At 50.1% G+C, this 57,671-nt stretch carries 47 protein-coding genes (1 of these 47 cut by a window edge); 42 read left to right on the plus strand and 5 right to left on the minus strand.

All coding sequences use genetic code 11. The annotated features are described in order from the left end of the window. The first annotated feature begins 50 nt into the window (after positions 1-50). The 4 genes from ACFQ88_RS20945 to ACFQ88_RS20960 all read left to right on the plus strand — a co-directional run bounded on the left by ACFQ88_RS20945 (position 51) and on the right by ACFQ88_RS20960 (position 13,687). Positions 51-3,056: an InlB B-repeat-containing protein gene (locus ACFQ88_RS20945; RefSeq protein ID WP_379456322.1), complete on the plus strand. Its 3,006-nt coding sequence runs from the start codon at positions 51-53 to the stop codon at positions 3,054-3,056. Between the two features lie 275 nt (positions 3,057-3,331). Beyond that, positions 3,332-3,874 (plus strand): hypothetical protein, encoded by a 543-nt coding sequence (locus ACFQ88_RS20950; RefSeq protein ID WP_379456324.1) that lies wholly within the window; start codon positions 3,332-3,334, stop codon positions 3,872-3,874. A gap of 248 nt (positions 3,875-4,122) precedes the next feature. After that, positions 4,123-12,138 (plus strand): cadherin-like beta sandwich domain-containing protein, encoded by an 8,016-nt coding sequence (locus ACFQ88_RS20955; RefSeq protein ID WP_379456326.1) that lies wholly within the window; start codon positions 4,123-4,125, stop codon positions 12,136-12,138. Positions 12,139-12,307: 169 nt separating this feature from the next. Beyond that, positions 12,308-13,687: a copper amine oxidase N-terminal domain-containing protein gene (locus ACFQ88_RS20960; protein WP_379456328.1), complete on the plus strand. Its 1,380-nt coding sequence runs from the start codon at positions 12,308-12,310 to the stop codon at positions 13,685-13,687. A gap of 184 nt (positions 13,688-13,871) precedes the next feature. On the opposite strand, the gene ACFQ88_RS20965 is transcribed toward ACFQ88_RS20960, so the two are convergent. The 3 genes from ACFQ88_RS20965 to ACFQ88_RS20975 form a co-directional block, all read right to left on the minus strand. Then, positions 13,872-14,201, minus strand: a complete 330-nt coding sequence (locus tag ACFQ88_RS20965; RefSeq protein ID WP_379456330.1) for a hypothetical protein — start codon at positions 14,199-14,201, stop codon at positions 13,872-13,874. Between the two features lie 190 nt (positions 14,202-14,391). Next, positions 14,392-17,151 carry a right-handed parallel beta-helix repeat-containing protein gene (locus ACFQ88_RS20970; RefSeq protein ID WP_379456332.1) on the minus strand — a complete coding sequence of 920 codons (2,760 nt, stop codon included), beginning with the start codon at positions 17,149-17,151 and terminating at the stop codon, positions 14,392-14,394. A gap of 47 nt (positions 17,152-17,198) precedes the next feature. Beyond that, entirely contained in the window at positions 17,199-18,047 is an 849-nt protein-coding gene (locus ACFQ88_RS20975; RefSeq protein ID WP_379456334.1) for a fibronectin type III domain-containing protein, read from the minus strand. Positions 18,048-18,345: 298 nt separating this feature from the next. On the opposite strand from ACFQ88_RS20975, the gene ACFQ88_RS20980 reads away from it, so the two are divergent. The 32 genes from ACFQ88_RS20980 (at position 18,346) to ACFQ88_RS21135 (ending at position 52,980) form a co-directional block, all read left to right on the plus strand. Beyond that, a complete protein-coding gene (locus ACFQ88_RS20980) occupies positions 18,346-19,104 on the plus strand; it encodes a YveK family protein (protein ID WP_379456336.1) in 759 nt (252 codons plus the stop codon). Next, complete coding sequence (locus tag ACFQ88_RS20985; RefSeq protein ID WP_379456338.1) at positions 19,085-19,756, plus strand: CpsD/CapB family tyrosine-protein kinase; 672 nt, start codon at positions 19,085-19,087, stop codon at positions 19,754-19,756. Before ACFQ88_RS20980 ends, ACFQ88_RS20985 begins: the two co-directional genes overlap by 20 nt. Before the next feature lie 40 nt (positions 19,757-19,796). Beyond that, a complete protein-coding gene (locus ACFQ88_RS20990; RefSeq protein WP_239631848.1) occupies positions 19,797-21,083 on the plus strand; it encodes an efflux RND transporter periplasmic adaptor subunit in 1,287 nt (428 codons plus the stop codon). A 26-nt stretch (positions 21,084-21,109) separates the two neighbouring features. Beyond that, a complete protein-coding gene (locus ACFQ88_RS20995) occupies positions 21,110-22,822 on the plus strand; it encodes a hypothetical protein (RefSeq protein ID WP_379456341.1) in 1,713 nt (570 codons plus the stop codon). Between the two features lie 227 nt (positions 22,823-23,049). Then, positions 23,050-24,990, plus strand: coding sequence for an asparagine synthase-related protein (locus ACFQ88_RS21000; protein WP_379456361.1), 1,941 nt, complete (start codon positions 23,050-23,052; stop codon positions 24,988-24,990). 14 nt (positions 24,991-25,004) lie between these two features. Next, a complete protein-coding gene (locus tag ACFQ88_RS21005; RefSeq protein ID WP_239631854.1) occupies positions 25,005-25,139 on the plus strand; it encodes a paeninodin family lasso peptide in 135 nt (44 codons plus the stop codon). Between the two features lie 142 nt (positions 25,140-25,281). Next, on the plus strand, positions 25,282-26,220 hold the full coding sequence (locus ACFQ88_RS21010) for a phosphoenolpyruvate carboxykinase (ATP) (protein WP_379456364.1): 939 nt from the start codon (positions 25,282-25,284) through the stop codon (positions 26,218-26,220). After that, the gene (locus tag ACFQ88_RS21015; RefSeq protein WP_239631858.1) at positions 26,213-26,518 is read left to right on the plus strand and encodes a lasso peptide biosynthesis PqqD family chaperone; all 306 of its coding nucleotides are present in this window, start codon (positions 26,213-26,215) and stop codon (positions 26,516-26,518) included. Before ACFQ88_RS21010 ends, ACFQ88_RS21015 begins: the two co-directional genes overlap by 8 nt. Next, entirely contained in the window at positions 26,505-26,966 is a 462-nt protein-coding gene (locus tag ACFQ88_RS21020) for a lasso peptide biosynthesis B2 protein (RefSeq protein ID WP_379456836.1), read from the plus strand. Before ACFQ88_RS21015 ends, ACFQ88_RS21020 begins: the two co-directional genes overlap by 14 nt. A gap of 14 nt (positions 26,967-26,980) precedes the next feature. Beyond that, positions 26,981-28,195 carry a nucleotidyltransferase domain-containing protein gene (locus ACFQ88_RS21025; protein ID WP_379456366.1) on the plus strand — a complete coding sequence of 405 codons (1,215 nt, stop codon included), beginning with the start codon at positions 26,981-26,983 and terminating at the stop codon, positions 28,193-28,195. 1 nt (position 28,196) lies between these two features. Then, complete coding sequence (locus ACFQ88_RS21030; protein WP_379456368.1) at positions 28,197-30,005, plus strand: ABC transporter ATP-binding protein; 1,809 nt, start codon at positions 28,197-28,199, stop codon at positions 30,003-30,005. A 168-nt stretch (positions 30,006-30,173) separates the two neighbouring features. Next, positions 30,174-30,923: a glycosyltransferase family 32 protein gene (locus ACFQ88_RS21035; RefSeq protein ID WP_379456370.1), complete on the plus strand. Its 750-nt coding sequence runs from the start codon at positions 30,174-30,176 to the stop codon at positions 30,921-30,923. Positions 30,924-30,932: 9 nt separating this feature from the next. Continuing rightward, on the plus strand, positions 30,933-32,126 hold the full coding sequence (locus tag ACFQ88_RS21040) for a glycosyltransferase (RefSeq protein ID WP_379456372.1): 1,194 nt from the start codon (positions 30,933-30,935) through the stop codon (positions 32,124-32,126). Between the two features lie 56 nt (positions 32,127-32,182). After that, positions 32,183-33,343 carry a polysaccharide pyruvyl transferase family protein gene (locus ACFQ88_RS21045; protein WP_379456374.1) on the plus strand — a complete coding sequence of 387 codons (1,161 nt, stop codon included), beginning with the start codon at positions 32,183-32,185 and terminating at the stop codon, positions 33,341-33,343. Between the two features lie 11 nt (positions 33,344-33,354). Then, entirely contained in the window at positions 33,355-34,566 is a 1,212-nt protein-coding gene (locus ACFQ88_RS21050) for a glycosyltransferase (RefSeq protein WP_379456376.1), read from the plus strand. Position 34,567: 1 nt separating this feature from the next. Continuing rightward, a complete protein-coding gene (locus tag ACFQ88_RS21055) occupies positions 34,568-35,749 on the plus strand; it encodes a glycosyltransferase (protein WP_379456378.1) in 1,182 nt (393 codons plus the stop codon). A gap of 21 nt (positions 35,750-35,770) precedes the next feature. Beyond that, positions 35,771-36,982: a glycoside hydrolase family 88 protein gene (locus ACFQ88_RS21060; protein WP_379456380.1), complete on the plus strand. Its 1,212-nt coding sequence runs from the start codon at positions 35,771-35,773 to the stop codon at positions 36,980-36,982. Positions 36,983-36,998: 16 nt separating this feature from the next. Then, positions 36,999-38,018, plus strand: coding sequence for a glycosyltransferase (locus ACFQ88_RS21065; protein ID WP_379456393.1), 1,020 nt, complete (start codon positions 36,999-37,001; stop codon positions 38,016-38,018). Then, a complete protein-coding gene (locus ACFQ88_RS21070) occupies positions 38,019-38,912 on the plus strand; it encodes a glycosyltransferase family 2 protein (RefSeq protein WP_379456395.1) in 894 nt (297 codons plus the stop codon). Positions 38,913-38,981: 69 nt separating this feature from the next. Next, positions 38,982-40,535 (plus strand): lipopolysaccharide biosynthesis protein, encoded by a 1,554-nt coding sequence (locus ACFQ88_RS21075; RefSeq protein WP_379456397.1) that lies wholly within the window; start codon positions 38,982-38,984, stop codon positions 40,533-40,535. 555 nt (positions 40,536-41,090) lie between these two features. Beyond that, positions 41,091-42,920 carry a polysaccharide biosynthesis protein gene (locus ACFQ88_RS21080; RefSeq protein ID WP_239631878.1) on the plus strand — a complete coding sequence of 610 codons (1,830 nt, stop codon included), beginning with the start codon at positions 41,091-41,093 and terminating at the stop codon, positions 42,918-42,920. 17 nt (positions 42,921-42,937) lie between these two features. Continuing rightward, the gene (gene galU / locus ACFQ88_RS21085; RefSeq protein ID WP_239631881.1) at positions 42,938-43,816 is read left to right on the plus strand and encodes a UTP--glucose-1-phosphate uridylyltransferase GalU; all 879 of its coding nucleotides are present in this window, start codon (positions 42,938-42,940) and stop codon (positions 43,814-43,816) included. 9 nt (positions 43,817-43,825) lie between these two features. Then, entirely contained in the window at positions 43,826-44,992 is a 1,167-nt protein-coding gene (locus ACFQ88_RS21090) for a glycosyltransferase family 4 protein (protein ID WP_379456400.1), read from the plus strand. After that, positions 44,955-46,019: a glycosyltransferase gene (locus ACFQ88_RS21095; RefSeq protein WP_379456402.1), complete on the plus strand. Its 1,065-nt coding sequence runs from the start codon at positions 44,955-44,957 to the stop codon at positions 46,017-46,019. Before ACFQ88_RS21090 ends, ACFQ88_RS21095 begins: the two co-directional genes overlap by 38 nt. A gap of 12 nt (positions 46,020-46,031) precedes the next feature. Beyond that, the gene (locus tag ACFQ88_RS21100; protein ID WP_239631887.1) at positions 46,032-47,153 is read left to right on the plus strand and encodes a glycosyltransferase family 1 protein; all 1,122 of its coding nucleotides are present in this window, start codon (positions 46,032-46,034) and stop codon (positions 47,151-47,153) included. 58 nt (positions 47,154-47,211) lie between these two features. After that, complete coding sequence (locus ACFQ88_RS21105) at positions 47,212-48,117, plus strand: glycosyltransferase family A protein (protein WP_379456404.1); 906 nt, start codon at positions 47,212-47,214, stop codon at positions 48,115-48,117. A 38-nt stretch (positions 48,118-48,155) separates the two neighbouring features. Beyond that, a complete protein-coding gene (locus ACFQ88_RS21110) occupies positions 48,156-49,223 on the plus strand; it encodes an EpsG family protein (RefSeq protein ID WP_379456406.1) in 1,068 nt (355 codons plus the stop codon). A gap of 14 nt (positions 49,224-49,237) precedes the next feature. Further along, on the plus strand, positions 49,238-50,341 hold the full coding sequence (gene galE / locus ACFQ88_RS21115; RefSeq protein ID WP_379456408.1) for a UDP-glucose 4-epimerase GalE: 1,104 nt from the start codon (positions 49,238-49,240) through the stop codon (positions 50,339-50,341). Positions 50,342-50,387: 46 nt separating this feature from the next. Further along, positions 50,388-50,540, plus strand: coding sequence for a YwzD family small protein (locus tag ACFQ88_RS21120; RefSeq protein WP_239631900.1), 153 nt, complete (start codon positions 50,388-50,390; stop codon positions 50,538-50,540). Then, positions 50,537-51,133, plus strand: a complete 597-nt coding sequence (locus ACFQ88_RS21125) for a sugar transferase (RefSeq protein ID WP_379456411.1) — start codon at positions 50,537-50,539, stop codon at positions 51,131-51,133. The genes ACFQ88_RS21120 and ACFQ88_RS21125 overlap by 4 nt, the downstream gene beginning before the upstream one ends. Before the next feature lie 16 nt (positions 51,134-51,149). After that, positions 51,150-51,788: an acetyltransferase gene (locus ACFQ88_RS21130; protein ID WP_379456413.1), complete on the plus strand. Its 639-nt coding sequence runs from the start codon at positions 51,150-51,152 to the stop codon at positions 51,786-51,788. Positions 51,789-51,810: 22 nt separating this feature from the next. Continuing rightward, positions 51,811-52,980, plus strand: a complete 1,170-nt coding sequence (locus ACFQ88_RS21135) for a DegT/DnrJ/EryC1/StrS family aminotransferase (RefSeq protein ID WP_379456415.1) — start codon at positions 51,811-51,813, stop codon at positions 52,978-52,980. 36 nt (positions 52,981-53,016) lie between these two features. Here ACFQ88_RS21135 and ACFQ88_RS21140 read toward each other — a convergent pair whose 3' ends face one another. Next, positions 53,017-53,175, minus strand: coding sequence for a hypothetical protein (locus ACFQ88_RS21140; protein ID WP_239631910.1), 159 nt, complete (start codon positions 53,173-53,175; stop codon positions 53,017-53,019). Positions 53,176-53,462: 287 nt separating this feature from the next. On the opposite strand from ACFQ88_RS21140, the gene ACFQ88_RS21145 reads away from it, so the two are divergent. From ACFQ88_RS21145 to ACFQ88_RS21155, 3 genes are all read left to right on the plus strand, one after another. Continuing rightward, the gene (locus tag ACFQ88_RS21145) at positions 53,463-53,804 is read left to right on the plus strand and encodes a helix-turn-helix domain-containing protein (protein WP_239631912.1); all 342 of its coding nucleotides are present in this window, start codon (positions 53,463-53,465) and stop codon (positions 53,802-53,804) included. Further along, entirely contained in the window at positions 53,788-54,201 is a 414-nt protein-coding gene (locus ACFQ88_RS21150) for a VanZ family protein (RefSeq protein ID WP_379456418.1), read from the plus strand. The genes ACFQ88_RS21145 and ACFQ88_RS21150 overlap by 17 nt, the downstream gene beginning before the upstream one ends. A gap of 146 nt (positions 54,202-54,347) precedes the next feature. Beyond that, a complete protein-coding gene (locus ACFQ88_RS21155; protein WP_239631916.1) occupies positions 54,348-54,671 on the plus strand; it encodes a helix-turn-helix domain-containing protein in 324 nt (107 codons plus the stop codon). 48 nt (positions 54,672-54,719) lie between these two features. Here ACFQ88_RS21155 and ACFQ88_RS21160 read toward each other — a convergent pair whose 3' ends face one another. Further along, the gene (locus tag ACFQ88_RS21160; RefSeq protein WP_379456420.1) at positions 54,720-54,920 is read right to left on the minus strand and encodes an anti-repressor SinI family protein; all 201 of its coding nucleotides are present in this window, start codon (positions 54,918-54,920) and stop codon (positions 54,720-54,722) included. A 220-nt stretch (positions 54,921-55,140) separates the two neighbouring features. Here ACFQ88_RS21160 and ACFQ88_RS21165 point away from each other — a divergent pair, with 220 nt between their 5' ends. The 3 genes from ACFQ88_RS21165 to ACFQ88_RS21175 all read left to right on the plus strand — a co-directional run. Beyond that, positions 55,141-55,869 carry an NAD-dependent protein deacylase gene (locus ACFQ88_RS21165; RefSeq protein WP_379456422.1) on the plus strand — a complete coding sequence of 243 codons (729 nt, stop codon included), beginning with the start codon at positions 55,141-55,143 and terminating at the stop codon, positions 55,867-55,869. A 25-nt stretch (positions 55,870-55,894) separates the two neighbouring features. Then, positions 55,895-56,554: an HD domain-containing protein gene (locus ACFQ88_RS21170; protein WP_379456424.1), complete on the plus strand. Its 660-nt coding sequence runs from the start codon at positions 55,895-55,897 to the stop codon at positions 56,552-56,554. 210 nt (positions 56,555-56,764) lie between these two features. After that, positions 56,765-57,671, plus strand: partial view of a Gfo/Idh/MocA family protein gene (locus ACFQ88_RS21175; protein ID WP_379456426.1) — the 5' portion only. It continues 92 nt past the right edge of the window; only the first 907 of its 999 coding nucleotides appear in the window; its start codon is at positions 56,765-56,767; the stop codon falls past the right edge of the window.

Genomic DNA, 57,671 nt, shown 5'->3' on the forward strand with positions numbered 1-57,671 from the left:
ACGTAACGGAAGCAACGCGTACGGATCTCAACGTACAGGGAGATGTCACTGTGAGCGCAGTATTTGCGATCAACAAGTACACGTTGACGTATACAGCGGGAGAGCACGGAACGCTGGACGGCATCGCTTCGCAGACGGTGAACTTTGGTGCCAACGGAACAGCGGTAACGGCAGTTCCTGAAGAAGGCTACCACTTCGTAAAGTGGAGCGATGAGGTAACGGACGCAACGCGTACAGAGACCAATGTGAAAGCGAACAAGAGTGTGAGCGCAGTGTTTGCGATCAACACGTACACGGTTTCTTTTAACGTATATGGCGGTACGGCGATAGCCAACCAGACGGTAGCGTATAACGGAAATGCGGTTAAGCCGATGGTAGACCCTGTAAAAACCGGCCATACCTTTGGCGGCTGGTATACTGACGGTTCGTTTAACACGCCATATCTATTTACAGATGCCGTAACCGGCAATACAACGATTAATGCCAAGTGGACGATCAACAACTACACGGTCTCGTTTAATGTGTATGGCGGTTCGCCTATTTCTGTGCAAACCGTAGTGTATAACGAAAATGCAGTGAGACCAGCGGTAGACCCTACAAAGACGGGGTATACTTTTGTCGGCTGGTATACGGACGGTACGTTGAATACGCCGTATTCCTTCGCAAGCTCCATCACTGACAATACAACAATCTATGCCAAATGGTCGATTAACAATTATGCGGTTCGTTTTCAGAGTAACGGAGGCTCGTCCGTAGCAAATCAGAGCGTGACTTATAATACGTATGCTTCAGAACCGGCAGCTCCGGAAAAACCGGGATACGATTTTAGAGGCTGGTATACGGACAGCGGGATGACGTCGCCATTCGGTTTTTCGACTACTGCGATTACATCCGATCTTACATTGTTTGCTAAATGGACGATGAATTCTCCGGGCGTACCCGCGATCCAATCTATCGTCTCAGGCGATTCCAATGCAGTGATCACGTGGACAAATACAGCCAATGCTACCGGCTATCAGGTGTTTCAAAGTACTCAGGCGGATTCATACGATAATCCGGTCACTACGGTAAGTAGTTCCGTTTATCAATATCGGGCAACCGGTTTAACGAATGGGACGAAATATTATTTTGTAGTAAAAGCAATGAATCCTGACGGCGTGAGCCCTGCTTCCAACGAAGTTAGCGCAGTACCTCAAGTGCCTTCGCCAGGAGTGCCTTTACTGCAGACTGCCATAGCAGGGAATGCTCAAGTTAGTTTGTCCTGGAGCCGGGTGGCCGGATCGACAGGGTATAAAGTTTACCAAAGTGTTACTTCCAGCACATATGGTACCGAAGTGGCAACGGTATCCGGATCGGTCTACACCTACAATGTGGCAGGCTTAACGAATGGAACGACGTACTATTTCGTAGTCAAAGCGACGAATCCGGGAGGGGACAGCGCTGCTTCCAATGAAGTCAGTGCAACGCCAATGACAGTTCCGGCAGCACCGACGGAGGTAACGGCAGCAGCTGGAAACGGACAGGCGACGATCACTTTCAAGGCTCCGGCCGTTAATGGCGGAAGCGCGATTACGCGGTATGAGGTAACAGCTTCACCGGGCGGCATCCAAGTGACCGGAACGGGGAGTCCGATTATCGTTGCGGGCTTGAGCAACGGAATCAGCTATACCTTCACCGTAAAAGCTTTCAATGGAGTGGGCGGCAGCACACCGTCCGATGCTTCGAACGCAGCCATTCCGAACTCGTCGAGAGATAGCGGCAGCGGCTCGTCCTCTACGACACCGGTTCAGCAGGAGCAAACGAATACCGGAGTAAACGTGCTTGTGAATGGCAAGGCGGAAAATGCGGGAATTGCAACGACAACTGAAATCAATAATCAAACGGTCACAACGGTAGCCATTGACCAGAAGAAGCTGGAGGCTAAACTCCAAGCGGAAGGCCAAGGGGCAGTTGTTACAATCCCGGTAAACGTGAAGTCTGATGTTGTCATCGGGGAACTGAACGGCCAAATGGTTAAAAGCATGGAAGAAAAACAAGCGGTTGTCGTCATCAAAACGGATCAGGCAACCTATACGCTTCCTGCGCAGCAAATCAATATTAATGCGATATCCGAGCAGGTAGGGAAGTCGGTGGCGCTTCAAGATATTAAGATACAGATTGAAATCGCTGTGCCAACGGCCGATATGGTACAGGTTGTGAAGAACGCGGCGGAGCAAGGAACATTTACGCTTGTTGCTCCACCCGTCCATTTTACGGTTAAAGGCACCTACGGTAATACAACGATCGAAGTATCGAAGTTCAATGCTTATGTAGAACGTACTATTGCAATTCCGGACGATGTTGATCCTAACAAAATTACAACAGGCGTTGTTGTCGAGCCGGACGGAACCGTCCGCCACGTACCGACTAAGATTGTACTCATTGACGGTAAGTATTTTGCCAAAATCAACAGCTTAACCAATAGCATATATTCGATCGTATGGCATCCTCTCCAATTTAGCGATGCTGAAGGCCATTGGGCAAAAGAGGCCGTCAACAATATGGGATCGCGTATGGTCATCAACGGTACGGGCGGCAGCATGTTCAGTCCTGACCGGGATATTACCCGTGCTGAATTTGCAGCCATCATTGTACGCGGTCTTGGGCTGAAGCTGGAGAGCGGAGCGGCGCCATTCTCCGATGTAAAGGCTTCGGATTGGTACAGCAGTGCGGTTCATACTGCATATGCGTATGGTCTGATCGGCGGCTTTGAGGATGGTTCGTTCCGTCCGAATGATAAGATTACCCGTGAACAAGCCATGGTTATTATCGCCAAAGCAGCGTCACTTACCGGTCTCAAAGACAAGATTGCTGTTCAGACGACAAGTGCAGCACTTGCGCCGTATACGGATGCCGCCGATGTTTCCGGTTGGGCGCAAAGCGGTGTAGCCGATTCTGTACAGGCAGGCATCGTATCGGGAAGAAACGGAGCGCAGCTTGCGCCTAAAATGTTCATTACGAGGGCCGAGGTTGCTGCAATTGTGCAAAGACTTCTGCAAAAATCCGAATTGATTTAATTCCAAGACGAGAGCTACTCCTTCCAACACGGTTGGGAGGATAGCTCTTTTTTATTGTAATAGCAGCCATTTTAAAGGATCGAAACTGCAGTTTGCAGGAGTGCATTAACTCGATTAGTCGGAAACATAGGAAAAATTATCCTAAAGGACTCCCGGTTTATTCCTGAATTACTCCCGGTTTATTTCCCTGCCATAGCTCATGAAACCCGAGCGCTCCCACGGTAAGATATGGTAAGCGTCAATAATTCAAAAACGTTCATCGGAGGGATTATTTAATGGAGAGTAACATGAACAAAGCGATCAAATGGTTGACAGGAGTTGCCCTGTTGGCAGCCCTGGTAGCACCGGCAGCGGTAAATGCGAAGCCGGAAGCGGCATTCGCAGCAAAAGCAGAGGCGAAGCCCGAAGCGGCATTCGCGGCGAAACCAGAGGCGAAGCCGGAAGCGCGATATGCAGCAAAAGCAGAGGCGAAGCCGGAAGCGCGATATGCAGCGAAACCAGAAGCGAAGCCTGAAGCAGCGTTTGCAGCAAAAGCAGAGGCGAAGCCGGAAGCGCGATATGCAGCGAAACCAGAAGCGAAGCCCGAAGCAGCATTGGCTGCCAAACCAGAGGCGAAGCCGGAAGCGCGATATGCAGCAAAACCAGAGGCGAAGCCGGAAGCAGCGTTTGCAGCAAAAGCAGAGGCGAAGCCCGAAGCGCGATATGCAGCGAAACCAGAGGCGAAGCCCGAAGCGCGATATGCAACAAAAGCAGAGGCGAAGCCCGAAGCAGCGTTTGCAGCAAAACCAGAGGCGAAGCCGGAAGCAGCATTCGCGTAGTCTTTTTTTCCAGTCAAGGGGCATTTGGAAGCGGAGCGTACTTTCTCCAGGCACTATCAATCCAGCTGTGACTCGCCAAGCACTTACTGACCGCGTAGCAACACTATGTGCTTTTTCAGGAGAACGCGTTAGCGGCTGTACCCCTAGTACAGCTCCGCTAACGTGTTCAACTGAAGCTTATCCATAGGATATGTACCTTTCGATACATTGCGTATCGAAAATGTGAAATGTTGGAGGTTGTATTTTCGATGAGCCAGCCATTGTGGAAATTATTTAAAAGAAACACGGCCGCCCTGTTATCCGGGGCGCTGCTTATGCTCACCGCACTGCCGGTGTCTGGGGCAGCAGCTGTACCAAGCGGAAGCGGTACGACGGGCCGGGCTAAAGCCAATGTCAGCCAAAACGTATACTCAAACGTATACGCCCCCGTGATTCCTGCGCTTTCGCCTGTGAAATCCGCTGCACTGTCATGGAATCTGCTTGCTAAAGCAGAGCGCAGCGTGACGCCGACCATGTTCGTGCCGGATTATTCCAAAGTGCGGCTGACACCGGACGGCAAGTACGCGGCCTTCATCCGAATGCTCGTATCCGGAGCTCCGGGTGATGTGAGGATGGTCGTTACGGTGCATGACCGATTGACCGGCACGCTCGACAACATAACCGGACCAACCACGACGGGAGGGATCGTCGATTTTGATTTTAGCGGAGACGCCCGGTATGTGGCTTTCTCTTATCAGGAAGGACTTGCGAATAGCGAGGTCACGGTCTACTTATACGACCGGGAGACGAAGAAGCTTGATACGATTACACCTAACGCCTCGGAGGCCAGTAGCGAGGCTGCGTTGAATCAAGTGTCGATCAGCGAGGATGGCCGTTATATAGCCTTCGATTCCAGAGCGAAGGGACTGGTTCCTGAGGATACGGATGATAACCGAGACGTATTCCTGCATGACCGGACAACGGGTAAGCTGACCCGCATCAGCACGCGCCCCGGGCTGGATCCGGATGAGGCGTTTGACAGCATGGGTCCCTCGATCAGCGGGGACGGCCGCTACGTTGCTTTTGAGTCCCAAGCGAAGCTCGTTGCCGATGATACGAACTCGGAAAGCGATATTTACAGGTACGACCGTCTTGGCGGCAGCACGCCGTTCAAGCGGATCAGCATGGGGATGAACGGAGACGAGGCGCTCGGGTGGAGCGGGACATCTTCCTTAAGCAACGACGGTAAAGTCGTCGCCTTCGCCTCCATGGCGGCCAACTTGGTTCCCGATGACACGAATTTGGCTCAAGATATTTTTGTCTATGACGAGCGCAGCGGCAGCGGGACGATCAAGCGGGTTTCCGTCAGCGAAGCCGGTCAGCAGCATCTCCAAGACAGCCAGCATCCCTATGTTAGCCCGGATGGCCGATATGTCGGCTACGATGTTCTCAACGATGACCCGGATATAGGAGAAGAGGCTTACGTCGCGGAGGTGGAGACGCAAGCATCCGCCAGGGTAAAGGTGCCGAAGTCTCCTTTTCGGCTGATCAGTCCTAGCAAAAAGCCTGCTGTGGGGAGCGGGGCGACTCCGGTAGCTTTTTACTCCTGGTCCACAGAGAACTTCGGAGAGCACGGCGACATCGATATTCCCGATCAGCTGTTTTTTGCCTCGAACGGGAACGCGCCCGTGTGGCCTTCAGGAAGCGCGCTTCAGGCGGCGGATATCGGGCCCGATTATGTCACGCTTCAATGGCCGGATGCCCAGGACAGCAAGGGTGTGCTCGGATACAGGATCTATCTCGACGGCGACTGGCTGGGGTATGTTCCTGTGGGCAGCGGCAACCGCTTTACGGCCAAGGAGCTTTTGCCTGGGGTTGAGCATTTATTCCAGGTTGAAGCGGTTAACCGTGATTTTAACGCAACTTTTGGCGGGCCGACCTACAAGTTCAGTGCGAGCAGCGGAGGCAATCAATTTGCGTTGACCTGGTATGCGGAATGGTCACGCAACAACCTTCCTGCATCCGGGAGCGATTTGAGAATTCAGGCTAAAGGGGCTTCAGCCCGTCAAGCGAAGGCCGAAATCGCCTATAAAGCGTGGAACGGAACGGAGTACGAGACCCGCAATGCTATGCTGACGATGGAGGAAAGCAAGACGATACCGGGCGAATACGAGGCGGTCTTTCCTATTGCAGAAGGGATCGGCGAGTTGTCCCAGCTCAAGGTTAAAATGGTAGATAGCGCCACAGGCGCGGAAACGGTCCAATCCGCTGGCAATTGGCCGCTCATCGTCTCCGGAAGCATGGCTCTAGAGTTCCTTCATTCCTGGAACGGGGATTTGAACGGCGCGATCCTTACGGTTTCGAATAGCAGGTACGGTACGGAATTGATAACTTTACAGGGGCCGGGGCCTTATGCTGTAAGCGGCCTGTACCCGGGGCAGGACTACCGCTTGACGCTGTACTCTCCTGATTTCGAATACGTATGGGTTGAGCGGGACGGTATCCGAGTCGAAGCGGGACGCAAGACCCCGGTTCAGGTTCCGGTAAATCAGCCGGCAAAAATGCGCATGCAGGTCGTTGACCCGTTGCTCCAGCCGGTTTCGAATGTCCCTGTTCAATTATGGGATGCAAATGGCCAACTTCTAGCAAAGCTTCGAACTGATGCGGCTGGCTGGACTTCATGGCAGGATGGGCTGAAAGCGGGAAGCACGATTCGGCTCCGAGTCGACGTAGAGGACCGTTTGTTCGATCCGGTGCCTGAAATGTCACTCGAGCTGATTCCCGGTGACAACGAGAAGGAGCTGAAGCTCACAGGTCCGGCGGAAGGCATAGTAGAAGGAACAGTGACCGATCCGGCCGGCAAGCCTGTCGCAAATGCAATCATAACGGCGACGCAGACGTTTCGTTCCAAGCCGGTAGTGCGCCAGACGCGCAGCAGCCTGGACGGTTCCTACAAGCTGAGTTTGATGGAAGGGGAGGCGTCTATCGAAGCTGCGGAAACCTCTTTCCATTACAGTACGGAAGGAAGCTTGAAGGTAAACGTTGTAAAAAGCAGCTCGACGCCGTTTCCGATTCCGTTACGCCAGCCGGGCTCTGGAGTCATTAATTTGAAGGTATACACCAAACAAATCGACGGCGATTGGGTGGGGCCGCTCAATTTGGAGCAAATGAACTTCCTGACACAGGTGGAAGGCCGTTCCGGCAAAATGACCGGCTACTACCACAATGCGTACTATTTTCAAGGGGATCCCGGAGATAACTTCAATGTTTGTGTCACGGCGACCGTTCCCTCCTATATGAGCAAATGCGAGCAAGTGACATTGGATGCAAACAGCAATGCGACAGCAGAAATTCGTTTGGAGGAACAAGGCGCCATCATCGAAGGGGTTCTCACCGGCACGGATTACCGTTCCGTCAGCGGAACGATCTTCGAGCTGCAGCCGAATGGAAATAAAGTGTGGGCGGCCAATGCAAGCAGCGACGATTTTGCCGGGGGTTCATTCCGACTTAACGTTCCTAAGGCCGGCGCGTACCGGCTGGAGCTGTCACGCCGGCTTCAATCCGATACAAGCAAGGTGGAGTATGCAAGCATCGATTTTACGGTTGCAGAAAATCAGGTATTGAAGCTTGGCACTTTGGAATTTAACCAATCCAGAAGGTTTGCACATCAAACCGGCAATTCATTTACCGCCTTAACAAATCAGGTCGTTCCGGGCGGAACCGTCAGTTTTCGCGTCGCTTACAGGAACGGATCCAATAATCCGGCTGCAGAGAATGCAAGCCTCTTGCTGGAAATACCTGAAGGTATGGCTCCAGTGCTTGATGGGCAAGGGCAGGTCGTTGTAACTGGAGCAAAAGGAAGCGCTGCGGTGGAAGGCAATCGAATCCGCGTGCCTCTGGGCCAGGTTGCGAAAGGTCAATCCGGTACGGTTTCCTATTCGCTGAACGTATCTGCTTCGTTTAATAAAGGCTCCGTTCGTGCGGCTGCGGCGATTCAGACGCAGATGGAGGGCAAAGCGATCGATGAAACGATCGGAACGGTGCTGCTCGACGCGCAAAAGGTGACGTTGGACGTATCCAACAGGATTACGAGTCACCAAATCCGTGTCGGCGGCAATGCGCCTTCCGGAAGTCAGGTGAAAGTATACGACGGCGAGGTGCTGTTAGGCAGCGCGACAGCTGCGCCTACAGGCTATTGGAGCATGGAAGCGACGCTTCCCGAGCTTGGCGATCCCGCGATGCACGCGCTGAGAGCCGAAGCAGAGTTGAACTCCGTACTGCTTCAGTCGGATACGGCGTTTGTACAGTATTCCGTCCGCCAGCCGAAGCTGCTGGAAGTGGGGATGGCCCAGTCGCCGAAAGGAAATTGGATCACTTTCAACCCGGAGCTGGGAGTCATACGGCCTCCATATACCGTTGTACCCGGAAATCCGTTCCAATTCGAGCTGTTGTTCGATAAGCCGGATGAGGTGACGGATGTATACGTCTATCTGGGACGCCAGAGCGGAGAGCCGGTGAAGGCGGTGCGCGAAGGAGGCATTTATAAGGCCCTAGTTCCTACGGACCACGGAGCGCTGGGCGGGGTGTACGTTTCTTACAACGTCAAGCCCGAGCCGTTCATTTATGACGGCCAAGTGCCGACCATGGAACAAATCAGGCAGTCGATGCCGGATGGAATGAAGGATTTTGAAGTGGAGAGCGTAACGCCGTTCGAGCTGAAGGACGGACAATATTCGGGAACAGCCGTCATCAAGCTGCCGAGCATGGAAGGGATCAAGCTTACCGTCACGCTAACGATTGAACCGAATGTCAGCTACCGGCCATCCGCCGAGGAAATCCGTTTGGCGGAGAGCTCGGGGCTTCCGGTGTACAACAGCTCCTCCGATTATATGGAGGATGAAGAGAAGCTGCTTACGGTAACCGAAGGCTATATGCCGATGAGCATGCTATTCCCTAACGGTCTGCCAGCCGAGCTGAACGGCAAGGCGGGTCAAGGCTCATTCCAGCTTCAGCCGCAGCAGGTATTCAAATCTTCAGCAGCTGGAAGCGAGGGTATGGCCCGCGTAAAATCGGAGGTTAAGCTGGAGTTCAAAAATTCCTACACCAATGCGTTTAAGCTTAACGGTACCTACAGAAAGTTCCACAGCTTCTCGGAACGGATCAACCGGATCTCGTATGGTGTTCAGACCGGAATGGATTGCTGGGCCGAAATTCCGAAGACGGCCAGACAAGCGGGAAAGGCGCTGCTCGTCACCGTCGGAGGCGAGATTGCCAAGACCGCTCTGAAGGCATGGACCGGGGCGATGAGCTTAACCGGGCCGGCGGGTATCGCTGCAGGAGCAGCTACATTCGCGGTCAGCAAAAAGATCGACAATTATGTCGACAAGCAGGTGGATGCGGTAGGGACAGGATACAATATGTGCCGGAATGAAGACACTCTCGATGACCGGTACGACCGTCACAGCCGCAAAATTGGAGATCCGAAGTGGATCTACGACCCGAGCGGCTTCGTGTATGAAGCGATCGCCGACAATCGTCTTAGCGGTGTAGATGCTACCGTGCTGTACTTGGATCCAAGCCGTCCGTCGAACGATAAATGGGTCGTATGGGATGCCTCCGAGTATGAGCAGAGAAACCCGCAAGTGACCGATCTCGAAGGCAAGTACGGCTGGGACGTACCCCCGGGTACATGGAAGGTCGTCTGGAAAAAATCCGGCTACGAGACGATGGAGAGCGCCGAGCTGCAGGTTCCTCCGCCGCACACGGAAGTGAATGCGGGACTGGTGTCCCGTGCCGCACCTGAGGTGCAGAGCGTTACCGGGGTGACCTATGAAGGAGGCAGCTATGTCGACGTCCGATTTACGAAGTATTTGCAAGTATCGGAGCTAGCTCCGGAGACGATTGTGATAACCGATTCGACCGGCAAGCCGATCGCAGGAAAAGCGAAATTCATTAAGAATGCAGTGAGCCCAAGTCAGGCGGGAGCTGTTTTATCTCAGACGGTTCGGTTTGAAACGGCAGAAAAGCTGGCGGTTCAGACTCCATACCAAATCAAGGTCAATCCTTCCTATTTCAAAAGCTATGCGGATGTTTGGATGCGCAGCGGCTATGAGGGCAGCTTTACGGCAAAAGTCCAGGATAGTACCGGACCGGAGCCGGTAGAAGCGACTGCGGAAGGAGAGGGCCGGTTGATACGGCTCCTGTTTAACGAACCGTTGGCGTCGAACCGGTCAGTCGATGCGACGAAGCTTGCATTGAACGGGAATAGCGGGGCGGTGGTTTCCGCCGTATCCGATATTCGTGACGAACGGGCGCTGCTGCTGACATTGGACCGCAAGCTTTCTCCGGGCCAAACTTCGTTAAAGCTCTTGTCCGGAGCTGCGGCAGACTTAGAAGGAAATGATTCGCTGGAAAAGACATTAAATGTAGCGTACCAGACGGCATCCGGCAATGCGGCGCTAAGTGCTTTAACGACAGATGCGGATCCGCTGACGCCGGTTTTTGACCCGGAAAAGGCGTCCTATACGGTGAATGTAGCGGCGGATGCGGAGCAGCTGCAGCTTACGGCGACCGTAGCGGATGCTAAGGCTAAGCTGTCCATCGACGGGGAAGAAGCCGTCAGCGGGACGGCCAGGTCCGTACGGATTCCGGCTGATGGAGAGATAGCCGTCACGGTAACCGCAGAGGACGGCAGGACGACTCGCACGTACGCGATCAAGGCTGTGCGCCATCATGGCGGTCCGCTATCCGACGATGCAAAGCTCAGCGCATTGACCCTTTCGCCAGGCGAGCTGTCACCTGCCTTCAGCCCGGACGTAGCTGAATACGGTGTGAGCGTCGCCAACGGGATAACCGCGCTGCAAATCGCAGCGACCGCGCATCCAAAGGCGGCCGTCACGATTAACGGAGCGGCCGTAGTCAACGGCACAGCGATGCAGGTCGCGATCCCTGCCGACGGCCGGATTCATATCGTCGTTACCGCAGAAGACCGGACGACGACGAAGACGTACACGCTTTCGATCGTTCGAAAGCAGGAGAACCGGGGACGATCCGGATCGTCCGGATCGGTCGTAGTTCCTGCACAGCCGCAGCCTGGCGACGCCGAGACGATAGATTTGGGCAAGGATGCGCGCATCGAGAAGCAAACGAAGCCGAACGGTCAATCCGGCATGCGTCTCATCCCGAACGTGGAGGCTGTAGAGACTGCATTGAAGGGCGGTAAAGCGAAGCGGTTTATCGTGGAGATGAAGGAGCGCACCGACGAATATGTGCTGGTGCTTCCGTCGTCGCTGATGAAGCAAATGGGTGAAGCGCAAGCGGTCATCGAGCTGTCGTCCCCGCTGGGCAAGGTTTACCTGCCGACGCAATCCGTTATGGCTCCGGACCATGCACTACAAACCGGAGACATTGTATTACGGCTGTCTCAGGTCTCATCAGAGCAGGAGGCGGAGCTGCGGGAAGCGGCGCGCAAGCAAAGCGATGCGCTGCAATGGATCGGCGGGGCCGTTACGATAGCGGTTGAAGCCGTGAACGGAGATCGCACGACTCCGCTTGGCATGGCAGAGCACAAGCCGATGGACGTGGAATGGCCGGCGTCACTGCCGTCACAGGCGGGACTATACCGCTTCGACCCGCAGGCCGCTCAATGGAGCTTCGCGGCCGAAGCAGCATCCGGCGGCGGATCGCCTCGCGTACAGCTAACATCACTTGCCACTGTTGCGCCGATGGCGTTTAACAACGGCTTCCAGGATATTGACGGCCACTGGGGCCGCAAGGAGGTGGAATGGATGGCGCGGCGGCTGCTGGTCAACGGCTATTCCGCGGTCGAATTCGGACCGGACCGATCCGTTACGCGCGCTGAATTCACGGCAATGCTAGTGCGGTCTCTTGGACTGAGGCAGCCGGCAGGCAGCGTTAGCTTCTCCGACGTAGAGACCGGCGGCTGGTATTACGGAGCGGTGCAAGCCGGCGTCGCCGCAGGTCTCGTCGAAGGAATAGGGGAGCAGCGCTTCGCCCCGAATGAAGTTGTGACCCGCGAGCAGATGACCGTCATGATAGCGAGGGCTTACCGCCTGAAGGTCAAGAATGCTTCCGAAGGCTCATTGCATCGCTTGGACGCTTTTGAAGACAAAGAGCAGCTTCATGGCTGGTCCCTGTCCGAGGTCGCCTTGGCTGTGCAGGAAGGGCTCGTCGAAGGGGTGAGCGAGCACGCATTCGACCCGGACGGCCTGGCTACCAGAGCGCAGGCGGCAGTCATTCTCAGCCGATTATTGAATAAACGATAAACAGTCTAGCTGGGTATATTTCATCCCCAGTTCCCTCTCCTCCAGAGCCAGAGCCTGTGAAGTGCAATCCAGCTCGGCTCAGGAGGGGGGCCATTTACTACATGAACTCATGCTCATGAAATCACTGCAAGCCAATAATAAGCATTGCCCGAAGGAGGACAACACGAACATGTTGCGTAGTGGATTAAGAACGATTATAGCCTGTTTGACCCTATTTGGTGCCGTCACGGTGACCAACCCTGTGCTTGCCGCCGACCCATCCGGTGTGCAGGTGAAGCAATTCCGCTTTTTGGATAAAGAGCTCGACCGCATTTCTCTGGATAAAACCTCGGTACCGGACGGTACGCGAGACGGTCATCTCAGCCTTTTGCTGGACGCAGGGGACGGAGTGGAGATCAAGACCATTACAATGAAAACCGCTGATGCCAGCGGCAAGGATACGAACCATGGCATCTGGAAAACGTGGAAAGCGCCGACCGGCGATATCGGCAACCTGCTGGCGGTAGTGCAGGACGGCAAAATTAGGAATACGACGTTTCAGCAGTCGCTCGGCACGTTCAAAGGCGTTGCACAGCTCGAGCTGTATGCCTCGGACAACAACGGGATGAAACCCGGTGAATACTACTATCTTGAAATAGCGACGAGCAAAGGAACGGTGAAATCGAACGTCACGCCGTATGCCGACAATGAGGTTTCCTATGCGCCCGTAGCCATCCGGGAATTCAGCTGGCAGGACTTGGACTCGGACCGGACCGGCATCGCCGAATTCGGACCCGACGAGCGGAAGGACGGACACTTCAGGCTGAAGCTGAGCTTCGCGCAAAAAACAGATCTGTTGGCGGTTATTTTGCGCCCTACGGACAAAGACGGCAAAGAGGCGTATCAAGGCATCTGGAGGACGAACCGTGCCGGAACCGGCTGGCTGCTGGGCATTATGCAGGGGGAGAACGTTGTAACGCAGGGCTTCAAAAAGGATGTGAAGGAGCCTGTAGGCAGCTTCCGCGGGAACGTCACCTTCGACCTGTACGCGAACAATAACGGCTCTATTAAGAACGGGCAATATTATACGATCGAAGTGGAAACGAGCTTCGGTACCGTAATCAGCAAGCCGGTACAATTCGGCGATCCGGCATCCAACTATTTCAACGATAAGGCCTTCGGCTTCAAAACGATCTTTCTGAAGCTGGATTCGACTACAGCGGCGATTGACGAACAGGAGACGACGCTGGAGGTGGCTCCGTTTACGCTGGAGGGCAGAACGATGGTACCGATTCGTTTTATCGGAGAAGCCTTGGGAGCGAAGGTCGACTGGAACGGCCAGGAGCGGAAGGTTACCTTGGTCAAGGACGATGTCAAGGTCGAGCTGGTCATTGACCGTAAGGACGCCCTTGTGAACGGGAAGCCGAGCGAGCTGGATGCTCCTGCAATCATCAGAGACAGCATTACGCTGGTGCCGGTCCGCTTCGTCAGCGAGAGCATGAACATGAAGGTGTTTTTTGATGAAGGGGAAATCGTCATTACCGATGCCAAAGAGCAGAAGAGCAAATAATCCGTTTCAGGCATAAAGACAGTCAGGCAGCATGAATCATCCGTCTAGCAAGCATCCGTAAAAGCCTTCGTTAGGACGCCTGGCCCGCCGCATCGGCAGGAAATAAAGAAGACCGGCCTTCCGGACTATTTCAGCCCCGGAACCGGTCATTTTCTTATGCACAATCCTCGTATGTACTTTTGGCTTAATAACAGAACCAGTCTTTCCATATATCCTTCGATTCTCGAGGGATTTCGTTCCTGTGCTTTTCGAGCCAATCTTTGAATTCCTTTTCTTTTCTGTCCCAATCCTTGTTGTCGTCCCAATCTTTGTCATGGTCATCCCAGTCCCAGTCCCAATCGTTGTTCCGGTCGTTATCCTTTCCGTGATCTTTTGAGAAAAATGACGAAAAGAACTGCTGAAAGCTGCTTTTGCTGCTCTTGTCGGAATGGCCGTTAGATGCGAAGGCGGATGCAGGGAACATGATGGCGCTAACGAGTAAAAACACGCATACGAACCATTTTGCACGTGCCAAGCTACGATACCTCCCTCAATAAGGAATAACGTTCGTTATTAAGAATCATACAACAATTCCGCCCTTTTGAGAACGCTTTAAGGGTAGGGCTGAAAACTTTTTTTTAGGACTTAAGTAATTACCAGTTTCAGGAATGAAAACAAATGATAAGGCTGACGATTAATTCGCCAGCCTCATGAGTCAACAGTTACTATGGGCTTATAGGCCCAAATGGTTTGAACACGGCCAACAAGCCTATTTCCTTCCAGGTGACGGTATTGTCCATAATGGTTGCACCGGCTGTAACGGGGAAGGCAGGAGCCGCAGCACCGGATGTGCCTGCATTCACGGCCTCATATACATGACCGCCCGCTTGGATTCGATATCCTTTGGCATAGCTTCTGGAAGCTGCCCAGACCTGGTTGTTCGCATATCCCGCTGTCGTACAAATCCAGCCTACATAGCCGCCCGGTATGGGCGATGCGTTATAGATAATTTGGCCGAGATAATAATAACCATTGATTGGCAACGCATTCATTCTGTTATCTGTAAGCCCTGTATTTATATCCACATTATCGATCATTTTGACAGCCGGACTAATGTCAACGGCAGTATTGTTGAACAGACATTTGGCAATCGTCATCGTCTTTTCGAACGTAATCCAGTTCAGGCTAATGGAGCTATTTTCCATATAACTATTGGCCAATGTCGAGACGAAGGGCTGATCAGGTTTATACAGCTTGGCGTTCAAGAACGTGGCGTTGGCAACGTAAGCGGAGAGCAGGATGACTTGAATGCCTTGGAATAAGCCGCTGTCCACGTACAATCGGGAATATACATTGCTGGAGCCCAAGTTCAGGTCGCCGCCCAATGCGCCGGTTTTCGCTCTCATAAATTTCAAGCTGCTGATTCTGCTTCCATCCAGATTGCCCGTACACTCTATTGCGGTCAAGCCCTCAATGGTGTTAGGCCTGCCTATATAGTTATCCGGCGGCTTGATCGAGACGCTGCTGTTCTTGACGGTAATATCCCTTACGGTGCCTCCAGTCATAATGATATTGAAGCCTGTATTTCCATCATAATTATTATTATCCTTCCAGTCTTTCTCTACCGTTATATTGTTAATATAGCATCGGCCGTAGTTGTATCGGGAAATGTTGAATCCCTTCACTCCGGCATCGGTAATGACGACCGGACTGCCTCCTGCCGTCTCGGAGACCTGGAAGCTCGTCGAGGTAGTATTGACCGTATAGTACAGCTTATCGACGCTGATGCCTGCCGGAACTTTGCCGAACCATTGCTCAAAGCTGACTTGAGCGCCGCTCCCCATTCCATGGGCGGTACTATAGGTGAAGGTGCCCGTAGCGACATTGACGGAAGCCGGGGTACCCAGGTAGCCATAAATGCTTGAGCCGAAGAATAATCCATTTCTAATATTGCAGTTTTCAATAGTAGCACCCTGAATATTTTGCAAATTAATGTTTCCTTTAGTGACGACGGCTCCATTTACGGTATTATTGCCGGAAACGACCAGCGTGCTCTCAACGAAGGTATTGTTTACATAGTTTACATACCATTGGTTAGGGTTCGAAGATATCCCTCCGACGGTATAGCCTTCGAACGTATTATTTTGCAGCGTAATGTAGGTGCCGTCCGCATTGATAAAATGCCCTCTAGCATTATGATGTATATAGTTGTTATAAATAGTAATTCTGTAGTTCGTTTCCAAGCCGTCACGGTTCAAATAAAAGCTGGCGTAAGGGATGTTGGTTTCGCTGACCATAGACTCAATATCGATACCGAACATGGGTGCGGTACCGCTTCGGAAGTCTACCGTCACATCGTCGTCGGCATAACCGATATGGTGAATCGTATTGTTGAACACATATACATCGTTAGGGCCGCACAGCGAGATGCCCTGTCTTCTTGTATGGTGGATGTAGCAGCCGTGGATGTAGATGTGATGCCCCATTTCTTCCTGGGTATATTGGGACGGGTCCTCGTAATGGATACCGATTCCCGTTAAAATGCCGTCGCCGGTGCAATGGCGGATCTCGACTCCTTCAATAACGATATTATTGGAGCTCTCGATGCCGATCCCGTGACCGCTCTCATGGGTATAGTAAGAGCTATCGACTTTGGCGCTTATTTGGGCTATCTGCTGATCGGTTAAGGGTGTGGCCGAAATGTCGATGACGAACACCATTTTATTGGCCTTGTCAATCGTATCGAACCATCCTCTGCCGGTTGGAGACGCCGGAGCGAAGCCCCCGTTGGTTCGGAAGCCGACCAGCGTATCCTTGGATACGGTATCCTTGTATTGGTAGAAGCTGTAGCTTCCTGCCGTTATGCCGTCGATGGACCACAAGCGGAAATTCGACAACAATCCAGGATTCTCGTACCGGTCTACGATTTCACTGCGAATGAAGCGAGAATCGTCGTTTAACGAGCCGTCGGCATTGACGCCGCCTCGCACGAATCGGACGTACATCTCGTATTGATGCGATGCCCTGTCTCCGATAATGAGTCCTCCCGAGACCTTGGCGTGATCGATACTCTTGATGCGAATAATGCGATATTCGGGGAACGAGTTGCCCTCCAGCTGCAATATGCAATCGTCCTGCATCTCGAAGTGAATGCCGCTCAGCATATAAATGGCAAAGCCGCTGGAATCCAGCTTCAGCCCGTAGGTGCCGCTTGGCAGCACGACGTGATTGTATCCTGCGGACTTTGCCCAAGAGAGGGCATCGTTGATTCCTTTGGTAGCGGCTTCCGCCTCGGTGCCGTCGTTCTTGATTCCCCATCGGTCCAGCTCAATCCTGTACGTGCTGGTGCTGCCAATCTTGGTCTCCAACTCACTGAGTTTGGTTTTTAAATCCGTCTCGGGATCTACAAAGACCCCTTCAGCAACGGTTATAGGGTACATATATTCATTGCTTGCGGATTTCAGTTTTTTCAGCTTTCCCTTCATTCCTTAACACCTCCCATTGTTTCGGACTTGCCGCCACGTTCATTTAGCTACCAATTGATCCAGGTTCCGCCCTGCAGCTTGCCGTTATTATTGTTGCCGCTCTTGTCCAACACGGTGCTGCCTGCAAAAGGCACGGTGAAATCGTAGGATGCTACGACTTGACTGCCCTGCAAGATCTGGACGCCGTAAAGGACTCCTTTCATAGGAATAGAGCCCAACTGATTAGCGAATATATAAATGATCGATTTCCCCGGAGCTTTGAGCACCGATTTCACCGTAGTTCTCTGGTTGGAGGGGACGATTGCGGTCGTGCCCTGCAAGCTCGTTTTGTCGACCCCGTCAACGAAAATTGATTTCCACGCGGCTTGAAGGAGATCACGTCCGGAGCTGTCCCTGACTACCGTCGACTGGGCAATGGATTTGGAAGCGTCCAAATAAGCGCTATATACGTTTTTATTGGGGGATACCGAAATATCCATCACTACCGTATCGAATGAAATGGACGGTGTCGTAATATAATCATTCAGTCCGTTCATTGACAAAGCGTACCGCAGCGGCAATGTGGTTGCGTTCACCACTGCCCCTGATGAGAGGGAGCCGTCGCTCGTGCTGGTTTTTACGGTGAAGCTGTAGGAGGTTACCGGGCTCAGGCCCGATAGGGTAAAGGTCGTTCCGGATGTTTGTCCTGCATAAATGGGACCATTATAAATAACATACCCCGACACTTGCTCCGATGTGCTGGCTGTCCATGCTAAGGTTATGGAGGACGCTTGTATGGCAGTTGCCGTCAAATTCGTTACATTGGCGGGTGGAACCACGACCGTTACCGATTCGTCGCCCGTCCAGTCCTCGTAATAAACGACAAAATTCACCAAACTGCTGTCTTCGTCAGCCATATCTACCACCCCGTTCTATTATTTTCAATATAATATGTTTAAATAGAAGAAATGTGAATAATTTAACAAAAATGGTATTTTGCCATGGGAAATGAAAAAAACGACGGCTAATAACACATTTTTTGCCAAATAGAAGAGTATTTGGTGCTGGGAGCGATACATTTTGGAACAAAAACCGTAAAATAGTCTGTTGACATGATACAAAAAGTGTCATAAAGTTATATTCATAACGAATGATACAAAAAGTACCATTCCATAACGGAGAAAATTAGGAAACTAGTTCCTTTGGAGGATAATGATGGAGATTAATTTAAAAGAGTATGTTGCCTTATTCAAGAAACGCCTGTGGCTTATCGTGATCATTGTACTAGCGGCCACAATACCGACGGCCATTTACAGCAATATGAATTACCAGCCTATTTATATGGCATCCACCAAGCTGATCGTTAACAAAACGAGCGAGAAGGACATGGGGAAGGAGCAGATCGACTACGGACTCATCGGCGTTAACCTTGCTCTTATCAATACATATAAAGAAATTATTAAAACTCCGGCCATCATGGATAAGGTGGTACAAAGATACCCCGACTTGAACCTGACCGCCGAACAGCTCATCTCCCTGACCAACGTATCCGATCTGAGGGAGACCCAGGTTATGACCATATCCGCACAGCATTATTCCTATGAAAAAGCAGTGACCATCGCCAACGCCGTTTCGGAAGTATTCCAAACCGAGATTCCCAAAATTATGAAAGTCGATAACATTACCATATTAAACCGGGCCAAAATGCAAGATTATCCGAATCCGGTCAATAAGAAGTCAAACCAGTATCTCGTGCTTAGCTTTGCCGCTTCTCTGGTCGTTGCGGTCGGAATCATTTTCCTGCTCGAGGCGCTGGACGATACGGTCAAGACGGATAACGACGTCCGCACCCTATTCGGAGTGTCCACGCTTGCCCTGGTTCCTAAGATGAAGGAAAAAGAGCTGAAGGCGGAACGAAGAAGTCAATCTCGCAGAAAAGTAGGAGAAGCGACCTATGCCAAAACAAGCCACTAGCGCGGATATTTTTATGCAGATCAACCCGGACTCGGCCGCATCGGAAGCGTTTCGGTCGTTAAGATTCAACATCGAAGCGGCGGCACTCGACCACGGCGTGAAGACCATTACGGTGACCTCCAGCGGCCATGGGGAAGGCAAGACGACGACGGCCATCAATTTGGCGGTTGCGTATGCCCAAATCGGCAAAAGGGTTGTGTTGATCGACGCCGATCTCCGCAAGCCGTCAATTCACCTGACTTTGGGCGGCGATGCCGGCAGAGGGCTGACGAATTACCTTTTGAACGACAGTGCCGTCGACGGAATTATTCAGGATTCCTATGTGGACCAGTTGTCCGTAATCCCGGCCGGTTCGATGCAGCCGAACCCTTCGGAGCTGCTTGCCTCAAGCCGAATGAGTCTGCTGTTGGACGAACTGAGGGAGCGCTTCGATATCATCTTCATCGATACGCCTCCGCTATTAACGTTGACCGATGCGAAGATCATGTCCGCCAAAAGCGACGGCGTTCTGTTGGTTATCGAGCATGGGAAGCTGAAACGGATTGTAGCGAAAAAAGTGAAAGAAGAGCTGGAGCTGGCCAAAGCCAACTTGCTTGGCATCGTGATGAATCAGATCAGCAGCCGGGATGCCGGTGCGTACCTGTATCAATAAATGGTAAACCAATCGTTGTAAGGAGAGAGGGTTCACAGCCATGAGAAGAAAAAGATTAGGACCGCATCGGCGAAGGGTCAGAACGTTTTGTATTTTGGCGCTCAGCTTCGTTATTATGGCCGGATGCTCGGAGACGATCCCGTTAGCATCGAACACTAATCTTGCAGGACAAGAGCAAGCTCAGGCACCTTCGCTGAAGAGCATCAAGGCGGCAAAGATCACGAAGCAAAAAATCGGCGACCCGATCGAGCTGACGGGCACCGTGCAATCGTCCGCGCAGTTCGAGCTTGTCGCGAAGGCATCGGGGGACGTAGAGCGGGTGCTTAAAGCCCGCGGTGACGTGGTGCAGGAAGGGGAAGTCATCTTCCGCATGACCTCGAGCGAAGCGAAGTTCCAGAGAGAACGGGCGGCGCTGGCTGTGCAGACTGCAGAGGATGCCATCCGCAAAGCGCGCGACAGAGCGCGCAAAGATATGGAGAATCAGCGGCGCGACATGAACAGCACGATTGAAAAGATGGAGCAAACGTTAATCGATTTGACCAAAGCCTACAATAAAGCGAAGAACGACTATGAGGTCGGACTGGCGACCAAGGCCCAGGTATATCAGGCGGAGGTTCAGCTGAAAAACAGCCGGTTCGACCTCGAGCAGATGAAGCAGAAGCAGGCTTCTGTAGAGCCGATTGATGCGACATCAGAGCTGGAGGTTCAGCTGAAAACGGCGCAAATGTCTCTGCTTCAGGTGGACCAAGCCATGAGTTACCTGGAAGTGAAGGCGCCGGTGAACGGCGTTTTAACGGAGATGCCTTTTGAACCGGGAATGTCCGTAACGCAAGGAAGCAAGGTCGGGCTCGTTCAGAAGCTGGACCCGATTCGAATCAAAGCACAGCTTTCCGAGGAGCAAACGCGGTTTGCCAACGGCAAAACCGAGCTGGGCTACTACTTGGCCGGTGATGCCAAAAGGCAGAAGGGCCCGATCAGCTTTCTCTCCAAGGTCATCGACCCCGAATTGAAATCGTATGAGCTGAATTTGGATGTACCCAATTCGGACATGGCGTTGAAGCCGGGAATGAAGGTGCGGGTTCAATTGACGGAGGAGAAGGATCAAATCGTGTTAACCGTTCCGTCGTTCAGTATCGTCAAGGAAGGCGAAGATAACTACGTGTTCATTGTGGCCGGCGATACGGTGGAGAAGCGCAAGGTTCAGCTCGGCCGAACCAACGAGCCGCTCCAGGAGGTCGTATCCGGAGTGAAGGAAGGGGAACTGGTCGTTACGTCCAATCCGGGTCAGCTTCGGGATAAAGAGAAAGTTCGCGCTGTCGTCGAGTAGCAAATACTAAATTGGAGTGAACCGATTTGATAAAGAAGTGGAAACAAATCACTGCTGTGCTCGTGTTGCTTGTCTCGTTGTTTATCCCTTCGGCATCGTTGCTTGCCATTGCCCAGGAAAGCCAGACCCCTGCGCAAAATTATACTTTGCCGAATTCCATCAAAGCGGCTGTAAAAAGCATTCTTAACGAACAGGTGCCCGAAGGGACCCGCGTCGGCGCTATCGTTCGGCTTTACAATGAAGGCACACGGCTGATCCGCGTTCCGGATTCGGAGGTTAGAGCCAAGACGGCCGAAGGTATACAGTATACGCTTCGTCCCAGTGCGGACAACGCCATTAACATTCAACCGAAAGAAACGGTGGAGTTAAGCTATATGATCGTAGTGGACCGAGACGACGCGTTCGATATAACGGAGCTGTCGTGGGTTGATGTCGACGAATTCGTCTCGCCGAGAGTGGAGAAGCCGCTGCTGACCATTCCTGTCTCTTCTATTGAATGGAGGGGGGACCTGGGAACCCTAACCGATCCGTCTGCAACTATTGCGTGGGGGGAGCCATTTACGATTCCGGCCGTGTCCTCTGCGCTCGAGTTTAAGCCGGTCAGCTTGTCGGAGGAAAATACGCCGCAAGGACCCAAAACGATTCTAAGCTTGCTTGCCGTGAACAAAGGCGACAAGAAGAAGCCGATTGCGGACGTCCGCATCAATGCGAAGTCGGATAAAAAAGTGTTCGTCGGCACCAAGCTGGAGAAGGAGACCGCCGTCCTCGATGCGGGCGAGCAGCAGTATATCCATTATGCCCTTCCTGCCGGCAGCAAGGATGAGCTCAAAAGCTTGACGGTTCTGATTCCGGAAACGTTCATGATCGATGACAAGACGAAGATCGAATATACGATCGGCCAGCTGAATGTGCTGCTTCCGGGCAACGGCAGCGCGGGCGGCTCTGCGGCTCCTGCGGATGCATACCAATGGAACGAGCCGATTCGTTTCGATAAGCTGAACCAGATCATTCAGCCGGAAGTAAGCGTTGCTTTGGTGGGTCTGCATATGCATGAAAGCGTAGGCGGAGGCTTCAAGGCCGCCGTAGCCAAATTCAAGCTGCAAAACCGCAGCGATAAGCCGATGCCGATCCCGCAGTTTCAGGCACAGCTTACGAGCACGGGAGGCAACAAGTATACCGGCATAAGACAAACAACGGTGGCGGAAACGCTGGTGCCGAATATTAGCTATGTCATGTACTATTCGTTTATCGTTCCAAGCACAGAGAACGGCGATCAGCTGACGATGGACATTTTGGACGGGCAAACCGTTGCTCCGTATGCGATTCCTATCGCCAGATTCAAGACGCAAATTCAGCCGGAGAAGGCCGACGGTGCGCTTGCCTTTTATCCTTTTACCGTGAAGGTCAACAGCTGGAAGGTGGACGTCTATATGGGCTCCGCTAAAGAAAGCCTGCCGTATTCCTATAAGCTTAAGCTAGATCTGGACATTCGTCTTGAGGACGAAGCCGTTGTCGATAAGAGCTTTCCGAAGATGAAAGTAGTCATTGTAGACGGCGAGGGCAAAATCATCGGCTCCAAGACGCTGCCGTTTACGGGAGAGAACCAGCTGGTCAACGGTTTGCAGACGATTCATATGGACTCGGTGCTGTTCGAGTTTTCCCAGACGCTCCGTCTATACGAAACTATCGATACGCCGTTCGGTCAGGCGGACCGTCTAATTGCTACCTTGCAGCAGTAGCTTGATGCGGGAGATAAAAATAACTTTATCCCCGTTGACAGTGTAAGGGGAAGATGCTATTCTTAGATTGTTCTTAATAAAGAACAAAAAGTGATCGTTATAGATAACCTTGAATGGAAAATAGGCAATATTTTCAAAGGTTATAGCTGTTTTGCACAAAGAATGTTCGTTAATAAGAACGACATTGCGGTCAAGTGATTAGATTACGCACCATGCTGGAGGATGCAATGAGCGCGATAACCGGTATTTTTCAAATCGATCAGGAAGCCATTCCTATAGAGCACGGACGGATGTTGATGTCCTGCCTTGAGAAATTTCCGGCGGATCGTGCCGGTGTCTGGAGCAGCGGCTGCGTATTTCTCGGATGTCACGCACAGCATATTACTCCGGAATCAGTTCATGAGGTACTGCCGCATTATGATTCGGAACGCCGGCTTGCCATCACGGCTGATGCCATCATCGACAACCGCGATGCGTTATTTCAACAGCTGCAGGTAGAGCACGGCAGGCGAAGCACCCTAACGGACAGCGAACTGATTATACTCGCTTACGATAAATGGGGCGATGAAGCACCGAATCACCTGATAGGCGATTATGCTTTTATGATTTGGGATGAGCGGAGGCATCGGCTCTTCGGCGCAAGAGACTTTTCCGGAAGCCGGACTCTATACTATTATGCAGACCACCGGCGCTTTGCCTTCTGCACCGTAATGGAGCCGATACTAGCTCTGCCCTACACGGGCAGGGAGCTGAACGAGCAATGGCTGGCCCAATATTTGGCCATAACGGCTTCCGTCGATACGGCTGATGTATCGATAACGCCCTACATCGGAATCGAACAGCTTCCTCCCTCACACAGCATCGCGATAGACGGCAACGGGGTATCCGTTAAGAGATATTGCCGGGTAGTCACGGGAAAGCGGCTGAAGCTGAAGAGCGATGAAGAGTATGTCGAAGCATTTCGGGACGTGTTCCAGCAGGCGGTAACCTCACGATTGCGCACCTACCGCGGCGTAGCGTCGCACCTGAGCGGAGGTCTTGATTCCGGCTCGGTCGTCAGCTTCGCAGCGAACAAGTTAAAGGCGGAGAGCAAAACGTTACATACCTTCAGCTACATTCCGACGAATGATTTTCAGGACTATACGCCCAAATATTTAATGGCGGACGAAAGGCCATACATTCGATCGATAGTACAGCACATAGGCGGTATTAACGACCATTACCTTGACTTTGAAGGGAAGGATTCGTTTTCGAATATCGACAGCTTGCTCGGCGTTATGGAAATGCCTTACAAATTTTTTGAAAACTCCTTTTGGGTTCAGGGCATGTTTGAGAAGGGACAGCAGGAAGACATCGGTGTTATGCTGAGCGGCGCCAGAGGAAACTTGAGCATCTCCTGGGGATCTGCACTGGACTACTACGCGACCCTGCTGAAAGGAATGAGATGGTTTCGGCTCGTTCACGAGCTGCATCATTACAGTATCAATGCAGGCGGAGCCCGTTTAGGGAGGCTTCCGATAGTAGCCAGGGTAGCCTTTCCCGTAATGGACCGGATTTTTCCGTCCACGGCTCCCTACAGGTTCCCTACGCTAATCAACCGGCAATTCGCCAAGCGGACCGATGTATTCAACAAGCTGAGAGATTACGGACTCGATCATACCGGTTGGTTCTCTACCACCAACCTCTATAAGCAAAGAAAGCTGCATTATGACGATGTGTTCCACTGGAACGCCACCAATACACTGGTAACGAAGCTGTCTTTACGCCATGCGTTATGGCAGCGGGATCCGACCAACGATATCCGGGTCATCCGATTTTGCTTATCGGTACCGGAGGAGCAGTACGTACGCAACGGCGTGGATCGGGCACTCATCCGCAGGTCGACACAGAACATGCTGCCGGACCAGGTTAGGCTGAATCAACGGATTCGGGGTGTGCAAGGTGCAGATTGGCTCCACCGTATGGTTCCCTACTGGGACTCCTTCATCGGGGAGCTGCAGCAGCTAAGCACCGATTCAAGAATGCTGGAATTTGTAGACGGTGAGGTAATCAAGACGGCATTGAGCAAGATGCGGGACAAAGCCGATCCCAAGCTGGCTACGGACCCGGATTGCCGGATTTTAATGCGCAGCCTGATCCTATACCGATATCTCAAAAAATTCGCTTGAAAGGAGGTGAAACTATGAAAAAAGAATGGAAAAAGCCTGAATTGGAAGTGCTTGAAGTTAGCATGACTATGCTTAACCCAAACAGCGGTAACCATTTGGACCATACGTATCCAGAAGGTACTCCTCGCGACAAATTAACTTGGAGCTAATTTATCACTAGCCTGGATTGCATACATAAGTTGCCGACTGAAGGGAATTACGTAAAATTGCTATGATAAAAGAGCCCTTATACATTCAACGCGAGTATAGGGGCCTTTTACATCAATGCGGATATATTGGAGTGAATGGCCTGTGTTGGACACACGCAATCAACTGCTGTACAAAGCGTTCGGCTTAACCATATCGAGTGATGTGGAGCTGCCGGAATTGATCGTCATGGAGGAGCAGACGGGAACGATTGACGTTGAAATCAGGATGGAAGATGTAACGGCCCAATTCTCCGAGTGGTCCGGCCGCCCTAATCAATTCGTCGTAAGAGAGCATACCGTCATGTTTCAAATTCCTGATATGGCAACGTTCTCTATCGAGAATGGCAAGTTCATTAAAGTGACCCCGATGGAGCAAGCGGACCCGGATGAACTGAGGCTGCTCGTTCTCGGAACCTGCATGGGCTCGATTCTTATGCAGAGAAGCATACTCCCGCTGCATGGCAGTGCGGTAGCCGTCAATGGCAAGGCTTACGCCATCGTAGGGGACTCGGGAGCGGGAAAATCGACTCTTGCGTCGGCTTTTATGGAACAAGGCTATCCGCTTCTTAGCGACGATGTCATTGCCGTAACGTTATCCCGGAAAGACAACACTCCGTATGTGACTCCGTCGTATCCGCAGCAAAAGCTGTGGCAGGACAGCCTGCAGCGGCTGGGGCTCAAGACCGATCAATACCGGTCCGTATACGGTCGACTGGACAAATACAGCGTTCCGGTTTCGTCTCGATTTTGTTCCGATCCGATGCCGTTGGCAGGAGTGTTCGAGCTTGTAAAAAGCGACGAGCCGTCCGTCCAATGCCGGCCGATCGGGAAGCTGGACCGGATTCATACCCTGTTTAGCCATACATACCGCAATTTTCTCATTCCCTCGTTAGGGCTTACGGATTGGCATTTTAGGATGTCCGCTGCGATGGTAAATCGGATGGACATGTTCCAATTACGCCGGCCGCAGACGGAGTTTACGGCTCCGCAGCTGGTCGAGCAAATTATGGTAATCGCACATAGGAGGAACGACGATGCATAACACAACCTTTTCGCTGCAAGGATGGTTTGTTCAAAGCAAAGGCAACATTGTAAGTGATATGGGCGGAGAAAAGGTTATGCTCAGCGTTCACAACGGGAAATATTACAATCTGGGTGAAATCGGAGGGAAAATATGGGAGCTGCTGGAGCATCCGACCTGTGTGACGGAGATGGTTGCCAAGCTCATGTCCGAATATGAAGTGGAGCATGACCAATGTGAGGAGCACGTGCTGTCTTTCCTCCAGATGCTGTCGAAGGAAAACTTGATTGAGGCTGCAGAAAATCATGATCATGCTTAACCGGTTTCTCAAATTCTGCTCTTTGGATTTTCGTACGATGCTGTTGTTTACGGAGGCGTTGTTCTACTTGGGATGGGGGCGCATCCTGATTTCGGTACCGTTTGCCAAAGTGGCTCCTTCTCTGGGGGCCCAGATGGAAGAAACGACGATGGCCGAACGCGACGGAGATAAAGCCGATCTGCTCAAGGTTCGCGAATCGATCCGGATTATGAGCGAACATACGCTGTGGGAAAGCAGATGTCTGGTACGGGCTATAGCCGCTCTGAAAATGCTCGAAAGGCGCCGCATCTCAACTACGCTGTACTTGGGAACGGCGAGAGACGAGTCGGGGGCGATGGTCGCCCACGCCTGGCTGCGCAGCGGGCCGTTTTACATTACCGGTGCGGAAGGAATGGAGCGGTTTACCGTCGTCGGGAAATTCGCGAAGGATGCAATAAGAAAAAAATGAAGGTGAATAATGGAATGGTCAGAGACTTTAGCCTCGATACATCGCTCTTTCCTGATGAACTGGCTTTGCTGCTCGATTTGATGAGAAACGACCGAGACAATACCGGTAATGCCGAAGCCGCTGCGGCTGCAGACGGTTTCGATTGGGATCGGTTTTATTCGCTGGTCAGACATCACCGTTTGTATCCGGCCTTGTACGGCAAGCTGCACACCATGGCTGAGGACGGGACGGTTAAAGCGGCGATCCCTCGCCAATGGATCCAAGCGCTTCGCAGCGATTATCAGAGCAATACGTTTCAAATGCTTAAGCTGAGCGCCGAAATGGAGCAGCTGAGCAAGCTGTTTGCCGAATCAGGCATCAAGTCCCTTGTATTGAAGGGTCCGGTGCTGGCTGCGGATCTGTACGGCGATATTTCGAAGCGGACGTGCGGCGACCTGGATGTGCTCGTTCCGATCGATCGCCTGGAGCAAGCGGAGAAGCTGCTTGAGGAGATGGGCTACGTTAAAGACGACTACATCGAAACCGTATTGAATGACTGGAAATGGAGACACCATCACATTACTTTCTTTCATCTTCGGAAAGGGATGAAAATCGAGGTTCATTGGAGATTGAACCCGGGTCCCGGCAAAGAACCCGATTTTCATGCCTTATGGGAGCGGAAAAGGCTAAGCGCGATTACCCATCATCCTGTCTATTATTTGGGAAGAGAGGATTTATTTTTGTTTCTTGTCTCCCATGGCGCCCGCCACGGCTGGTCCCGCCTCCGGTGGTTGACCGATATCGACCGGATAGCCAGGCAGGAGATGGACTGGGCCAGGCTGCTCCGGCTGCTGGACGCTTACGGATATGTCCATGTAGGTGCGCAAGCATTGATCCTCGCTTCGCAGCTGCTGCATACTCCGGTGCCTCCGGAGCTGAAATCCATTACCGAAGATCGCCATGCAAGACGTTTGGCGCAGGATGCGCTGTATTATATTCGCCAAATGATCAATCTGCATGGAGAGACGATTCCGGAAGACGTAGCCAAATACCATAAGCGCCATCTGTTCACCTTAATGTCTCTTCAACAGAAGGTGCTGTTCATCTTAAGCTTTTTCCATCCGTATCCCGAGGACGCGAAGACTCTGGCTTTGCCCAAGAGGCTGCATGTTCTTTATTTTCCGCTGCGACCGTTCCTGTGGCTGTGGAGAAAAACGAAGAAGCAGCCGCTGTCGCAAGGAGGTACATAGTATGAAGCACCTCCTTTACTTTACCAAAAAGCTGCATCAATACGCAGGTCCCGTTTTGTATGTCAATGTGTTCGGGATGATGGTTATCAGCCTTCTGGATGGCATAGGCATACTTCTGCTGATTCCGCTGCTAGGCATCAGCGGCCTGATCGATATGAACGCATCATCTATTCCGTTGCTTAACGGGCTATCCATTCTGAAGCAGCTGCCCATGGAGGCTGCATTAATTACGGTGCTCGGTGCATACCTCGTCATTGTGGCCGGTCAGGCATTGATTCAACGCCGATTAAGCTTGCGGGACGTCCGTATCCATACCGGATTCATTAATCACGTCCGCCTGGAAACCTACGAAACGTTAATGCGGTCGAACTGGAGCTTCTTCATCCGCAAGCGCAAGTCCGATCTGGTCAACTCGATGACTGAAGAGCTCGGACGCGTCATGAACGGAACGTACGTGTTCCTGCAGTTTATGGCTTCCGCCGTATTTACTCTCATTCAGATAGGCATCGCCTTCTGGCTGTCGGCGAAGATGACGCTCTTCGTGCTGGTTTGCGGTCTCATTATCGCGTTCTTTTCGAGAGCATTCATCCGCAAATCGAGGCAGCTCGGCTCGCAAACCTCGGAGCTGGCGCGCAGCTATATGGGGGAGATGACCGACCATTTTAACGGCATCAAGGATATTAAGAGCAACATGCTGGAGCCGTCGCGGATCGAATGGCTGCGGGTGTGGAACCGTCAAGTCGGGCAGGAGCGGTATGATTATGTCAGACTGAGCTCGAATTCCAGGCTGTATTACAAAATGGCTTCCACCATTCTCATCGCAGCGTTTATTTACGCTTCCATTACGATGTTCCATACGCAAGGTCAGCAGCTGCTGCTGATCATCATGATTTTTTCGCGGTTGTGGCCCCGATTCACAGGGCTCCAGTCGAATCTGGAGCAGATTGCGGCATCCATGCCGGCTTTTGCCTCCCTGGTCCAATTGCAGCAGGAATGCAGGGAAGCCCGGGAGATCGAACGTCCGGAGGCGAAGGTGCAGGCGCTTCGCATGGAAGAAGGACTGGAATGCCGTGAGGTCTATTATCGCTATCAGAAGACCGAACCGCGATATGCGCTGCAAAATATTGGACTCTATATCCGCTCCAGGCAAATGACGGCAATCGTCGGACGATCCGGCGCCGGCAAGAGCACTTTGATCGACATGGTGATGGGGCTGCTGCAGCCGGAAAGCGGGCAGGTGCTTATCGACGGCGTTCCGCTCACGAGCGACAATTTGCTGTCGTTCCGGCAATCGATCGGCTATGTTCCACAAGATCCGCTGTTGTTTCACGGAAGCATACGGGACAATTTGCTGATGATCCAACCGGACGCGAGCGAGGAGCAGCTGTGGGAAGCGCTGGATTTCGCAGCGGCTGCGGAATTTGTCGCAAAGCTGCCGAAGGGACTCGATACTTGGATCGGCGACAGAGGAGTGCGGCTGTCCGGAGGCGAGCGTCAACGGCTGGTACTGGCCAGAGCTATTTTGCGCAAGCCGGCCATTCTTGTATTGGACGAAGCGACGAGTGCGCTCGATGCCGAGAATGAAGCCAAAATCCAGGATGCGCTGAGCCGGATTAGAGGGAAGATGACGATTATTGTCATAGCCCATCGTTTGTCGACGATACGCAATGCGGATCAGGTCATCGTGCTGGATCAAGGCCGTATCGTACAGCATGGAGGCTTCTACCAATTGGCCATGGAGAAAGACCAGCTCTTTGCCAGCCTGCTTGGCAATCAAATGCAGGATTCGACAGTAATCTCCGCGACTTAAGTAATCTTTACATTAGATTGTATTGACATGTTCGTTATAAAGAATTACCATAATAGGAGAAAATGACTATTTCCAACAGCATTTTGGTAATGGTAGTTCCATTTTTTTTGCCTAATTGTTCTTTATAGAGAATGATACATTTTGTTGACTCGAAGGGAGAACCTTTGTGTGAGTGACAAACAACAGCATCAACAAATACCTAAGCGGATTCATTACTGCTGGTTTGGCGGGAAAGAGAAGCCTGAAATCGTCAAGCGGTGCATCCAAAGCTGGAAGAAGCATTTGACGGAATATGAAATTATCGAATGGAATGAACACAACTTTGATATTAACAGCCACGCTTACGTCAAAGACGCTTATGAAGCCCGAAAATTTGCCTTCGTTAGCGATTATGTCCGAGTTTATGCCTTGCACCATTTCGGGGGGATATACCTCGATACCGATGTGGAAGTGTTCAAGCCGTTCGATGATCTGCTGCATCATGAAACGTTTTGGGGATTCGAGCAGGAGGATTATATCGCCACCAGCACGATTGGAGCCGCCAAAGGCAGCAAGCTGATCCGCATGTTCCTAGACTCCTATGAGCACAAGCGCTTTATCCAAGAAGACGGATCGCATGACAGCATGACCAATGTAGGGGTCATCACGCAGCTTCTTGAGAGCAAGGGACTGAAGCCGAACGGGCAATACCAGCACCTGGAGGGGCTTGGAGCCTTTTACCCTCAGACCTATTTCTCTCCGTACGATTACATCAACTGCCGCAAATTCATGACCGCCAACACTTATGCGATGCATTATTTCTATAAAAGCTGGCTGCCGCCCAAAGCTAGACTCAAAGGTTATCTCAAGCTCCTGGCATCCAAGCTCATAGGCGGGGACAACATCGCCAAAATCAGAAAGCTTGTATCACGAATGTAGGAGATAACAATGAAAAACATTCTGATCGCGTCTTACGATATGGAAGTCGGAGGCGTAGAACGAAGTCTTATCAGCATGCTGGACCATTTCGACTATGCAAGTTATGCGGTCGATTTGATGCTGTATAAACATCAGGGCGATTTCATGGAGCTGCTCAGCTCCAAAGCCCGGCTGCTTCATGAAATGCCGCAATACGCTACGTTCCGGCAATCGATACCGCAAACGTTCAGAAACAAACAGTACGGCATTGGCATCTCTAGAATATTATCCAAGCTTAATGCCGATCTGCTCGGAAGAATGAAACATATCTCAGAGCCGGGTTACTATCAGATGCAGCTGATGTGGAAATACGCGTTGCCCTATTTGCCGAAATTGGATAAATCCTACGATGTAGCGATCAGCTACTTATGGCCCCATGATTTTGTAGCCGAAAAGGTAAAGGCCCGCAAGAAAATTGCATGGATCCATACGGATTATTCTAACGTGGAGACGGACATTAGGCGGGATTTACGCATGTGGAGCAGGTTTGACCGGATTATGGCGGTGTCCGAAGCATGCCGCAGCTCTTTTTTGCATAAGTACAGCGAGCTCACAGACCGAACCGTAGTCATGGAAAATATTACTTCACCGGATTTTGTACGCAAAATGGCCGAAAAAGAACCTGCGGGGCCGCTAACGGAAGATAAGCGGTTCAAAATCTTGACGGTAGCCCGACTGTCTCACGCCAAAGGCATCGACAACGCGGTCAGAGCGCTTAAGCTGCTGAAGGATCGAGGCTATAACGATATTGCCTGGTACGTGGTCGGATACGGAGGAGACGAAGCGATGGTTCGGGAGCTGATAGCAGCCAATGGGCTGACAGAGCAGTTTGTGCTCCTGGGCAAGAAGACTAACCCGTATCCGTATATGAAAGCTTGCGACCTGTACGTGCAGCCTTCACGATACGAGGGCAAAGCCGTTACCGTGACGGAAGCGCAAATTTTAGGAAGACCGATCCTCATTACGAATTATCCAACGGCGGCGAGCCAAGTAGAGCACGAGGTCGACGGCTATATTTGCGATTTGAATGTAGAAGGTATCGCGGCGGGCATCGAGCGGTTGTACCATCAGCAGGAGCTGAGAGAGCAGCTGACCCGCCACACGAACAGCAAAGATTACAGCAATACGTACGAAATGGAGAAGCTGTACGGGATCATAGTGTGAGAATGCTATACGTCGGTATGAACGAAATGAAAAAGGATTAAGAAGGAGCTGTATTTATGAAAATCATGATGTTTGCTCATGGCGGAAGCTTGAATAGGGGATGCGAGGCAATTGTTCGAGCTTCCACTTCCATTATTAAAGAGAAAATTAATGGAGCGCAAGTTTACCTGGCGTCGGATAGACCGGAGACGGATAGAATTATCACCAGGCTGGACGGTATCTTTGACGGATCCTCCCGCGAAATTCCCCGCTACTCGTACGACTGGTTTGTTGCCGCATTCAAAAATAAGCTGTTTAAGGATGAAAGTTTTGCACTGGGCAAGATTCACGAAAATATCCTCAAACATATCGATTCCATGGACGTCTGCCTATCGATCGGTGGAGACAATTATTGCTACGGCGAACAGCCGGGCTGGTATGAGATTAACCGCAGAGTGAAAGCATCCGGCAAAAAGCTCGTTCTATGGGGCTGCTCCATTGGAGAAGAAGATATATCTCCGAAAAAACTGGAGGATTTGAAGCAGTTCGATCTGATTCTCGCCCGAGAAACACTGACCTACCATATGCTGAAACGCAAGGGGCTGACGAACGTGCAGCTGTGCGCGGACTCCGCGTTTACCATGGAGAAGGAGGAGCTGGAGCTGCCAGAAGGCTGGCAGGAAGGAAATACCTTAGGTTTGAATTTCAGCCCGCTCATATGGAAACGCAATCCGGAGTCGCAGCAGGCGGTGAAGGAGCTGATGAACCACATTCTCCACATGACCGACATGACCATTGCGCTGACTCCGCATGTTATTGAAAGCGGCAATGACGATTATGATGTGCTTCAACAGTATTATGAGGAATACAAGCAAACGGGACGCGTCATTTTGCTGCCGAACAATCTGAATGCGATTCAATACAAAGGATATATTGCACGAATGAGATTTTTTATCGGGGCGAGAACCCACGCTACGATAGCGGCATATTCCAATTTCGTGCCGACAATGGTATTGGGATACAGCGTGAAGTCAAAAGGGATTTCCAAGGATCTTTTTGGCAGAGAAAAATTGGTCCTGAACGTTCAAGAGATATCGGACAGCAAGAAGCTCATCGCGAAGTTCGATGAGATGGTAAAAGAAGAGGACGGGCTCAGAAAACGACTGCAGACGGCTATTCCTCACATTAAGCAGATGTCTTACAAGGCCGTCGAGTACTTGGATAAGCTGGTTCAGTAATGAGGGACACGATGAAGAAGAAGCTGCTGTTCATTATACCGAGTTTGAATTCCGGCGGCGGAGAAAAAAGTCTCGTCACTTTGCTGAGCAAAATCGATTTCGATTCCTATGACGTCGATTTGTTTCTGTTGGATCATCACGGCTTATTTATGAAGTTTATTCCACCTCAGGTACGGCTTCTGCCGTTGACGGAATCGTATCGGATATTTACGCTCCCGCTAGGACCATCATTATGGAAGCTGCTGATTAGAGGCAAAGGTCGGCTTGCTTTTAACAGGATGCTGTTCTCTTTAAAGAACCGGATCGGTAACAATGTATCCCGAAAAGAACAGTATTCGTGGAAGTATTTATCTGCAGTGCTTTCCAAGCTGCCTCAGCGCTATGATGTGGCTGTTGGTTTTTTGGAAAAAACATCGACGTACTTCTGTGTAGACAAAGTCGATGCCCATAAGAAAATCGGTTGGGTACATATTGATTATGAAAAGCTCGGGATGGACCCTGAGTTTGATCGTCCCTATTTCAAAAGGCTCGACAGCATCGTTACGGTATCCGAGGAGTGTGCGCAAATATTAAAGCAACGTTTCCCGGAGGAAGAGCATAAGATTCAGGTCATGTATAATATCGTCTCTCCGTTGATCATTCATCAGATGGCGAATCAGGATGGGAAGGACATTTTCAAGAAGCAAGAGGACGAAATCGTTATTGTATCAGTAGGCCGACTGCATTATCAAAAAGGCTTCGAGATGGCGATAGCCGCATGCAAAAAGCTGCTTGACCGCGGATACAAGGTCAAGTGGAACATTATCGGCGACGGGGAAGAACGCGACAAATTAACAGGTTTGATCGAACAATACAAGCTTAAAGATCATTTTCATTTGTTGGGTCTCAGATCGAATCCTTATCCCTACATAAAGCAGGCGGACATTTATGCGCAAACGTCCAAATTCGAAGGGAAATCGATAGCCATTGATGAGGCCAAAATTTTGCACAAACCAATCCTGGTAACCAATTTCAGTACGGCCAAAGATCAGATCGAGCACGGTCATGACGGACTTATCGTTGATATGAATGTGGATGCGATAGCTGAAGGAATTGAAAAGCTCATTTTGGATTCGGGTTTAAGAGCCAGATTATCGATGAATTTGTCACAGCTTAAACTCGGAACGGAAGAGGAAATTTATAAATTTTACGGACTCGTTAACGGACGGGTGATGGGTGGTTAGGATGAAAAAGCAGCTCCTGTTTGTCATGAACAACCTGACCTGCGGCGGTGCAGAGAAGGCGTTGATTTCCTTGCTGCAGACGATCGATTATTCGGCATACGATGTGGATTTAATGTTGCTTAGGCATAAGGGAATGTTTATGAGCAGTATACCGGATCAGGTCCGACTATTGCCGGAACCGGATGGATACCCGTATTATGACATGCCTATCAAACAGGCCGTAATTGATTGCGTAAAGGGAGGGAAATGGGCAACCGCCATTTACAGAATACAGGCAGGTGCGATTTACAAAACCGAGAAGGATTCCATCCGATGCGAGCAGAGGGTGTGGAAGTACATCGCTAAATCAATGCAGAGCATTCCAAAATTCTATGATATTGCGATCGGTTACCTCGAAAAAAATCCAATTTATTTTTGCATTGACAAAGTGAACGCCCGCAAAAAAATCGGTTTTATCCATAACGATTACGACAAGCTTGGAATGGATCCGCAGCTGGATGCGCCTTATTTTGCTAAACTGGATCATTTGGTTACTGTCTCGGAGGAATGCGGCAATATATTGAAATCAAGGTTTCCCAAGTTCAAGCAAAAGGTAGAAGTTATGTATAATATTGTTTCGCCTGCGACCATCGAGAAAATGTCCATGGAGCCGGTTGAATGGGATGATCAGAAGATCAAGCTTGTATCCGTAGGCAGGCTGAATCACCAGAAAGGGTTCGAGCTGGCCGTGGAGTCCTGCAAAGAGCTTATCAAGCACGGTTACCCGGTAAAATGGTTCATCATCGGCGAAGGAGAGGATAGGGGAAAGCTGGAAAGGTTGATTAGCGAATACAGCCTGCAAGACGTATTTACACTCCTCGGCATTAAGGAAAATCCTTATCCTTATATTAAAGAAGCCGATATTTATGTCCAGCCGTCGCGATTCGAGGGCAAATCGATAGCGATTGATGAGGCTAAGATCCTTCATAAGCCGATTATAGTAACCAATTTCAATACGGCTAAGGACCAAATTACGGATAAACAAAACGGGCTGATAGTCGAAATGAATGCACAGTCGGTATTTGAAGGAATAAAAACTTTAATCGAAGATGATAAGCTGAGAGACCGTTTGTCGGCGAATCTCTCCCGGGAGAAGCTGGGGACGGAAGCGGAAATTCTCAAGTTATATCAACTATTCACGTAGTAAGGAAAGGACCGATCGAGTGTGATCTTTCAAATAGTATGCTATTTGCTGCTAGTCATTATAGCCGTCATTGTGCTGATTGATATCGTACCTATATTCGGGGATTGGCTCAGCCGGATTCATATAGGCAGATTCCAGGATCGTCAAACTTGGAATCAATCGATTACAACTGTGGGTATTAAATGGTTAAATACGACTCCAAAGATTAAGGTGACAGACAATACGCGTTTCGTTGTCATTGATATGTTGAGAGGGAACTATACAAAGAGAGCTATCCAGTTCTGGCAAGAGGCTTCGTTAGTTTTGGGACTAACGGAGTATTTGAAATTGGAAGATAGTCCAAATGTAAAAAAAGAAATTCAAAAGTATTTGGATAGTAAATTTGATCAACATGGACAATGGAAGCATAAGCCTAATCATGTGGATGGAGCGATTTTAGCTTATGCTCTAATGAAATTGGATCATGTTAATATGGATCACTACAAAAACGCGCTTGATTACACGTGGGCAATGATTAAAGAGCATATCGGTTCGGACGGAACCGTCTCCTATCGGAAAGGAATGGAAAGCTATCGTTATGTTGACACCATCGGCTTTATCTGCCCATTTTTAGTTTCTTATGGGATTAAGTACAACAAAGAAGAATGTGTTGATTTAGCAATAAAACAAATTCAAGAATACGAACAATACGGAATGCTCCAAAATCACCACATTCCATGTCATTCCTATAAAATTGACAATAAAATCCCTCTGGGGTTATTTGGTTGGGGAAGAGGCCTTGGATGGTTTGCCATTGGGCTTATTGATTCATGGAGTGAACTGCCAAACGATCACCGTTACAAGCTTTTATTGGAGGAAAGCGTAAGAAATTTTGCTATAGCAGCGATGAAATTTCAACAGAAGAATGGAAACTGGAACTGGTCAGTATCAAGAAGCGAGAGCAGGCCGGATTCATCTGCAACTGCTACATTAGGTTGGTTTATGTTGAATGCAGCAAAAATTTCAGACATCTCACAAGAGTGTCGGGAGAGCGCAGATAGAGCAATCGGTTATTTAATGACTGTAACCAAAAGGAACGGAGAGGTTGATTTTTCACAAGGAGACACCAAAGATATTGGAGTATATTCCATGTTATTTAATATACTACCTTTTACTCAGGGGTTTTGCATAAGAATAATGAATGTATATTCAAAGGATGCCAGTGCTTCTTCCAGCAGAATGAATGTGATGTAAAAGGCGGAGGACAATTATGAAACCATTGGTGAGTGTTATTGTACCAATATATAATCTTGAATTGTACCTGCATAAATCCATAAACTCAGTATTGCACCAAATGAACCCAAACTTCGAATTAATTTTAATAAACGATGGATCGACAGATACTAGTGGATCCTTATGTGATGAATATGCTGAGAAAGACAAACGAATTAGAGTAAAGCAAATGAAAAATAACGGAGTATCGTCTGCAAGGAATGCTGGTATAGAAATGGCACGGGGGGAGTGGCTGCTATTTCTTGATGGAGATGATGTTTTAGAATTAGACACAATACAATATATTTTACAAGCAGCGGAACAAAACGAGATTGATATGCTAGCAGGTGGGTTCAAATATGTTTACAGTTCCAAGGTTGTATGCGCTGATAATAGTGCCTGTATCGACAAAGGCGTTAATCTTATACATGATTACGGATCATGGAATTTGAAAATTTGTATTGGTTCTTTTGCTATCAAAAAAGAGATTGTTGACCGCTATAATATTTTTTTTCATACAGGGACCAAGTATGGAGAAGATGTAGAATTTATCACTAATTGCCTATTGAATTCTCGGATGGCGATGGTGACTCCCAAGTATTTTAGTAATTATGTGGTTCATAATGACTCGGCAATAGCTAAGGTTAATTTTCGAAGATATGATTGCTATGAGGCCCGAAAACGGACATTGCAAGCTATATTGGATAAATTTCCAGAACATACGGATATTGAATGCTTATACAAGGATTATTTGCTTCCTGAGGCCATTATTGAAACGACTCACCTTTTATGTAGAAGTGGCGTTAGTGTATTTAATATTAAAAAATTTTTAAAAGAAAATAAATATGACTATGTCATTCATTCAGTGAAAGATAATCAGAATACTCCGCTACATATTAAAAAGAAGATCAATAAGTTTATTAACAATCCAATGATAACCTGGTTGGAGTGGTATTGGATGTCACGGTACTACCAGGCTAGGGAGTATTTAGGGCTAATAAAACGGAGGGTTTTGTAAATGAAAATAACCGTATTTACTCCTACCTTCAATCGAGGATACATTATTGAGAAGCTATACAGATCTTTGCAGGCGCAAACCTTCACAGATTTTGAATGGCTGGTCATTGACGATGGTTCGGAAGATAATACCATGGAATTGTTTAAAAGGTGGATGGCTGACACGAACCCGTTTACTATAAGATACTTTAAAGTCGAAAATGGGGGGAAGCACAGAGCTATTAATAAAGCAACAGATTTAGCTAAAGGCGAGTTATTCTTTATTGTTGATTCTGATGATACCCTTACTGAGGATGCTTTGGAAAGTGTCGTGAGCTGGGAGCTTGGATTAGAAAATAAAGCTGCTTATTGTGCTGTTGCTGGAAATAAAGGGATTAGCGAGAAGGATCTTTGGGGAACTACTTTTGATGGCAGTTACATGGATGCTACTTCACTGGAGCGCGAGAAATACAATATTACTGGAGATAAAGCGGAAGTGTTTTTTACAAAAGTTATAAAGGAATATAAGTTTTGCGAATTTGAAGGGGAATCGTTTATTACTGAATGTACCGTATGGGATAAAATGGCTGCAGATGGATATAAAATCAGATGGTTCAATAAAATTATATATTTGTGCGACTACCTTCCGGATGGATTAACTAATTCCGGAGATACTGTGTTTGCTAATAACCCACAAGGAACAGCTTATTTATACAAGCAGCAAATAGAGTACTACAAATTAAACTTGAAGGATAGACTCTCCAGTTACAATGCTTATTATCAACTGGTTAAATGTAATGTCGGATTGAAGTTGGCAGCCCGTTATTTAGAAATTCATATGATTACTCTGGTTTGGGCACTATTTTTAGTCGCATGCAAAAATATTTTGATAGGGCGACGTTTCTTACAGCATTAGATCGCATATCTCGAGATATCATTTTTGCAGGCGCATTTCCTCTCAACTATAAACTAACTGGAGTAAATCATGAGAACAAAACATTCTTTGATCAATATTTCCGTCGGGATCGGCAACCAGCTTGTCATTACTCTGTTGAGCTTCTTTTCCCGCACCGTATTTATTCATACTCTGGGTGTCGAATATTTGGGCCTGAACGGGCTCTTTACGAACATATTGGCTATGCTGTCGCTGGCTGAGGCCGGAATCGGTTCAAGTATTGTTTACACTTTGTATAAGCCGGTCGCCGACAATAATAAAGAGAAAATTCTCGTGCTGATGAGGCTGTATAAGAAGGCCTATCTAATCATTGCCCTTATCGTGCTGCTGCTCGGACTGTCATTGCTGCCCTTCCTGCAGTATATTGTTAAGGATGCTAACGTCGAGCATATTTACGTCATCTATCTCGTATTCTTATTAAATACGGTGACCCCTTACTTATTCCAGCACAAAATATCGTATTTGAACGTTTGCCAAAAAAACTATATCGTAACCGGAATTTATTCCGTCTCCTCCATCTTATCCATGTTTCTGAAAATAGGCATTCTGTACTGGACGCAAAACTATATTTTGTATCTGATTATCGACAGCGTCATCACCATAACGAACAGCCTGATTATGTCGTTGATCGTCAACCGAATGTACCCATTCCTGAAGGAAAAAGGAATCGGTTCGCTCGATAATGATACGAAAAGTAACATTATTAAAAACGTCAAGGCGATTGTCCTGCAAAACATCGGCAGCTATCTCATCTTCGGCACCGAAAACATTATCATTTCAACCTATGTGAGCATTGCCGCGGTAGGGCTGTATTCCAACTACAAAATGCTGATCGATATCTGCCGCACCTTGATTAACCAGGTGTTTAACAATATGTATCACAGCGTAGGGAACCTGGTCGCCAGCGAAAGCAAGGATAAAGTGTACAGCGTGTATAAGGTAACGATGCTGCTCAATTTCTGGCTGTATTCGTTCGCCGCTATAGCCATGTACGTGATGATCGAGCCGTTCATCAAGCTGTGGATCGGCGAGAAGTTTCTTATGGGCAACCTCATCGTGATCATCCTGATGGTGACATTTTACGAAAGAGGGATGCGAAACTCTATTACGACGGTCAAGACGACGGCGGGCATCTTTCACGAAGACCGCTATATCCCATTAATTCAGGCTGCGGTCAGTCTGGTCTTTTCGCTTGTTCTCGTGCAGAAGATCGGTATTTCCGGGGTATTCATCGGCACGCTGATCAGTGCCATAGCCGTTCCATTCTGGACTACGCCTTTCTTCGTATATAGAAAAGTGTTCGATAAACCGCTGCATCATTATTTCATGAGATATTTGTATTACACAGTCATAGGGTTCGGCACGTGCGCGGCAACCAGCTTCATCGGGAGCTTCATCTCCGCCGATACGACCTGGATGCTCGTGATGAAAGCCGCCGTTTGCGTCATCGTTCCGAACGCGATCTATGTAGCGCTGTTTTACAAAACAGAGGAATTTCAATATGTTTTCGGCATAGTTCTACAGCTCCTTCGCTCGTTACAGCGTAAGCTGAGGCGTGTACCTAGTCCCGATGTCTCATCCTGATATTTGTGAAATTGTAAATATAGCACTAATGCCGCACTAATGTAAGATTATGTATTGACATTTTCTTTATAAAGAACTAAAATGAGGTTGTTGATGATACAAAATGTATCTAAACGATTATCTGGATGTTCTTTATAAAGAAATGATCGACGAAATTCTTCACAGAACGCCAGTATCTTCGCCCAAATGCCTCCCAAGTTTTGACACGCTGGCTACATCACAAGTTCCGGCGAATTTGACCGCTTGATACCGCATTATCGCATATCCAATATAGCTACACTTTTTTTTTACATAAAATGTTCTTTATAAAGAACATTAAGAACGAGAAGTAACGAACAGAAGAAGTTCCGGCGATGTCTCCTTGCCGTTATCGATGGAGGCACTCGGCCATGCTGTGGGTTGTAACGCAACCTTAGACGCAAGTCGTCAATGGTGTGGTGTGAGGAAGGGTTAGATGCCCTACAGAACATTAAAGTGTTTAATTATACGGACCTTTCGCTTTTACCTTTTGCAGAAGGTCCTATACTTAAGAACTTTATTGAGAGGGTGAACCCGTTGTCATACCGTCAAAGACTATCTTTATTGATAATAGCCGATTCCTGCATCGTGTTGAGCGCCATTTTCTTCAGCCGTTTTCTTCTTAGCGCCGATCTCCATGTGTTCACGTTTCCGATTGTCGTCAGTTCGATTACGCTTCTGCTCAGCCATCACCTGTTTGCTATGATTTACAAGCTGTACAAAAAAGCGTGGGAGTACGCGAGCATCGGCGAGCTGCTGTTTATTTTCAAGGCCATTACGTTCTCGATCATTACGGCAGCAGTCATTCAGGAAATCATTTTGCAGGATATTTATTTCCGGCTCCTTGCGGTTACATGGATGCTGCATATGCTGCTCATCGGCGGCTCTCGTTTTTGCTGGCGTCTCTTCCGTGACTCGTACATGAGAAAGCCGGAGAACAAGAAACGGACCTTGATCGTCGGGGCCGGTTCCGCCGGAATGATGGTAGCGAGACAATTAAGCAAAGACAAAGAAACGGAGCTTCAGCCGATTGCCTTTATTGACGACAACGTCAAGATCCAGAACCTCGATATTCTGGGCATTCCCGTCATTGGCGGGGTTGACCGGATTGAGAGCGTCGTTCATGAGAAGCATATAGACCATATCATCATCGCGATTCCTTCCATGTCGAAAAAGGATTTGAACACGATCTTTCAGGAATGCGCCAAGACGACGGCCAAGACGCAAATTATGCCAAGGCTGGAGGATCTGGTAACCGGAAGACTTTCGGTCAACCAGTTCCGTGACGTCCAGGTCGAGGATTTGCTGGGCCGTGAACCGGTAGAGCTGGATCTCGAGAGCATCTCGGAGTACATAACGCGAAAGATTGTGCTGGTTACAGGAGCTGGAGGCTCCATCGGCTCGGAAATATGCCGTCAGGTGACGAAGTTTAATCCGCAAAAGCTTATTCTGCTCGGTCACGGAGAGAACAGTATCTACTCCATTGAAATGGAGCTGAGAGATCTGTGCGGGCATGCGCCGATTGAAATTATCACCGAAATAGCCGACATTCAGGACTCGATCAAGATGATGACCATCATGAACAAATACCGGCCGGATGTAGTCTATCATGCTGCTGCTCATAAGCATGTGCCGCTGATGGAGAAAAATCCGGAGGAAGCGGTCAAAAACAACGTCATCGGTACGATGAACGTGGCTAATGCGGCAAGCAAGTTCGGCGTCAACACGTTCGTCATGATCTCGACCGACAAAGCGGTCAATCCAACGAGCGTCATGGGAGCGACGAAACGGCTGGCCGAGATGATCATCCAGCATCTGGACAAAACGAGCGAGACGAAATTCGTCGCCGTCCGTTTCGGCAATGTGCTGGGCAGCCGGGGCAGCGTCATTCCGCGGTTCAAGCAGCAGATCGAGAAGGGCGGTCCGGTGTCGGTAACGCATCCGGATATGATCCGTTATTTCATGACGATCCCGGAGGCGTCCCGATTGGTTATCCAAGCGGGCTCGCTTGCCCGAGGCGGAGAAATTTTCGTGCTGGATATGGGCGATCCCGTGAAGATCGTCGATTTGGCGACGAATTTAATCAAGCTGTCCGGTAATTCCGTCGATGATATCGGCATTGAGTTTACCGGCGTCAGACCTGGGGAAAAGCTGTTCGAAGAGCTGCTGAAGCCGAATGAGATCGAGGAGAAGCAAGTGTATCCGAAAATTTACATCGGCAAAACCGCTGATCTGTATATGGAGGAAATCAAGAAAATCATCTCCATTTATGCAACTCTCGAGAAAGCGAATTTGAGAGAGCACTTATTGAATGTAGCCAACGGGAATGTGATCCCGGTATCCAAGAAACTTATATCGATAGGATAAAAGGAGAGTCTGTGACTATGAAAGTAAGAAAAGCGATCATTCCTGCTGCGGGGCTCGGAACCCGGTTTCTTCCTGCGACGAAGGCAATGCCTAAAGAAATGCTTCCCATTGTGGATAAACCGACGATTCAATATATTGTGGAAGAAGCGGTTGAATCGGGGATTGAAGATATTATTATCGTGACCGGCAAAGGCAAACGGGCGATTGAGGATCATTTCGACAGCTCCTTCGAGCTGGAGCAGAACTTGCTGGAGAAGCAAAAGTTCGATTTGCTCAACGAGGTGCAAAAATCGGCCAATATGGTGGACATTCACTATATTCGCCAAAAAGAGCCCAAAGGCCTCGGCCACGCGATTTGGTGCGCGCGCAAGTTTATCGGCAACGAGCCGTTCGCCGTCCTGCTGGGAGACGATATCGTCCGGGCGGAAACCCCTTGCCTGAAGCAAATGATCGACCTATACGATCGTTACCGCACGTCGATCATCGGCGTCAAGCATGTATCCGACGAAGAGGTATCGAGATACGGCATCGTGGACGGCAATCGCATGGATGACCGCTTTTATAAAGTAAGACATCTGGTTGAGAAGCCAGCCAAGCAATTCGCGCCGTCCAACCTGGCCATTATGGGAAGATACATCTTAAGCCCGACGATCTTCGATATCCTAAATCATCAGGAGCCCGGAGCCGGTGCGGAAATCCAGCTGACGGACGGCATTGCCGAGCTGAACCGCAAAGAAGCGGTATATGCTTACGAGTTCGAAGGAGTTCGCCACGATGTCGGCGAGAAAATGGGCTTTATTCAGACAACGATAGAATTTGCGCTGCAGCGGGACGATTTGCGCTACGATCTGCTCGATTATTTGTCCAAAGTACTCGAAAAGGAACTCATTAAATAGGTGAGCCCCATGCCGAAGAAGGTGCTGTTCTGCGCAACGGTCGATTACCACTTCCGGGCGTTCCATCTTCCATATATGAAATGGTTTAAAGAGCAGGGATGGGATGTTCACGTAGCTGCAAGCGGAGACATTGAGCTTCCTTATGTCGATCAAAAGTTCAACCTTCCGTTTCAACGGTCGCCGTTGAAGCTGCAAAACGTGAAGGTGTATCAGCAGCTCAAATCAATCCTCGATGAACATTATTACGAGCTTATACATTGTCATACCCCGATGGGGGGAATGCTTGTGCGTTTGGCTGCAAGGAAAACGAGAAAACAGGGAACCCGGGTGCTGTATACGGCACACGGGTTTCATTTTTGCAAAGGCGGTCCCGCCCTCAACTGGCTGCTGTACTACCCGATCGAAAAATGGCTGTCCGCTCATACGGACACACTCATTACGATTAACGAGGAAGACTACCGGCTCGCCGTTCAGCACCGGTTCAAGGCCGGGCGCATTGCTCACGTGCACGGAGTCGGGGTTGATACCGAGCGGTTCAAGCCGGCGGATGAATCGGCGAGAAGGGAAGCCCGGCTGCTGCTCGGGTACCATCCCGGCGACTTCCTCATGTTCTATGCAGCCGAGTTCAACAAGAACAAAAACCAGCAGCTGCTGATTCAAGCGTTGGCCCGGATCAAAGCCGAGGTTCCTCACGCCAGATTACTTCTGGCAGGCTCCGGTTCCATGCAAGAGGACTGCCGACAGCTTGCCCGTGAGCTCGGGGTCGAGGAGATGATCGACTTCCTCGGCTACCGCAAAGATATTGACACGCTGCTGCCCCTGTGCGATGTGGCTGTAGCATCCAGCCTTCGCGAAGGGCTTCCGGTCAATATCCTGGAAGCGATGGCGTGCGGGCTGCCGGTCGTGGCCAGCGCGAACCGGGGACACTCCGAGCTGATCGCAGACGGAGTGAACGGCTTTATCGTTAAGCCGACGGACAGCGAATCGTTTGCCGAACGGCTGTTGGAGCTGAGCCGGTCGCAGCAGCTGTTGCACAAGCTTGGCCTGGCCAGCCGGAACAGGGTCCAAGGCTACTCGCTTACCCAAGTTGGCAGCGAGATGACCGGGATTTATTCGGATTACTTTTTGGGGGATACCGATGAAGCCGAAAGTAAGTATAATCGTGCCTATATATAATGTGGAAGCGTATTTGAGCCGGTGCTTGGACAGTCTGCTGTCCCAGACGATGAAGGAGCTTGAGATCATTGCCGTTAACGACGGCTCGACCGACGGCTGCATACCGATCCTTGATCGGTATGCGGATCAAGACGACAGGCTGATCGTCATTCATCAGGCCAATAGCGGCGTCTCGGCGGCTCGTAATGTTGGCATCCGCATTGCGCAAGGGGAGTACATAGGCTTTGTAGACCCGGATGACTGGGTCGAGACCGATATGTACGATCAATTGTACCGGAGCGCCACGGAAGATCAGGCGGATATCGTAATGTGCAGCTATACGCGGGAATTTGGAACGCACGCCAAAGTAAAGCATTTTCAGCTGCCGGACAAAACCGTGTACCGTGGGGATGAGGTGCAAAGCAAGCTGCTGAGACGGCTTATCGGTCCCTTGAAGGAGGAAATGGCGAATCCGGAGTTTCTGGATGCTTGGGGGACCGTTTGGTCCAAGCTGTACCGCTCGGAGCTAATCAAGGAGAACGGAATAGGCTTCATTGATCTCGCCATTGTAGGCACGAATGAGGATTCCTTGTTTAACATCCATACCGTATATCATGCGCGTTCGTTCGTATTTTTGAACAGACCGTACTACCATTACTGGCGTGTCAACGCCGCTTCGCTTACGTCCAGCTATAAGGCGGATTTGAAGGACAAATGGTTCCGGTTGTACGGCTTTATGGAAAGCTTCATTGCGGAAAAGCGGCTGCCGCCCGAATATTCCACAGCGTTGAATAACCGCATTTGCCTGAATACGCTGGGGCTTGGCTTGAATACGATCAACGGCAGCGGAATTCCGGCTTGGGAGAAAATCAAAAAATTGAGCACCATCCTACATGACAGCCGCATCAAAAGCTCCTTCGAGCATTTCGAGGCGGAATATTGTCCGGTCATTTGGCGGGTGTTTTATTGGAGTGCCAAGCTCAGATTCGTCCTGGGCTATTACGTGATGCTGCAGAGCATTGAACATCTAAGAAAAATGGCAAGATAGGGGGAAGTTCTAGTGGAACCGATTCGCGTTCTTCAAGTTGCTTCGATCATGAATCGTGGCGGGTTGGAAACGATGCTGATGAATTACTATCGTCATATCGACCGCAGCCAAATTCAGTTCGACTTCATGGTGCACCGCGAGGAAGAGGGGCATTACGACGAGGAGATACGCCAGCTTGGAGGTAACATCTACCGGATGCTGCCTATCAGGCCGGGCAATTACAGCAGTTATTTCAAACAACTGGACGATTTTTTCGCCCAGCATCGGGAGTATCGTGTCGTGCACTCCCATATTAACGAGAACAGCAGCTTTGTCCTTAGAGCGGCCAAGAAGGCGCAAGTCCCATGCCGGATTGCCCACAGTCATTTGAGCGACCTGGGTATTGACTTGAAGCTTCCTTTTCGTATCTATGCAAGGCTTGCGATGAAGGATAATCCCAACCGATATTTTGCTTGTTCCCGTAATGCCGGGGAGTGGCTGTTCGGCAAGGAGCGGTCTGCGACCAAGGAAGTTACGGTCCTGAATAATGCGGTTCATGTGAAGAGCTTCCAATTCAATCAGGATATCAGAAACAGAATCAGGAAAGAGCTTCAAGCTGACGATAAGCTGGTTATCGGCCATATCGGAAGATTTAACAAACAAAAAAACCACTCGTTTCTTATCGACATTTTTCAAGCGATTCATGCCAAGCGGCCCGATACCATGCTAATGATGGTAGGCGACGGTCATCTGCGCGAAGCTATCGAGAAAAAAGTCGACCGGCTCGGACTTACCCCAGCCGTGAGGTTTCTTGGCGTCAGAAGCGACATTTCCGACCTGATGCAGGGTATGGACTTATTCTTATTCCCATCCTTGTTTGAGGGATTGCCCGTTGTCATGGTAGAGGCGCAGGCGGCAGGATTGCGCTGCTTCGCTTCAGATACCATTACCAAGGAAACGGATGTAACGGGACGTATCGATTTCATGAGCTTGAGGGAGCCTGCCGAGCTGTGGGCGGAGCGGATTCTGGCCTCATCCTATGAGCATGAGGATACATCCGATTCGCTGCGCATCCATGGGTACGACACCAGCACGATGTCGGAGTGGCTGACGAATTATTATTTGGATCACGGCCAATATCGAAATCGGGCATAGCTTGCGAAGGACCGGACGGATAGACAGCCGGTACCATTTTCTAATCGGAGGTTCATGTATGGCTCCATCTTTAACTGTGTTTACGCCGACGTACAATCGTGCCTATACACTGCCTGTATGCTACGAAAGCCTGAAAAGGCAAACCAGCAAAGACTTCGTCTGGCTTATCATCGATGACGGCTCGTCCGACGGGACCCGAGAGCTTGTCGAAGGATGGATATCGGAAGGCGCCGTTCCGCTCCGCTATCATTACCAGGACAATCAAGGGATGCACGGTGCGCACAATACGGCATATGAGCTGATCGATACGGAGCTCAACGTCTGTATCGACTCGGACGATTATATGGCGGACGATGCGGTGGAGAAGATCGTCACCTTTTGGAAGCGCCACGGGAGCAGCAGCTATGCCGGTATCGTTGCGCTGGACGCCTCGCCCGACGGGCAAATTATCGGGACGAAGCTGCCGGAGCAACTAGCGTCTTCGACGCTGTCCGATTTGTATGCGAAGCATCAGGTCAAAGGCGACAAGAAGCTCGTCTACCGTTCCGAACTCACAAGGAAATGCCCTCCGTATCCGATATTTCCGGGTGAGAAGTACTGCCCGCTCAGCTACAAGTATGTGCTGATCGACCAAGAGTGTCCTCTTCTGCTTATGAACGAGGTCCTTTGTCTTGTAGAATATTTGCCCGACGGCTCCAGCATGAACATGATCAAGCAGTACAAGAGGAACCCGAGAGGGTTTTTATTTTTTAGAAAAGTAGCGATGGAATTTGCCCCTACCTACAAGGATCGATTGAGGGAATCGATACATTATGTCTCGAGTAATCTGATGATCCGCAACTACAAGTTTGTGTGGGAATCTCCCTGCAAATGGACGACGCTGCTTGCTGCGCCCTTCGGGCTTCTGCTTTATCTCTATATTCAAAATACAAATAAGGCCACGGTAGCAAGGCACGGCTCCTGAACGGGCAATGGCCGCTTTTGTTGAAGGGAATTGGTAGTTTGGCTGTATTCTATGTGAATCTTTTGCTGGTGTATCTGTTTTCTTTGTGTTCAAGATGGTTTGCCAAAGGCCCGACATTGCTGACGGCTGCGAGACCGAATGCCATCATGGCCTCTTTCGCACTGGCTGTGATGGTGCTTGTTGCCGGACTGCAAAAGAATATCGGAGACACAGTCTATTATATGTATTCCTATGCAACGACGGAAATTACTTGGGACAGTATTGCGGATAAGAAGGATAAAGGGTTCAATCTGTTCCAGATGCTCTTGCAATCCATCTCCAAAGATCCGCAGTTCTTGATCTTCGTCGTCGCCTTAATAACGAATGTTCTCGTGTTCATTACGTTATATAAATATTCCAAGCTGTTCGAGCTGAGCATGTTTGTTTATATAACAAGCGGCATGTTTCTGATCTCAATGAACGGGATAAGGCAATTTTTGGCGGCTGCCATTGCTTTCGCAGCAACCAAATTCATCGTGAACGGCGATTGGAAAAAATATATTCTAGTCATTCTGCTGGCTGCACAGGTCCACCAGAGCGCGTACATTCTCATACCGATTTATTTTATCGTAAGAAGAAGAGCATGGTCATGGACCACCTCGGCACTCTTGGTCATTGCCATTTTTATCGTTGTAGGATTCAACCAGTTTTCATCGATGCTGTTTTCCATGCTGGAGAACAGCCAGTACAGCGAATATAAAAACTTCTCCGAGGGCGGAGCCAATATAATCCGGGTTGCGGTAAGCGGAGTTCCCCTTCTTTTGGCTTTTTTGGGCCGGCATAAACTGAGAGCCATCTTTCCGCAAAGCGACTATGTGGTCAATATGTCCTTGCTGTCGTTCGTATTTATGGTGATTTCCAGTCAAAACTGGATTTTTGCCCGGTTCACGTTTTATTTCGGCATCTACAGCTGCATCCTGGTGTCATGGCTTGTCCATCTATTTACGACGAGAGAGCAGAAATTGATCTATTACCTGATTCTTGTCTGCTACTTCGTTTATTTCTTTTATGAAAATGCTATCAGTTTGAAAATGGTTTATAAAAGCGATTTTCTGAAACTATTCTAAGGGGGACCTAAGCTATGGCCATACTCGTAACCGGAGGCTCCGGCTATATCGGAAGCCATACATGCGTGGAGCTATTAAACGCAGGATATGACATTGTAGTGGTGGATAATTTGACGAACAGCAGACTGGAATCCCTTAGAAGGGTAAGAGAGATTACAGGCAGAGACTTCAAGTTCTACAAGGTCGATCTGCTGGATCAGGAAGCTCTCATCCGTGTGTTTGCTCAGAACAAAATCGATGCGGTCATCCATTTTGCCGGGCATAAATCGGTCGGGGAGTCGGTTCGACTGCCGTTATGGTACTACCACAACAATATTACCGGAACGCTGGTGCTGTGCAAGGTGATGGAGAAATACGGGGTGAAAAACATCGTATTCAGCTCATCGGCTACCGTATACGGCCTGCAGGAGAAGGTGCCCATTGCGGAAGAGCTTCCGCTTAGCGCCACGAACCCTTACGGACGCACGAAGCTGATGATTGAGGAAATGCTTCGGGATCTGTATTTGTCTGATTCGAATTGGAGCATAGCGCTGCTGCGCTATTTCAATCCCGCCGGGGCTCACAACAGCGGGCTGATCGGAGAGGATCCTAACGGCATTCCTAATAATCTGATGCCTTATATTACCCAAGTAGCGGCAGGCAGGCTGAAGGAGCTCCAAGTGTTCGGCAACGATTATGAGACCATCGATGGTACTGGTGTGAGGGACTTTATCCATGTCGTGGATTTGGCTCTTGGTCATCTGAGTGCGCTAACTAAAGTGATGGCTACGACAGGCGTTGAAGCCTACAATCTTGGAACCGGACGCGGGTACAGCGTGCTCGAACTGGTCAAGGCATTCGAGACCGTGACCGGGATGCGTATTCCGTATACGATTACGAGCCGCAGACCAGGCGACATCGGCATATGCTACGCCAACCCGTCCAAGGCGGAGCGGGAGCTTGGCTGGGTTGCCGAGAAGGGAATCGAGGAAATGTGCAGCGATTCCTGGAGATGGCAGTCGAACAACCCGAACGGGTATCTGGAAGAAGCGAAAATAGCCGCAGGCGTCGGTGCAGCGCCAAATCCTCGTACGCTTTCAAGAAGCAGCGAGGATTTTTTTGTATACATCGGAAGGTAAAACGCGCCGTGATACTAAGATCTTTTAATAAATGAGGGTTTGATCCATGAATATTTCCGAGTTAACGCAAGAACAAATGAAAGATATTATGCTGCATGCGTACCAGCTGGGAAATGAATCCGAGCATATCGGAGTCAAGGACCTGGTTGAAGAGATCAAGCAGCAGATTTTGTCCGCCCTGGGAGGGAAGCACCAATGAAACGGCTATTTGATCTGTCGGTTGCGGTTCCCCTTCTTCTTCTTCTACTTCCGTGCATATTGCTGACTGCCGTACTGGTTCGCTGGAAATTGGGATCCCCCGTCATATTCAAGCAGCAGCGGCCCGGATTACACGGCAAGCCCTTTTCTTTGTACAAATTCAGATCGATGAACGATGCCCGAGACAGCGAAGGCAAGCTGCTTCCCGATTCCGTACGGCTGACTCCGTTCGGGCAATTTTTGCGCAAATACAGCCTGGACGAATTTCTCCAGCTGATTAATGTCATCAAAGGCGAGCTGAGCCTGGTCGGCCCAAGGCCGCTGCTTATGGATTACTTGCCGTTGTATACGGAAGAACAGTCGCGAAGGCATTTGGTGAGGCCGGGCATTACCGGATGGGCTCAAGTTAACGGCAGGAACGAGATTTCCTGGGAAGAGAAGTTCAAGCTCGATGTTTGGTATGTGGATAATCAAAGCTTCCTTCTTGATCTGAAAATTTTAGCTTTGACCTTCGTCAAGGTACTCAAAACGGAAGGCGTCAGTCATCAGAATCACGTGACTATGGAGCGATTTTCCGGGTCTAAATTTTCTTGAAAAGTTGGGATAAACTATGCAGCTGGCGATTATTGGAGAAGGCGGCCATAGTAAGGTCATCAAAGACTTGATCGTTTTAGATGGGAATTACACGATTGCTGCTATTTTGGATGATAAATATACAGAGTTAAAAGAGATCGAGGGCATTCGCTACGGCCCGGTTTCTTCAGCTGGGGAAATGGTCCAATGTGCCACTGACCTTAAATGGATTGTGGCGATAGGGAATAACGAAGTAAGGAAATCGATTGTGGATAGACTGGGCTTGTCCAGCGATAGCTATATCTCTCTTATACACCCGGCATCGGTTGTCAGTCCCAGCGCTTCGATCGGGAGGGGCACCGTAGTAATGGCCAACGCAGTCGTTCAAGCGGAGGCGGCGATCGGAGAACATGTCATAGTCAACACCGGCGCCATTATCGAGCATGATAACTGCATAGACGATTACGTACATATTGCCCCTAGAGCAACTCTTACCGGTACTGTAAGTATCCGGGAGGGTGCGATGATAGGAGCGGGAGCTACCGTCATTCCAGGAAAAAGCATAGGTGAGTGGGCTGTCGTCGGTGCCGGTTCAACCGTTATTCGCGATATTCCGGCGATGTGTACAGCGGTTGGAAGTCCTGCCAAATGGACTATGTTTGCACAAAAAAGCTAATAAAAAGAGGTGGAGCTCCGGCATGGTTACGAATAAAAGCAAAATTTATTTATCCTCGCCGCATATGAGCGGGCATGAAATGAAATATATTCAGGAGGCCTTAGATACAAATTGGATCGCTCCGCTTGGACCGCATGTCGACGCGTTCGAGCGGGAATTCGCTGCATGCGTAGGCGTCCATGGAGCCGCTGCGGTCAGCTCCGGCACGGCGGCTATTCATTTGGCGCTGCGTCTGCTCCATGTCAAGGAAGGAGACACGGTGTTCTGCTCCAGCCTTACATTCGTTGCGAGCGCGAACCCTATTGTCTACTTGGGGGCGGAGCCTGTCTTTATCGACTCCGAGCCGGAGACATGGAATATGTCGCCGCAGGCGCTGGAACGCGCCCTTCAGGATGCAGCCCGCGCAGGCCGCCTGCCCAAGGCGGTCATTGTCGTCAATTTGTACGGCCAAAGCGCCAAAATGGATGAGCTCGCCGCGCTATGCGAAGCTTACCGGGTTCCGATGATTGAGGATGCCGCCGAATCGCTGGGCTCCTCTTACAAAGGGAAGGCGAGCGGGTCTTTTGGACGGTACGGCATTTATTCCTTCAACGGAAACAAGATTATTACGACCTCCGGCGGAGGGATGCTTGTATCGAATGACCAAGAAAGCTTGCATAGAGCCCGGTTCCTGGCAACGCAGGCAAGAGACCAGGCTCCGCATTACCAGCACAGCCAGCTGGGATACAACTACCGGATGAGCAACGTCCTTGCGGGCATCGGCAGGGCGCAGCTGGAAGTACTGGAAGACCGGGTGCGCGGAAGAAGAGCGGTATTCGACCGCTACTATGAAGAGCTGTCCTATTTGCCGGGCATTCAATTCATGCCGGAGCTGAACGGGACCTTCTCCAACCGCTGGCTTACGGCCTTGACGCTGGATGAACGCGAAGCCGGCGTTACCGTGTCGCAAGTGCTGGCGTCTTTGGCGGACGAAAATATCGAAGCGCGTCCGGTATGGAAGCCGCTTCATCAGCAGCCGCTTTTCGATGGAGCCGCGTATTATCCGCATTCCGAGCAGGAAAGCGTATCGGACCGGTTGTTCCGAACAGGCCTATGCCTGCCTTCCGGAACGAATATGAGCGAAGAGGAACAAACCAGAGTTATCGAATGTATAGTGAACGTTATGATCAGGAAAAGCAGTATCAGCGCGTAATCCGAGCAGTAGGGATATAGGCGTACGGCGGGCGTTCTACCGAAGCTTTTGCTCATGGTGCAGCATCTTGTTGTACAGCCTTTGCTTCATCTTCCGATCGAGGCAATCCTTATAGAGGATGCCGTTGTATGTGAGCATCACCTGGTGGTACGTGCGCTTCGCCTTCTTCCAGCTTTCAGCCAAAAGCGAATTCATATGACGACCTCCTTTTGTAACAAGGTATGACATACAGCCCGTATGTATTCAGTTTAAACGATGCGGCCAAGGGAGAACAAGTTTTGAAGGGAAGAAGGCGGCGGCCTGCGGTTCCAGGTGTGGTGAGGGAAAGAGAGAGCACGTGTATTCTTTGGACAATGTATCACGGCGAGCAAGCTCAAGCATAGGCTAGTAACGGAGGGATAAGGGTTCATGCATGTTATTGAGGGTGTGATGTGGAAAGGGCAAGAAACCGGGACCGCAGCGGTACGGCGGAGTGATAGCGTATGATCGGCAATAACATATCGTCTATTCGCAAGCAGAGAGGATTCACGCTGTCGGAGCTGTCCGAGCGAACCGGCATTTCCAAGTCGTATTTAAGCAACATTGAGCGTAATCTTAAGCAGAACCCGTCCATTCACGTGATGGAAAAGATTGCTTCGGTCCTGAAGGTGGACCTCAAAATGCTGCTCAAAATCGCCGCCGAGGCGGAGGTCAAGCCAAGCGTGGATAAAGAATGGCTGGACTTCATCATGGAAATGAAGGAATCGGGTATCGACAAGGACCGAATTCATGAGTTTAAAATCGTGATTGAGTTCATGAAGTGGCACAATGAGCAAAACAAGTAGAAAACGAACCTTTTGGCGATTCGTTTTGGTACCGTTATCATTGGTTATTATGTATATTTTTGGCGCTTATCAAATATTCACCGGAGAGCATACCAGGATCATCATTCAACAGCTGACAGGGCTGAACGAAGTGCATTCGTATGCCCTTAACGCCATGGTCCGAAAAACGGCGCATATTCTCGCCTATGGCATCATAGGCATTTGCTTTTATACATTGTTTCGGCAAAAGACGATAATGTACGCTTGGTGCTGTACGACCCTCGTCGCCGTACTGGATGAATGGCATCAGTCGTTCGTTCCGGGAAGATCGCCGCTCGTTCGCGATATCGTTCTCGATGCGGCGGCGGCTTTGGTGTTTCTGTGGGGCTTTACCTTGTGGAACCGGCGAAAAAGCTGATGGTACAAGCCGGGTTGCGCCGTCGTGACAAAAAGCCCCTTTCGGGGCTTTACGTTTTTTTTACATTTAGTTTGTTCGTTTTAACGAAATTTGCTATACTAGGGTTAAAGGCTTACCCTAAACAATCGCTAAAAGGAAGAATTGCCATGATCGGTAAACGCGTTCAACAACTGAGAAAACAAAAGGGAATGTCGCTTACGGAGCTGGCGGAGCGCGCCGGTGTCGCCAAATCCTACATCAGTAGTCTGGAGCGGGATATTCAAAAAAACCCGTCCATCCAGTTTATTGAGAAAATAGCTGCTGTCTTAAAGGTCCCGATGGACACTTTACTCGATCACGAGGACGGCATCAGGAAGGACCCGGAGCTCGACCAGGAATGGTACGATATTATTAAGGAAGCCATGGCGTCCGGAGTAGACAAGCAGCAGTTCCGCAAATTTCTGCATAAGCACCGCCCATCCGACCATTAGGTTCAAGTTGTTTCCCCGAACCGTGTATTTATTTTACCCCGTTATTTATTACCCGTGTGCCACCTTGGAGGCCGATATCCTCATGGGCTCGAAAGAAACAGAAGCCGACAATGTCTGCACATCCCGATCCGGATTTCTTAAGAACGAACGAATGTCTTCCGTACTGAGTCCCAGCTTACGAGCCGTTAGTATCAGATTAGCCCATTCCCAATCAAGCTCTTCCGTCATCATCTGGTTCGTTGTACTCATATGTTACCCTCCTGGATTTTCCGTTTGGATACATTTTGTATCTTTTGATGTATTATCGCATGTTTTTTCGCCAAAATCAATCCCGGTTATATAAAGATTATACAAAATGTATCTATAAATAATATAGGTCGCCATAAAGGACACAAACTATTCTGTCGGGCGGCAGGCATCTCGGGTATAATAGTAAGAAATCGCGATTTCGGGAGAGGATGGGGCGAGTTTGGACCTTCAGGAGCTTTGCGGGCTGGTGGCGGAGAGCAGCCGCATTGTGTTTTTTGGCGGAGCGGGCGTATCTACGGAAAGCCAGATTCCGGACTTTCGTTCGGCGGACGGATTGTACCGGACGAAGACCGGGCATGCCTATCCGCCGGAGACGATGTTGAGCCGCAGCTTTTTTATGCGGCAGCCGGAGCAGTTTTACGACTTTTACAGGAGTCGGATGATTCATAAAGATGCGAAGCCGAATGCGGCTCACCATGCGCTGGCCCGGCTGGAGCAAGCGGGGAGGCTGCAAGCCGTGATCACGCAAAATATCGACGGGCTGCATCAGGCGGCCGGCAGCAGGAACGTGCTGGAGCTGCACGGATCGATACACCGAAACTACTGCATGAGCTGCAGCGCTGCGTACGGCCTGGAGCATATCGTTCAAAGCGCGGATACGGTGCCGAAGTGTACTGCCTGCGGCGGAATGGTCAAGCCGGATGTCGTGCTCTATGAGGAAGCGCTGGATTCGGACCTATTGGATAAAGCTGTGTCTAGTATTGCGAACGCGGACGTTTTGATTGTCGGGGGCACCTCCTTGACCGTTCACCCCGCTGCAGGGTTAATCCGGTATTATGAGGGTAATAAGTTAATACTTATTAATCAATCGCCGACTCCGTACGACGGGCGCGCAGACTATTTAATACACGATCGTATCGGTAAAGTATTGACCGAGCTTTGCCAATGAACGGGAAACGGAGGTGGGGTTTGCAATGACATCCCTTATCGACAGGGCCATCGAATTCGCGGCCAAAGCGCATCAAGGACAATTTCGCAAAGGGACGGACATTCCTTATATATCCCACCCGTATGCGGTAGGAATGATATTGCTTGGGGCCGGATGCGGGCCGGAGATCGTTGCCGCAGGCATTCTGCATGATACGCTGGAGGATACGGATGCGACCTACAGCGACTTGGTGGAGCAGTTCGGCCAGAATGTGGCGGATATCGTGATGGGCTGCTCCGAGCCGGATAAGTCGCTCAGCTGGGAGGAGCGTAAGGAGCACACCGTTCAATATTTAAAAACCGCTTCCCAGCCGGTTCGTATGGTCGCCTGTGCGGATAAACTGCACAACGTGCGAAGCACGTTAAGGGCCATGCAATCGTGCGATTCCACCCTCGTATGGAATCGGTTCAAACGCGGGAAAGAGCAGCAGGAATGGTATTACCGCCAGCTGATCGAAAGCCTGGGACATGAGTCCGCCTTCCCGCTGCTGATCCTGCTGGAGCAAGAAGTGGAGCTGCTGTTCGGCGCAAGAGCAGAATCATCGAAGACATCGAAGCTGAAGTCGGAGCCGGTGCGGGAGGCTGAGATGGAGCCGGAAACAGAGGCGCCGCTTGGAGAAGGCCTCGATGGCAAGAGCGGCGAATGAGCGTTAAGCTGAAAAGCTTGCGCTGCGGGTGATGGGAAGTCGTCGCGGGTACGATGGAGCAGATGGCGCGCTATCCTACAGCGCATCCGGAGCTTCAACACGGGGCTGGAATCCATCCATGCTTAACTAACCTGCCACGCACTTTATTTTTGCTAGTCAAACAACACATCTGTGGCCGAGAAAGGTCCTGAAGCAGGAAAGGAATGGAACATGGTTCGATTTGGAATTATTGGTACGAACAAAATTACGGAACAATTTATTCATGCCGCACGGCAGGCGGAAGGATTCGTCTTGTCGGCAGTCTATTCGCGGACGGAGGAGCGGGCGCAGGAGTTTGCCGCGAAGTTCGGCATTCCCAACACATTTACCGATTTGAACCTGATGGCCGCGAGCGGCGAAGTGGATGCGGTCTACATTGCGAGCCCGAACAGCTTCCATGCCGAGCAGGCGATAGTATGCATGGAGCACGGGAAGCATGTGCTGTGTGAGAAGCCAGTCGCATCGAATACAAGCGAGCTGCAAGCGATGATAGCGGCTGCAAAGGCGAACGACGTGCTGCTGATGGAAGCGCTGAAGTCAACACTGATGCCTAACTTTCAGGCGGTACGCGACCATTTGCACAAGATCGGGCCGATTCGCCGCTATTTTGCGAGCTATTGCCAATATTCCTCACGCTACGATGCCTATAAGCAGGGGACGGTGCTGAACGCCTTTAATCCGATCTTCTCGAACGGATCGCTGATGGATATCGGCATTTACTGCTTGTATCCGGCCGTGGTTCTGTTCGGCGAGCCGAGGGCTGTACTGGCTAACGGAGTGATGCTCGAATCCGGAGTAGATGGGGAAGGGAGCCTGCTGCTGAAGTACGAAGGGATGGATGCGGTCGTCATGTATTCGAAGATTACCCAGTCTCACTTGCCAACGGAAATTCAGGGCGAGAACGGCACGATCCTCATCGATAAAATCAACCAGCCGGAAAAAGTCGAAATCCGGTACCGGGACGGATCCGTTGAAGATCTGACCCGGCCTCAGTCGAGCAAGGACATGGTCTATGAAGTGGAGGAGTTTCTAAGGCTGCTGTCGAGCGGCAAGCGCGAGTCGGCTGTGAACTCCTTCA

Source organism: Paenibacillus sp. NPDC056579 (assembly GCF_042793215.1).
Taxonomy (GTDB): domain Bacteria; phylum Bacillota; class Bacilli; order Paenibacillales; family NBRC-103111; genus Paenibacillus_S.

Coding starts and splice junctions, on each gene's coding strand:
- ACFQ88_RS20950 (WP_379456324.1), top strand. CDS start 3,332: ATGGAGAGTAACATGAACAAAGCGATCAAATGGTTGACAGGAGTTGCC.
- ACFQ88_RS20955 (WP_379456326.1), top strand. CDS start 4,123: ATGAGCCAGCCATTGTGGAAATTATTTAAAAGAAACACGGCCGCCCTG.
- ACFQ88_RS20960 (WP_379456328.1), top strand. CDS start 12,308: ATGTTGCGTAGTGGATTAAGAACGATTATAGCCTGTTTGACCCTATTT.
- ACFQ88_RS20970 (WP_379456332.1), bottom strand. CDS start 17,151: ATGAAGGGAAAGCTGAAAAAACTGAAATCCGCAAGCAATGAATATATG.
- ACFQ88_RS20975 (WP_379456334.1), bottom strand. CDS start 18,047: ATGGCTGACGAAGACAGCAGTTTGGTGAATTTTGTCGTTTATTACGAG.
- ACFQ88_RS20980 (WP_379456336.1), top strand. CDS start 18,346: ATGGAGATTAATTTAAAAGAGTATGTTGCCTTATTCAAGAAACGCCTG.
- ACFQ88_RS20985 (WP_379456338.1), top strand. CDS start 19,085: ATGCCAAAACAAGCCACTAGCGCGGATATTTTTATGCAGATCAACCCG.
- ACFQ88_RS20990 (WP_239631848.1), top strand. CDS start 19,797: ATGAGAAGAAAAAGATTAGGACCGCATCGGCGAAGGGTCAGAACGTTT.
- ACFQ88_RS21000 (WP_379456361.1), top strand. CDS start 23,050: ATGAGCGCGATAACCGGTATTTTTCAAATCGATCAGGAAGCCATTCCT.
- ACFQ88_RS21005 (WP_239631854.1), top strand. CDS start 25,005: ATGAAAAAAGAATGGAAAAAGCCTGAATTGGAAGTGCTTGAAGTTAGC.
- ACFQ88_RS21015 (WP_239631858.1), top strand. CDS start 26,213: ATGCATAACACAACCTTTTCGCTGCAAGGATGGTTTGTTCAAAGCAAA.
- ACFQ88_RS21020 (WP_379456836.1), top strand. CDS start 26,505: ATGATCATGCTTAACCGGTTTCTCAAATTCTGCTCTTTGGATTTTCGT.
- ACFQ88_RS21025 (WP_379456366.1), top strand. CDS start 26,981: ATGGTCAGAGACTTTAGCCTCGATACATCGCTCTTTCCTGATGAACTG.
- ACFQ88_RS21030 (WP_379456368.1), top strand. CDS start 28,197: ATGAAGCACCTCCTTTACTTTACCAAAAAGCTGCATCAATACGCAGGT.
- ACFQ88_RS21040 (WP_379456372.1), top strand. CDS start 30,933: ATGAAAAACATTCTGATCGCGTCTTACGATATGGAAGTCGGAGGCGTA.
- ACFQ88_RS21045 (WP_379456374.1), top strand. CDS start 32,183: ATGAAAATCATGATGTTTGCTCATGGCGGAAGCTTGAATAGGGGATGC.
- ACFQ88_RS21050 (WP_379456376.1), top strand. CDS start 33,355: ATGAAGAAGAAGCTGCTGTTCATTATACCGAGTTTGAATTCCGGCGGC.
- ACFQ88_RS21055 (WP_379456378.1), top strand. CDS start 34,568: ATGAAAAAGCAGCTCCTGTTTGTCATGAACAACCTGACCTGCGGCGGT.
- ACFQ88_RS21065 (WP_379456393.1), top strand. CDS start 36,999: ATGAAACCATTGGTGAGTGTTATTGTACCAATATATAATCTTGAATTG.
- ACFQ88_RS21070 (WP_379456395.1), top strand. CDS start 38,019: ATGAAAATAACCGTATTTACTCCTACCTTCAATCGAGGATACATTATT.
- ACFQ88_RS21075 (WP_379456397.1), top strand. CDS start 38,982: ATGAGAACAAAACATTCTTTGATCAATATTTCCGTCGGGATCGGCAAC.
- galU (WP_239631881.1), top strand. CDS start 42,938: ATGAAAGTAAGAAAAGCGATCATTCCTGCTGCGGGGCTCGGAACCCGG.
- ACFQ88_RS21090 (WP_379456400.1), top strand. CDS start 43,826: ATGCCGAAGAAGGTGCTGTTCTGCGCAACGGTCGATTACCACTTCCGG.
- ACFQ88_RS21095 (WP_379456402.1), top strand. CDS start 44,955: ATGAAGCCGAAAGTAAGTATAATCGTGCCTATATATAATGTGGAAGCG.
- ACFQ88_RS21105 (WP_379456404.1), top strand. CDS start 47,212: ATGGCTCCATCTTTAACTGTGTTTACGCCGACGTACAATCGTGCCTAT.
- galE (WP_379456408.1), top strand. CDS start 49,238: ATGGCCATACTCGTAACCGGAGGCTCCGGCTATATCGGAAGCCATACA.
- ACFQ88_RS21120 (WP_239631900.1), top strand. CDS start 50,388: ATGAATATTTCCGAGTTAACGCAAGAACAAATGAAAGATATTATGCTG.
- ACFQ88_RS21125 (WP_379456411.1), top strand. CDS start 50,537: ATGAAACGGCTATTTGATCTGTCGGTTGCGGTTCCCCTTCTTCTTCTT.
- ACFQ88_RS21130 (WP_379456413.1), top strand. CDS start 51,150: ATGCAGCTGGCGATTATTGGAGAAGGCGGCCATAGTAAGGTCATCAAA.
- ACFQ88_RS21135 (WP_379456415.1), top strand. CDS start 51,811: ATGGTTACGAATAAAAGCAAAATTTATTTATCCTCGCCGCATATGAGC.
- ACFQ88_RS21140 (WP_239631910.1), bottom strand. CDS start 53,175: ATGAATTCGCTTTTGGCTGAAAGCTGGAAGAAGGCGAAGCGCACGTAC.
- ACFQ88_RS21145 (WP_239631912.1), top strand. CDS start 53,463: ATGATCGGCAATAACATATCGTCTATTCGCAAGCAGAGAGGATTCACG.
- ACFQ88_RS21150 (WP_379456418.1), top strand. CDS start 53,788: ATGAGCAAAACAAGTAGAAAACGAACCTTTTGGCGATTCGTTTTGGTA.
- ACFQ88_RS21155 (WP_239631916.1), top strand. CDS start 54,348: ATGATCGGTAAACGCGTTCAACAACTGAGAAAACAAAAGGGAATGTCG.
- ACFQ88_RS21160 (WP_379456420.1), bottom strand. CDS start 54,920: ATGAGTACAACGAACCAGATGATGACGGAAGAGCTTGATTGGGAATGG.
- ACFQ88_RS21170 (WP_379456424.1), top strand. CDS start 55,895: ATGACATCCCTTATCGACAGGGCCATCGAATTCGCGGCCAAAGCGCAT.